51 protein-coding genes and 1 tRNA gene (1 of these 52 only partly in view) are annotated in these 56,382 nt (G+C 67.5%); 26 read left to right on the plus strand and 26 right to left on the minus strand.

Annotated elements, in window-relative coordinates; all coding sequences use genetic code 11:
- Positions 1 to 114: 114 nt before the first annotated feature.
- Entirely contained in the window at positions 115 to 1,731 is a 1,617-nt protein-coding gene (locus ACFTR6_RS12780; RefSeq protein ID WP_377958196.1) for a methyltransferase, read from the minus strand.
- Positions 1,732 to 1,855: 124 nt separating this feature from the next.
- Between ACFTR6_RS12780 and ACFTR6_RS12785 the strand changes: the two genes are divergently transcribed.
- Genes ACFTR6_RS12785 through ACFTR6_RS12795 form a run of 3 tightly spaced genes read left to right on the plus strand, consistent with a single transcriptional unit; the run spans position 1,856 to position 3,526 of the window.
- A complete protein-coding gene (locus ACFTR6_RS12785) occupies positions 1,856 to 2,443 on the plus strand; it encodes a hypothetical protein (protein ID WP_377958197.1) in 588 nt (195 codons plus the stop codon).
- Between the two features lie 10 nt (positions 2,444 to 2,453).
- Positions 2,454 to 2,909, plus strand: coding sequence for a hypothetical protein (locus ACFTR6_RS12790; protein ID WP_377958198.1), 456 nt, complete (start codon positions 2,454 to 2,456; stop codon positions 2,907 to 2,909).
- Between the two features lie 53 nt (positions 2,910 to 2,962).
- The gene (locus ACFTR6_RS12795; RefSeq protein WP_377958199.1) at positions 2,963 to 3,526 is read left to right on the plus strand and encodes a hypothetical protein; all 564 of its coding nucleotides are present in this window, start codon (positions 2,963 to 2,965) and stop codon (positions 3,524 to 3,526) included.
- A gap of 49 nt (positions 3,527 to 3,575) precedes the next feature.
- On the opposite strand, the gene ACFTR6_RS12800 is transcribed toward ACFTR6_RS12795, so the two are convergent.
- Positions 3,576 to 4,469: a rhodanese-related sulfurtransferase gene (locus ACFTR6_RS12800; protein WP_377958200.1), complete on the minus strand. Its 894-nt coding sequence runs from the start codon at positions 4,467 to 4,469 to the stop codon at positions 3,576 to 3,578.
- Between the two features lie 124 nt (positions 4,470 to 4,593).
- On the opposite strand from ACFTR6_RS12800, the gene ACFTR6_RS12805 reads away from it, so the two are divergent.
- Both ACFTR6_RS12805 and ACFTR6_RS12810 read left to right on the plus strand, forming a co-directional pair.
- On the plus strand, positions 4,594 to 5,286 hold the full coding sequence (locus ACFTR6_RS12805) for a GNAT family N-acetyltransferase (RefSeq protein WP_076800453.1): 693 nt from the start codon (positions 4,594 to 4,596) through the stop codon (positions 5,284 to 5,286).
- A 46-nt stretch (positions 5,287 to 5,332) separates the two neighbouring features.
- On the plus strand, positions 5,333 to 7,729 hold the full coding sequence (locus tag ACFTR6_RS12810) for a DEAD/DEAH box helicase (RefSeq protein WP_377958201.1): 2,397 nt from the start codon (positions 5,333 to 5,335) through the stop codon (positions 7,727 to 7,729).
- A 152-nt stretch (positions 7,730 to 7,881) separates the two neighbouring features.
- On the opposite strand, the gene ACFTR6_RS12815 is transcribed toward ACFTR6_RS12810, so the two are convergent.
- The 7 genes from ACFTR6_RS12815 to ssd all read right to left on the minus strand — a co-directional run bounded on the left by ACFTR6_RS12815 (position 7,882) and on the right by ssd (position 13,452).
- Complete coding sequence (locus ACFTR6_RS12815) at positions 7,882 to 8,277, minus strand: Rv3654c family TadE-like protein (RefSeq protein WP_377958202.1); 396 nt, start codon at positions 8,275 to 8,277, stop codon at positions 7,882 to 7,884.
- Positions 8,274 to 8,819 carry a TadE family type IV pilus minor pilin gene (locus tag ACFTR6_RS12820; RefSeq protein WP_377958203.1) on the minus strand — a complete coding sequence of 182 codons (546 nt, stop codon included), beginning with the start codon at positions 8,817 to 8,819 and terminating at the stop codon, positions 8,274 to 8,276. The genes ACFTR6_RS12815 and ACFTR6_RS12820 overlap by 4 nt, the downstream gene beginning before the upstream one ends.
- The gene (locus tag ACFTR6_RS12825) at positions 8,816 to 9,103 is read right to left on the minus strand and encodes a DUF4244 domain-containing protein (RefSeq protein WP_076800447.1); all 288 of its coding nucleotides are present in this window, start codon (positions 9,101 to 9,103) and stop codon (positions 8,816 to 8,818) included. The genes ACFTR6_RS12820 and ACFTR6_RS12825 overlap by 4 nt, the downstream gene beginning before the upstream one ends.
- Positions 9,104 to 9,425: 322 nt before the next feature.
- The gene (locus ACFTR6_RS12830; RefSeq protein WP_377958204.1) at positions 9,426 to 10,040 is read right to left on the minus strand and encodes a type II secretion system F family protein; all 615 of its coding nucleotides are present in this window, start codon (positions 10,038 to 10,040) and stop codon (positions 9,426 to 9,428) included.
- A gap of 78 nt (positions 10,041 to 10,118) precedes the next feature.
- Positions 10,119 to 10,916, minus strand: a complete 798-nt coding sequence (locus ACFTR6_RS12835; RefSeq protein ID WP_377958205.1) for a hypothetical protein — start codon at positions 10,914 to 10,916, stop codon at positions 10,119 to 10,121.
- The gene (locus tag ACFTR6_RS12840) at positions 10,913 to 12,196 is read right to left on the minus strand and encodes a TadA family conjugal transfer-associated ATPase (protein WP_377958206.1); all 1,284 of its coding nucleotides are present in this window, start codon (positions 12,194 to 12,196) and stop codon (positions 10,913 to 10,915) included. Before ACFTR6_RS12840 ends, ACFTR6_RS12835 begins: the two co-directional genes overlap by 4 nt.
- Before the next feature lie 59 nt (positions 12,197 to 12,255).
- The gene (gene ssd, locus ACFTR6_RS12845) at positions 12,256 to 13,452 is read right to left on the minus strand and encodes a septum site-determining protein Ssd (RefSeq protein ID WP_377958207.1); all 1,197 of its coding nucleotides are present in this window, start codon (positions 13,450 to 13,452) and stop codon (positions 12,256 to 12,258) included.
- A 155-nt stretch (positions 13,453 to 13,607) separates the two neighbouring features.
- On the opposite strand from ssd, the gene ACFTR6_RS12850 reads away from it, so the two are divergent.
- Complete coding sequence (locus ACFTR6_RS12850; protein ID WP_377958208.1) at positions 13,608 to 15,386, plus strand: bifunctional 3'-5' exonuclease/DNA polymerase; 1,779 nt, start codon at positions 13,608 to 13,610, stop codon at positions 15,384 to 15,386.
- Positions 15,387 to 15,716: 330 nt separating this feature from the next.
- On the plus strand, positions 15,717 to 15,908 hold the full coding sequence (locus ACFTR6_RS12855) for a DUF1508 domain-containing protein (protein WP_076800439.1): 192 nt from the start codon (positions 15,717 to 15,719) through the stop codon (positions 15,906 to 15,908).
- Positions 15,909 to 15,939: 31 nt separating this feature from the next.
- Here ACFTR6_RS12855 and ACFTR6_RS12860 read toward each other — a convergent pair whose 3' ends face one another.
- The 3 genes from ACFTR6_RS12860 to ACFTR6_RS12870 all read right to left on the minus strand — a co-directional run bounded on the left by ACFTR6_RS12860 (position 15,940) and on the right by ACFTR6_RS12870 (position 19,036).
- Positions 15,940 to 16,617 (minus strand): CoA pyrophosphatase, encoded by a 678-nt coding sequence (locus ACFTR6_RS12860; RefSeq protein ID WP_076800437.1) that lies wholly within the window; start codon positions 16,615 to 16,617, stop codon positions 15,940 to 15,942.
- On the minus strand, positions 16,614 to 17,438 hold the full coding sequence (gene nth, locus ACFTR6_RS12865) for an endonuclease III (RefSeq protein ID WP_377958293.1): 825 nt from the start codon (positions 17,436 to 17,438) through the stop codon (positions 16,614 to 16,616). Before nth ends, ACFTR6_RS12860 begins: the two co-directional genes overlap by 4 nt.
- Before the next feature lie 125 nt (positions 17,439 to 17,563).
- On the minus strand, positions 17,564 to 19,036 hold the full coding sequence (locus ACFTR6_RS12870; RefSeq protein ID WP_377958209.1) for a hypothetical protein: 1,473 nt from the start codon (positions 19,034 to 19,036) through the stop codon (positions 17,564 to 17,566).
- A 414-nt stretch (positions 19,037 to 19,450) separates the two neighbouring features.
- On the opposite strand from ACFTR6_RS12870, the gene acs reads away from it, so the two are divergent.
- Both acs and ACFTR6_RS12880 read left to right on the plus strand, forming a co-directional pair.
- Entirely contained in the window at positions 19,451 to 21,460 is a 2,010-nt protein-coding gene (gene acs, locus ACFTR6_RS12875) for an acetate--CoA ligase (RefSeq protein ID WP_377958294.1), read from the plus strand.
- A gap of 133 nt (positions 21,461 to 21,593) precedes the next feature.
- Complete coding sequence (locus tag ACFTR6_RS12880) at positions 21,594 to 22,376, plus strand: DeoR/GlpR family DNA-binding transcription regulator (protein WP_377958210.1); 783 nt, start codon at positions 21,594 to 21,596, stop codon at positions 22,374 to 22,376.
- A gap of 7 nt (positions 22,377 to 22,383) precedes the next feature.
- On the opposite strand, the gene ACFTR6_RS12885 is transcribed toward ACFTR6_RS12880, so the two are convergent.
- Both ACFTR6_RS12885 and ACFTR6_RS12890 read right to left on the minus strand, forming a co-directional pair.
- Positions 22,384 to 23,403 carry a LacI family DNA-binding transcriptional regulator gene (locus ACFTR6_RS12885; protein WP_377958211.1) on the minus strand — a complete coding sequence of 340 codons (1,020 nt, stop codon included), beginning with the start codon at positions 23,401 to 23,403 and terminating at the stop codon, positions 22,384 to 22,386.
- A 26-nt stretch (positions 23,404 to 23,429) separates the two neighbouring features.
- Complete coding sequence (locus ACFTR6_RS12890) at positions 23,430 to 24,632, minus strand: Gfo/Idh/MocA family protein (protein ID WP_377958212.1); 1,203 nt, start codon at positions 24,630 to 24,632, stop codon at positions 23,430 to 23,432.
- Between the two features lie 215 nt (positions 24,633 to 24,847).
- Here ACFTR6_RS12890 and ACFTR6_RS12895 point away from each other — a divergent pair, with 215 nt between their 5' ends.
- From ACFTR6_RS12895 to ACFTR6_RS12925, 7 genes are all read left to right on the plus strand, one after another.
- Complete coding sequence (locus ACFTR6_RS12895; protein ID WP_377958295.1) at positions 24,848 to 25,798, plus strand: carbohydrate ABC transporter permease; 951 nt, start codon at positions 24,848 to 24,850, stop codon at positions 25,796 to 25,798.
- A gap of 10 nt (positions 25,799 to 25,808) precedes the next feature.
- The gene (locus ACFTR6_RS12900; RefSeq protein ID WP_076800428.1) at positions 25,809 to 26,747 is read left to right on the plus strand and encodes a carbohydrate ABC transporter permease; all 939 of its coding nucleotides are present in this window, start codon (positions 25,809 to 25,811) and stop codon (positions 26,745 to 26,747) included.
- Positions 26,748 to 26,793: 46 nt separating this feature from the next.
- A complete protein-coding gene (locus ACFTR6_RS12905; protein WP_377958296.1) occupies positions 26,794 to 28,134 on the plus strand; it encodes an ABC transporter substrate-binding protein in 1,341 nt (446 codons plus the stop codon).
- A 131-nt stretch (positions 28,135 to 28,265) separates the two neighbouring features.
- Positions 28,266 to 30,470, plus strand: a complete 2,205-nt coding sequence (locus tag ACFTR6_RS12910) for an alpha-galactosidase (RefSeq protein WP_377958213.1) — start codon at positions 28,266 to 28,268, stop codon at positions 30,468 to 30,470.
- Between the two features lie 105 nt (positions 30,471 to 30,575).
- Positions 30,576 to 31,589 (plus strand): UDP-glucose 4-epimerase GalE, encoded by a 1,014-nt coding sequence (gene galE / locus ACFTR6_RS12915; protein WP_377958214.1) that lies wholly within the window; start codon positions 30,576 to 30,578, stop codon positions 31,587 to 31,589.
- 72 nt (positions 31,590 to 31,661) lie between these two features.
- Positions 31,662 to 32,138, plus strand: coding sequence for a type II 3-dehydroquinate dehydratase (gene aroQ / locus ACFTR6_RS12920; protein WP_377958215.1), 477 nt, complete (start codon positions 31,662 to 31,664; stop codon positions 32,136 to 32,138).
- Positions 32,139 to 32,140: 2 nt separating this feature from the next.
- Positions 32,141 to 33,172: a DUF2332 domain-containing protein gene (locus ACFTR6_RS12925; RefSeq protein ID WP_377958216.1), complete on the plus strand. Its 1,032-nt coding sequence runs from the start codon at positions 32,141 to 32,143 to the stop codon at positions 33,170 to 33,172.
- 24 nt (positions 33,173 to 33,196) lie between these two features.
- On the opposite strand, the gene ACFTR6_RS12930 is transcribed toward ACFTR6_RS12925, so the two are convergent.
- Positions 33,197 to 34,381, minus strand: coding sequence for a MarP family serine protease (locus ACFTR6_RS12930; protein WP_377958217.1), 1,185 nt, complete (start codon positions 34,379 to 34,381; stop codon positions 33,197 to 33,199).
- A gap of 192 nt (positions 34,382 to 34,573) precedes the next feature.
- Here ACFTR6_RS12930 and ACFTR6_RS12935 point away from each other — a divergent pair, with 192 nt between their 5' ends.
- Positions 34,574 to 35,251 carry a Crp/Fnr family transcriptional regulator gene (locus tag ACFTR6_RS12935; protein ID WP_003797871.1) on the plus strand — a complete coding sequence of 226 codons (678 nt, stop codon included), beginning with the start codon at positions 34,574 to 34,576 and terminating at the stop codon, positions 35,249 to 35,251.
- Between the two features lie 131 nt (positions 35,252 to 35,382).
- Here the strand turns inward: ACFTR6_RS12935 and ACFTR6_RS12940 are convergent, their stop codons facing one another.
- From ACFTR6_RS12940 to ACFTR6_RS12950, 3 genes are read right to left on the minus strand one after another with little or no spacing between them, the layout of a single operon-like run.
- Positions 35,383 to 36,294, minus strand: a complete 912-nt coding sequence (locus tag ACFTR6_RS12940) for an NUDIX hydrolase (RefSeq protein ID WP_377958218.1) — start codon at positions 36,292 to 36,294, stop codon at positions 35,383 to 35,385.
- 16 nt (positions 36,295 to 36,310) lie between these two features.
- On the minus strand, positions 36,311 to 36,844 hold the full coding sequence (locus ACFTR6_RS12945; RefSeq protein ID WP_087873831.1) for a RidA family protein: 534 nt from the start codon (positions 36,842 to 36,844) through the stop codon (positions 36,311 to 36,313).
- A gap of 1 nt (position 36,845) precedes the next feature.
- Entirely contained in the window at positions 36,846 to 37,001 is a 156-nt protein-coding gene (locus tag ACFTR6_RS12950) for a DUF4177 domain-containing protein (protein ID WP_003797879.1), read from the minus strand.
- Positions 37,002 to 37,038: 37 nt separating this feature from the next.
- Between ACFTR6_RS12950 and ACFTR6_RS12955 the strand changes: the two genes are divergently transcribed.
- The 5 genes from ACFTR6_RS12955 (at position 37,039) to ACFTR6_RS12975 (ending at position 44,336) form a co-directional block, all read left to right on the plus strand.
- Positions 37,039 to 39,375, plus strand: coding sequence for a transglycosylase domain-containing protein (locus tag ACFTR6_RS12955; protein WP_377958219.1), 2,337 nt, complete (start codon positions 37,039 to 37,041; stop codon positions 39,373 to 39,375).
- Between the two features lie 2 nt (positions 39,376 to 39,377).
- Positions 39,378 to 40,325, plus strand: a complete 948-nt coding sequence (locus ACFTR6_RS12960) for a metallophosphoesterase (protein WP_076800410.1) — start codon at positions 39,378 to 39,380, stop codon at positions 40,323 to 40,325.
- Positions 40,326 to 40,469: 144 nt separating this feature from the next.
- Complete coding sequence (locus ACFTR6_RS12965) at positions 40,470 to 42,287, plus strand: ABC transporter ATP-binding protein (RefSeq protein ID WP_377958220.1); 1,818 nt, start codon at positions 40,470 to 40,472, stop codon at positions 42,285 to 42,287.
- Positions 42,284 to 44,176, plus strand: a complete 1,893-nt coding sequence (locus tag ACFTR6_RS12970; RefSeq protein WP_377958221.1) for an ABC transporter ATP-binding protein — start codon at positions 42,284 to 42,286, stop codon at positions 44,174 to 44,176. The genes ACFTR6_RS12965 and ACFTR6_RS12970 overlap by 4 nt, the downstream gene beginning before the upstream one ends.
- An 83-nt stretch (positions 44,177 to 44,259) precedes the next feature.
- Positions 44,260 to 44,336 (plus strand) — tRNA-Pro (locus tag ACFTR6_RS12975).
- Between the two features lie 48 nt (positions 44,337 to 44,384).
- Here the strand turns inward: ACFTR6_RS12975 and ACFTR6_RS12980 are convergent.
- Positions 44,385 to 44,738, minus strand: a complete 354-nt coding sequence (locus ACFTR6_RS12980; protein ID WP_377958222.1) for a hypothetical protein — start codon at positions 44,736 to 44,738, stop codon at positions 44,385 to 44,387.
- A gap of 111 nt (positions 44,739 to 44,849) precedes the next feature.
- On the minus strand, positions 44,850 to 45,044 hold the full coding sequence (locus ACFTR6_RS12985) for a hypothetical protein (protein WP_377958223.1): 195 nt from the start codon (positions 45,042 to 45,044) through the stop codon (positions 44,850 to 44,852).
- Positions 45,045 to 45,178: 134 nt separating this feature from the next.
- Between ACFTR6_RS12985 and ACFTR6_RS12990 the strand changes: the two genes are divergently transcribed.
- Positions 45,179 to 46,441: a helix-turn-helix transcriptional regulator gene (locus ACFTR6_RS12990; protein WP_076800401.1), complete on the plus strand. Its 1,263-nt coding sequence runs from the start codon at positions 45,179 to 45,181 to the stop codon at positions 46,439 to 46,441.
- 67 nt (positions 46,442 to 46,508) lie between these two features.
- On the opposite strand, the gene ACFTR6_RS12995 is transcribed toward ACFTR6_RS12990, so the two are convergent.
- Both ACFTR6_RS12995 and purD read right to left on the minus strand, forming a co-directional pair.
- Entirely contained in the window at positions 46,509 to 47,447 is a 939-nt protein-coding gene (locus tag ACFTR6_RS12995; protein ID WP_087873837.1) for a phosphoribosylaminoimidazolesuccinocarboxamide synthase, read from the minus strand.
- A gap of 2 nt (positions 47,448 to 47,449) precedes the next feature.
- Positions 47,450 to 48,778: a phosphoribosylamine--glycine ligase gene (gene purD / locus ACFTR6_RS13000; protein WP_076803723.1), complete on the minus strand. Its 1,329-nt coding sequence runs from the start codon at positions 48,776 to 48,778 to the stop codon at positions 47,450 to 47,452.
- 153 nt (positions 48,779 to 48,931) lie between these two features.
- Here purD and ACFTR6_RS13005 point away from each other — a divergent pair, with 153 nt between their 5' ends.
- The 3 genes from ACFTR6_RS13005 (at position 48,932) to ACFTR6_RS13015 (ending at position 52,057) form a co-directional block, all read left to right on the plus strand.
- Complete coding sequence (locus ACFTR6_RS13005) at positions 48,932 to 50,509, plus strand: molybdopterin-dependent oxidoreductase (protein WP_377958224.1); 1,578 nt, start codon at positions 48,932 to 48,934, stop codon at positions 50,507 to 50,509.
- An 81-nt stretch (positions 50,510 to 50,590) separates the two neighbouring features.
- Positions 50,591 to 51,607: an asparaginase gene (locus ACFTR6_RS13010; protein WP_076800397.1), complete on the plus strand. Its 1,017-nt coding sequence runs from the start codon at positions 50,591 to 50,593 to the stop codon at positions 51,605 to 51,607.
- Between the two features lie 27 nt (positions 51,608 to 51,634).
- Complete coding sequence (locus ACFTR6_RS13015) at positions 51,635 to 52,057, plus strand: sterol carrier family protein (protein ID WP_076800395.1); 423 nt, start codon at positions 51,635 to 51,637, stop codon at positions 52,055 to 52,057.
- 158 nt (positions 52,058 to 52,215) lie between these two features.
- Here ACFTR6_RS13015 and ACFTR6_RS13020 read toward each other — a convergent pair whose 3' ends face one another.
- From ACFTR6_RS13020 to ACFTR6_RS13035, 4 genes are all read right to left on the minus strand, one after another.
- On the minus strand, positions 52,216 to 53,694 hold the full coding sequence (locus tag ACFTR6_RS13020) for a cation:dicarboxylate symporter family transporter (protein WP_076800393.1): 1,479 nt from the start codon (positions 53,692 to 53,694) through the stop codon (positions 52,216 to 52,218).
- Positions 53,695 to 54,041: 347 nt separating this feature from the next.
- Positions 54,042 to 54,887 carry a hypothetical protein gene (locus tag ACFTR6_RS13025; RefSeq protein ID WP_377958225.1) on the minus strand — a complete coding sequence of 282 codons (846 nt, stop codon included), beginning with the start codon at positions 54,885 to 54,887 and terminating at the stop codon, positions 54,042 to 54,044.
- A gap of 172 nt (positions 54,888 to 55,059) precedes the next feature.
- A complete protein-coding gene (locus ACFTR6_RS13030; RefSeq protein WP_377958226.1) occupies positions 55,060 to 55,821 on the minus strand; it encodes an SDR family oxidoreductase in 762 nt (253 codons plus the stop codon).
- A 45-nt stretch (positions 55,822 to 55,866) separates the two neighbouring features.
- A protein-coding gene (locus ACFTR6_RS13035) for an aspartate/glutamate racemase family protein (protein ID WP_076800389.1) crosses the window boundary here: on the minus strand, positions 55,867 to 56,382 show its 3' portion. The gene runs 228 nt beyond the window's last position; only the last 516 of its 744 coding nucleotides appear in the window; the start codon falls outside the window, past its right edge; its stop codon occupies positions 55,867 to 55,869.

Here is a 56,382-nt window from a genome sequence, read left to right on the forward strand (position 1 = left end):
GGGACAGTTGTGGCCCCAGATCCGCAGGGATTTGGGGCCACAACTGTCCGTTCGCGCTTCGGTCGGGCCTCCGTTCGCGCTTCGGTTCGCGCTTTGCGTTTGCGGACGGACGGGTCAGGCCGGGTCTGCGGGCAGCAGGAATCCGTCGCGGACCAGGTTGGACACCTCGGCGAGCAGCCCGCGCCGGAAGGCGTCGCCGTCGAACTCCTCCGTCCCGCCCAGCAGCGCCGCAAGGGCGCCGATGATCTGCCCGGCAGTCAGCTCGCCGTCGCATGCAGAGACAAAACCGGCCAGTTCGGTGCTCAGGAGGTTGGTGCGGCGCAGCCCGGCGCCCTGGCGGAGCAGGATCACGCCGGGATGCTCTGCGCCGGGGCGCTGGTGGCGCTCCTCGGTAACGTCCTCGGCCACGATCAGGTGGGCCGCGGACACGTCGTGCTCTGCCAGCCAGTCGGCCCGTTCCACGGCTGCCGCCAGATGCGGGCCGACAGGCTGTTCGATGGGGTAGGTGATCTCCTCGAACCGGTGGATCCGCCGCTCCCCGGCCGGCCGGCGCAGGAACACCATGCCGAAGCCGATCCCTTCGACATTCCGCGACGCAAAATCCGCCAGGTAGGCGCCATAGGCATCCTGGTAGTGCCGGCGGTCGCGGGTTTCGGAGGAATCCTGCAGCCAGGTCTCCGCGTATTGCTCCGGCCCCACCTGTTCGCGCTGGATGAACCACGCGTCGGTGTCCGGGCCGGCCCAGCTCTGCGGCCGTTCATCCCAGGCCGAGCCCTCCCGGATCTCCCAGTTGCCCAGAAGCTGGGCTGTTCCGCCCGGGGCGAGCACATCGGGCAGCGAGCGGATGAGCGACGCGACGATGTCGTCCCCCGGCAGTCCGCCGTCGCGGTAGGTGAACTGGTCAGCCGCGGCCTCGCCGGCGGTGCGCGGGGTGATGACGAACGGCGGATTGGACACCACGAGGTCGAACGCTTCGCCGGCAACAGGCTCCAGGAGCGATCCCAGCCGCAGGCTCACGCGCTCTTCCGGCCGCGCAGGATCAATGGCCAGCGCGTCGGCGTTGAGCAGGAGGTTGAAGCGGGTGAACGCGAGGGCGCGCGCCGAGATGTCTGTTGCCGTGACATGGCGGGCGTTCTGCAGCAGGTGGAAGGTCTGGATGCCGCAGCCGGTGCCCAGGTCCAGCGCCCTGCCGGCAGGCCGCCGGATGGTGGACTGGACGAGGGTGGTGGACGCCTGCCCGATTCCCAGCACGTGGTCGTGCCGGAGTACCCCGGGCCGCTGGTGTGCGGCGAGGTCGCTGGCCACCCAGATCTCGACGCCGCCGTCGCCGGAGTCCCAGCCGTAGGGCCGCAGGTCCGCTTCGGCGGTCACCTGGGTCCCCGTGATTTTTGCCAGCCCAAGTGCCGCCAGGCCGGCTGCACGGGTCCGCGGCAGCGCGGCGTCGAGCACTTCGGCTTCCTGCGGAACGGCCAACAGCCAGAAACGCACGACGGCGGCCAGGGCCGCGGTGCGCGGCTCACCGGCGGCTGCCTCTTCAGTCACGATCAGTGCGGGGATGAGCTGGTCCCGGTCCAGGGCAGCGTTGGCCGACTCCCCCAGCAGTTCCGCGACTCCTTCCAGGGTGTAGCCCACCTCGCGGAGGTCCGCGGCCAGCGCCTGCAGGAGGTCGGGATGGTCGCTGCGCGGTGCGTCGGGAGTGTTGCCGGTGGTGAAGTGCGTTGGTTCAGTCACCGGGCAAGTCTATTTCCCGGCCGCGCCAGTGCCGGTCCCCGGCGGTTGCCGTGCCCGCGCCCTATGGCAACCCCGCCGCGGGTGGCGCCCCAGTATTGTCCTCGCCGGAAGTTACAGTTGGGCCATGTTCGGAACCCAGGCAGTGGCGGCCGCTTCGGATTGGCTGCCCTACGCGGCGGCATTCGCCCCGCTGCTGGCCGCCGTCATCGCCGGCTGGATCGCCTGGCGCACGCTCGCGCAGCGGCGGCAGGCGGACCGGCGGGACCAGTGGTGGAAGCGGACGCAGTGGGCCATCGACCTTGCCATGGAGCGCGACTTCAGCAGGGCCATAGTGGGGCTGGTTGCGCTGAAGCATCTGGCCGCCAGCGATCTGTGCACCGACGAGGACTACGAGCTGCTGGACAAGATCGGCGGCGCCAAAATCGATGCCCTGACCCTGTCCGAGGAAAGCGCCAGGCGCGCGGTCCCGGAACCGCAACATCCGGACCGTGAAGCCGCCGGGCAGGCAGCCCCGCAGACAGCGGCGCCGCCGGGCGCCGCGGCACGGGCCGCCGGCTTTCCCGTCACCCTGGAGTCACGGGGCGAGCGTGTGCTGGCGGCTTCCGCAGGCATGGCCAAGGTGCTGGCCGAGGCAGACAGACTTGTCTCTTTTGTCGTCTCGCAGCGGGGCAGGCAGGGCCGGAGGGAAAGCGGCACCGTCCCGAACGGGTAAGTTTGAGGTCATGGCTGAACGTTGTCCCTTGGTTTCCCGTGCCCTGATTTCCCGCACCCTGGGCACGGCGGCAGCCGCCGCCATGATGCTGGCAGCCACTGCCTGCTCCCCCATGGTTTCAATCGAAAATGCCGATGTTCCACAGTGGCGGGCAACTGCGCTGCCTTCCGACAGCCAGGCCGTGCTGCAGGATTCCGGCAAGATCCTCAACCGGAACAGGATCGTCCAGTCAGCGGCCAGCGTTCCGGCTGGAGACTACACACTGACCATCACGTGCGACGGCGGGGGCAAGGCGTTCTTCGCGGTGACGCTCGCCGGCGAGGAACTGACGGAGGCCGGAGCCGCCTGCAACGGCAGCCGCGAAACCGCGAAGATCGCCGTACCGAAGGCCGGGCGGATGGAGATAAGCGCCTCCAGCGTGGACGCGCCGCTCCTGTACGCCTACCACCTGGTTCCCGCGCGCTAAACCGGCCGAATTGCCATCTGTACCGTCGCCTCCTGCAGGCTTAAAGTCGGGGTATGCCCACGGTGCGGATGGCCTCCGCGCATCGTTTTCCCGGGCGGGCGCAACGCACGCTTTCGCTGCGGGCGCCGGCAGCCGCCGTCGTGCTTTTCTCCGTGCTGGTTGCCTCCGCCCTGGGCGGCTGTGAGTACAGCTATGACGACGGCCGCGGCGAGCTTCCAGCCGCCGCGCCTGTGGTAACGGATCCCGTGGTGCCCCGTGATCCGCTGGAGAACATGCCGGTATCCGGCCCGGAGCTCACCGCATGGGCGAAGGAAGTACTGCCCGACGCCGAGGGGCAGGTTTTCCACACCAGCTACGGCAGCGTTTCCAGGGGCCGGAGCAAGACCGAATCCACCAAGCAGCTGCCGGCCGGCACATACTCTCTCACCCTCGCCTGCCGCAGCGGGCGGCGGGTGGCGTTCACCATTCGCGATTCCGACTTCGCCCTAGTGGATCTGAGCCTGCGCTGCGGCACGTCCCGAGTCAATGTGGTGCACCTGTCCGAGGACTCCGTGCTACGGGTAACGGTCGAGGCGCGGAGAGACGCCAATTTCGCCTACCGGATCAGCCGGATATGACGCACGTTGCTACCCCGGGCGAGCCGTTCCGGTGCTTAGGCAACGGCCCTTAGGCGGCGCAGCCGTCCGGGCAACGGAGAGTCTCGGGGTCGGCCGCGCAGCCGGCGCAGTACAGGGTGAGCGTGCGGCAGCTGGGGTTCGAGCAGTTCTCGAACTTGCTCGTGGGTGCCTGGCACCGGACGCATTCGCCGATGGTTTTGGCGTCCTCGCTGAATTCGAGGTGCATGCGCTTGTCGAAGACGTACAGGGACCCTTCCCAGAGCCCCTGGTCCTTGAACTTTTCCCCGTAGCGGACGATGCCGCCGTCCAGCTGGTACACCTCGTTGAAGCCGCGGTTCACCATGAGGCTGGACAGCACCTCGCAGCGGATGCCGCCAGTGCAGTAGGTGACCACCGGCTGGTCCTTGAGGTGGTCATATTTGCCGGAGTCGAGTTCCGTGATGAAGTCGTGGGTGGTGGCCACGTCCGGGACCACCGCGTCCTTGAACTTGCCGATCTGGGCCTCGAACGCGTTGCGGCCGTCAAAGAAGACGACGTCCTGGCCGCTGGCCTTTTTGGCGTCGACGAGTTCGTGGAGTTCCTCGGGCAACAGATGCGTCCCGCCGCCCACGACGCCGTTCTCATCCACTTTCAGCTCGCCGGGAGCGCCGAACGAAACAATCTCATCGCGGACCTTGACGCTCAGGCGGGGGAAGTCCTCTGCCCCGCCGTCGGACCATTTCACGTCGATGCCGCGGAAGCCTTTGTATTCGCGGGTTGTTTTCACGTACTGCTTGACGGCCCCGATCTCCCCGCCGACGGTGGCGTTGATGCCGTCCTTGGAGATCAGGATGCGCCCGGTCAGGCCGAGCTTTTCGCAGAGGGCGCGCTGCCAGAGCCGGACAGCGTCCGGGTCTGCGATGGGAGTAAAGCCGTAAAAGAGCACGATTCGGTTCAAAGCCACGTATTTAAGGGTACTTGCTGGCCGCTGGGGCAGGATTCGGGCCGTGGAAGAGCTCCCTATCACAATTGCATAAGCAAGCGCCAAAGCCCTGTTGCTTATGACAGCGCTGGAATACCCTCGTCACATGACGCCAGAAGCCATGGTTGGAGACATCACTCATCTGCTTGAAGTCTGGGTAGCCGGTTGGGCTGGTTGCCGGGGCTATGAAACGCGAACCGAGGGACGGTTCCCCGCCGCCCTGCGTGCGGACACAACCGGGGACTGGGAATACTTCGCATCCGATCCGACAGATGCCGAGTTCGCGGACCTGGCGGCCAAGACGGCCGAGGCCCCCAAACGGATCCTGACCATCCTGACCAATGACGTGGCCCGCTACAAGCTCTTGGCCGAGCAACACAACCTCAACACCACGTCAGCCTCCCAGGCCATGATGGTCGTGGACATGGAAACCCAGGACGCGGAAGACCCGTGGCTCTCCGACGACGAATTGTCCCTGAAGACGTGGGAGTCCGACGGTGTCCACTTCGCCGAAGTACGCTCGGGCGAGACGCTGGCAGTGAGCGGCCGCGTGACCGTCATTAATGGCACTGCGGTGTTCGACAAGATCGTGACCGAACCCGCCTTCCAGCGCCGGGGCCTGGGGAGCTTCATCATGAAGGCGTTGGCGGCGCAGGCGTTTTCCCACGATGTGGAAGACGGCCTCCTGCTGGCCTCCCTGGACGGACAGAAGCTGTATTCACATCTCGGCTGGTCCTCGGTGTGCCATGTGCTGATGCTCTCCGCCTCCGATGAGGGCGCGGACCTCTCCGTGGTCTGACTCTTTCAGTGCCGGGCGATTTTTGTCCGGATGAAAGAATATTGGGGTGAACCCCCATGACTCGCTGATTCCGTTGCTGGGCCGTGGCCCGGACCCGGAGCAGCTCCGGCATGTGCGGACCATCCCGGCGCGCAACGCCGTGCACGAGCAGTGGCCGGCCTGGGCCCACCCGGACCTGGTCGCCGCCTACGGCAAGCTCGGCATTCACCAGCCCTACCGGCACCAGATCCGGGCAGCTGACATCGCCCACGGCGGCGGGCACGTGGTGATCGCTACCGGCACGGCGTCGGGGAAGTCCCTGGCCTACCAGCTGCCGGCGCTGGATGCGATTCACCGTTCGGAACTACGCGTCCTGTCCGAGCCCGGGAAAATCCACGACGACGGCGCGGTGACACTTTATCTGTCCCCCACCAAGGCCTTGGCGGCGGACCAGCTCTCCGCGATCCGCTCCCTGAACCTGCCGACCGTCCGCGCGGAAACCTACGACGGCGATACCGACCAGGCGTCCCGCCGCTGGATCCGCGACCACGCAAACTTCATTCTGGCCAACCCTGACATGCTGCACTTCGGCATCCTGCCGAACCACGCCTGGTGGGCCGGGTTCTTCCGGCGCCTGCGCTACGTGATCGTGGACGAGGCGCACAGCTACCGTGGCGTCTTCGGCTCCCATGTGGCCAACCTGATGCGCCGGCTGCGGCGCATCTGTGCCTACTATGCGGCCGATGGCAGCCCCGCCGGACCGGTATTTATCGCGGCGTCCGCCACCGCTTCGGAGCCCGAGAAGTCCTTTGGCCGGCTGATTGGCGCGCCGGTCCGGGGAGTCTCGGAAGATTCCTCCCCGCACGGGTCCACGACGGTGGCGTTCTGGGAACCTGCGCTCACCGAGGTACGCGGCGAAAACGGAGCCAAGGAACGCAGGACGGCGGTGGCCGAGACTGCCGACCTTCTCGCGAACCTTGTCTCCTCACGGATCCGGACCATCGCGTTCATCAAATCCAGGCGCGGCGCAGAAACCATCTCCTCCATCACGAAGCGGCTCCTGGACGAAGTCGACCCCAGCCTGCCGCAGCGGGTGGCGGCCTACCGCTCCGGCTACCTCCCGGAGGAACGCCGTGCCCTGGAAAGAGCGCTGCGGACCGGAGAGCTCCTCGGCATTTCCAGTACTTCAGCGCTCGAACTGGGCATCGACGTCTCGGGGCTGGACGCGGTGCTGGTGGCGGGCTGGCCCGGCACCAGGGCGTCCCTCTTCCAGCAGATCGGCCGCGCGGGCCGCGCCGGACAGGATGCCATTGCCGCCTTCGTGGCCAGCGACGATCCCTTGGACACGTACCTGGTCAACCATCCTGAAGCCATCTTCGACGTGTCGGTCGAGGCGACGGTGTTTGACCCATCGAATCCCTATGTCCTGGGCCCGCACCTCTGTGCCGCGGCCGCTGAACTCCCGCTGGGCGTGGCGGAGCTGCCGCTGTTCGGTACCACTGCGGAGAAACTCCTCGGCCAGCTGGTGGCCCAGGGCTACCTGCGGCGGCGCCCTGCCGGCTGGTTCTGGACCCATCCCCAGAGCGCGGCGGCCATGGTGAATCTCCGCGCCGACGGTGGCGGACCGGTGAGCATCGTGGACGCCGACACCGGTTCCCTGCTGGGGACGATGGATTCGCCGCAGACCCACTACCAGGCCCACACCGGAGCCGTGTACGTCCATCAGGGTGACAGCTACGTGGTGGAGGACCTGAATGAGGATGACCACTGCGTGGTGGTGCGCCGGGCCAACCCCGACTACTACACGACGGCGCGGGATATCACGCAGATCGAGGTCCTCGAGACCCAGCGGACGGCGCAGTGGGGAGACGTTGCCGTGCACTTCGGCGACGTCAAGGTCACAACGCAAGTGATCTCCTTTCAGCGGAAGGCCCTGATTTCCAATGAAGTCCTGGGCGAGGAACCCCTGGACCTCGGAGCCAGGGACCTGTTTACGAAGGCGGTGTGGTTTGAGGTGGAGAACCGGTCGCTCACAGGTGCAGGACTTATCGAAGCGCAGTTCCCCGGCGCCCTCCACGCTGCCGAGCACGCGGCCATCGGCCTGCTCCCGCTCGTGGCCTCAAGCGACCGCTGGGACATCGGCGGGGTTTCGACCGCGCTCCATGCCGATACCGGTGTGCCGACGATTTTCGTGTACGACGGGCACGCCGGCGGTGCCGGATTTGCCGAACGCGGCTTCGAAAAAGCCAAGGCATGGCTCACGGCCACGAGGGACGCGATCGAAGCCTGTGAGTGCGAATCAGGTTGCCCCTCCTGCGTCCAGTCGCCGAAGTGCGGCAACAAGAACAACCCTCTGGACAAGGATGCCGCCGTCACGCTGATCGATGTCCTGCTGAAGGATGCCCGGGACTCGGCCGCGCCGGAGGATTCCAGGGCTGGTGCGCCGGCGCCGAACGCGGTCTAGATGAGGAACACGCTCCGGGTGAGGAACGCGGTCCAGACACGAATGCGTCTGCGCCGATGCGGGGAGCCAGACTGGAAGAGGCCCGCGCACTCCAGCGCTGTGGCTGCCTGGGCACGGTGCCTTATCTGCCCACGAAATCTGCCCCGCGAAACTTAGGGCGGCGGTCCGGCCCGTGCCCGGCCTGTCGCGACCCCCAGGAGGGGCCCCGCGGCCAGTTCAGTGCTGACCTCGACGGACTGGTCCCCTCCCTCAGTGCAGCTAACGAGAGTCGCTTTGTGGCGGGCCGCGACCTCGGCAGCCACGAAGCAGGGCTCCCCCGCCGACACACCGCGCAAAGCGTCAGCTGCGGCCAACGCAGCAAGGTCGGCCGCAGCGGCGGCCTTGGACGCCGCTGCCGACGCCTGCGCCAGCAGGAGAAGCAAGGCCATGACCATGACAACCACCATGCCCAGGCCGACAGCCAGCACAGTGCCCGATCCACGTTCGGATTCAGCATCGGACACGGGACTCCTGTGCTGGCCGGGGGGCTGTTTCCGGAACCGCCTCATAAGAACTGCCCGTCAGTACTGCCACGCCCCGCCGGTGCCGCCTGCGCCGGTTGCGCCGCGTCCGGAGACGGCGCAGATGCCGCCGTTTCGCTGCGTGCCTCGGCCCTGGCGGTCAGCGTCCACGGCACCATGCGCCCCACCGGCCCCGCAACCCGGTCCGACACCGTGACGCTCATCCATTCGCCGCCGGAAGCCACTGCCGACGAGGCCGACGGGCCAGCCAGCTTGCGGACGATCCCGTCGACGGCGGCAGGGTCTTCACCCCTGGCGAGTGCCCTGGCGCCGGCCCGGGCCGCGTCCTCAAGCCGCAGCTGGGTGATTCCCGCCGCAGACCCCGCCAGCAGCATTGCCAGAAGCAGCAGGACCGCCGGAAGAGTGACCGCAAATTCCGCGGTCACGGTGCCGCGGCTGTCCGCGTGGTTACCCTCGGCGCCGCGGGCCTTCCCCTGCCCGCGGCTGCCGGCGTCTTCTCCGGAACGGCTCCTGGACTGCCGGCAGGACTCAAGCCCGGCCGCCGTCAGGGTCTGCGGAACGGGTTTCACGGCAGGGCCAGCGCCGTACGGATCAGGGTGAGCAGGAATCCGCGGACTTCGTCGCTTCGCAGGATAAACACCAGGAGCCCCGCGAAGCCCACCGCCGCCAGCGTGGCGATGGCATATTCGGCGGTCGCCATGCCGGCTTCCGAACCCATGAGACGCCTGCGTGGCCGTGGTTTCACCCGCGGCGCCATGCTGGCGCCCGGGTAGATCTCCAGCACGTCGGCTTCTTCCGAATCCTGACGAAGGGGCCGGGCGGCTTCACCCGGGGTGTGGTGGTTGAGGGACATGGAATTTCCTTTCTGGAGTTCCGGCGAACTGCCGGTGCATTCGACTCTCCCGCCCGCTGTCCGGACCGGTAAGGCATGAACTTCCCTAAGTGGAAAAGCAGCCAGGGCGGCCGCCTGTGGAGGGAAAGTGCCCTGCAGCAGCCGCGACAGCATCGCAAGCGGTAGGCCCCCGGCGCGGCGTGAGAAATGTGACAGCGGCAACGTACGGCGGGGCGCCACGGAAGCAATGCGCCAGCCACGCCTGCAACGTGGCGCAGGAGTTTGGGGCTGAGGGGAAAGAGTTCAGTCTCCCGTACCAAAACGGGTTGCGGGGCCGGGGAAGTCAGCCGCCCGAAGGAACGAGTGCAAGCAGCACCGGAACGACTCCCAGGCAGATGAAGGCGGGCAGTGAACAGAGTCCCAGCGGAACAACCAGCTTGACCCCGAGGGAAGCCGCACGCTTCTCCGCGGCCCGGAAGCGTTCCCGCCTCATTCTGGCGGCCTGGGCATAAAGGATGGATGACGATGGCGCACCCGTCAGCGCGGCGAAGCCCAGGGCGTCCCGCAGGGCCAGTATCTCCGGCGAGCGCACGTCTGAACTCCGCCAGGCCGTCTCCCAGTCGGCACCAATGGCCATGGCTCCCACGACAGGACGCAGGGCACGGCCGTACTCGGGTGAGGCTGCAGCGGCCACCAGTTCCAAAGCACGACCGATACCCGCACCGGCATGGAGCATGGCGGCAATCAGCTCCAGCATCATTGCGGTGTCGCGCAACCCCGGTATGTGTTCCGCCCGGCTCTGCGAGCCGTGTTCCCCGTCGGCATTGCCGTCGCCCGTAACGAGGGCGTTCCGGCGGAGGACCCTTGATCTTCCGTGAGCAGTTCCGCCAAAGGCGAGACATGCGGCGGCCGCCAGCCCCAGGAAGACGAAGGCAGCAGCCAGAACCGGCTCACGCATGAACCTGCTCCTGCGAACGAGGGCAGCCCGGGAAGCAGGGGCAGCCAGGTAGGCAGGGGCAGCCGGGCCGGCGGGTCCTCATGGCGCAGCCGCTCCGGCCGCTGCACGCACGAGCCTTGCGGACCAGATGCGGCCGGCAGCGGTCAATCCGATGCCTGCGACCAGCGCAGCCACCCCGAGCGGTGTGCCCAGCAACATCGCCAGCGGGTCCACGCCGAGGCAGACCCCCAGCCCCAGTCCGAGCAGGGGGAGCCACGTCAGCAGCGCGACCGTCGCCTTCGGTCCGGCGAGCGCCGTCTGCCGGGCTGCCTCGGCGTCGTCTTCAACCTCCAGCTGCGCGGCAAAGCGGGTGAGAACGTCCGCCAGCGGACAGCCGCTGGCCGCCGCTATCTCGAAACAGGCCGCCAGCTCACCCCAGATCCGCGGCTCACGGCCTCCCGCTCCGTGACGTGAGGCCGAACTTGCCGACCGTATCGCCCCGGCTACCGGCGCTCCCCGCAGGGCGGCTCCCCGGGCAGCCGACAAAACAGCCGCTGATCCGGGGCTGAGCCGCGGCCGGCGTCCGCCGTCCCCTGCAGGCCCCTGCTCCACGTACAGCTGCCACAGTTCGTCCCACAGACGTGACGGGGACCGGCCGCCCTTCAGCAGGGCAGCCAGCTGCTGAACCATAACTGTCAGGGACACGAAAGACTCTTGGCGTCGGCCCCGGCTGAGGCCATGCCCGCCCCGGACCTGCGTGGCCGAGCGGCCGCCTCGGCCCGCCCGGGCGCCAGATGTAGCGCCGAAGGCACTCCGCGCCCGCTGCCGTAGCCCGTGCGCCGGGTCCAGGACCAGCCACGCGGCGAGCGCCAGTGCACCAATCAAGGCCGCGGTCATGCCGCTGCCCTGCGGGCCCCGAGGTTTTCAGTGCCGCCATCGGGCACAGCGTCAGGGACAACGGCAAGACCGGGATCGAGGGCAAGCCGCCGGGAAAGGAGCTCCCAGGACGGCCCCGGAACAGGCGTCCCCGCTGACATGTCCAAAGCCAGGGCGACATCGAGGCCACCGGACCGCTCGGTCAGGACGCCTATGCTCGCGACATAGCGTCCCTGCCTCGACCGGGCCACGTGCACCACCACGTCAAGGGCGCTGGCCACCTGCAGGCGGACCGCATCCTGGCCGAGCCCGGCCAGCGCCCCCAGAGCAGTGAGGCGGGCCGGGACCGCGCCAGCCGCGTTCGCGTGGATGGTGCCGCCGCCTCCGGTGTGGCCGGTGTTCATGGCTGTCAGGAGTTCGCGCACCTCGGATCCCCGGCACTCCCCCACAATCAGCCGGTCCGGGCGCATCCTCAAGGCCTGGCGAACGAGTTCACCGAGGTCCACGGCGCCGCCTCCCTCAAGGTTGCCGTGCCGCGACTCCAGTGAGACCACGTGCGGGTGCACCGGGTTCAGCTCGGAGGCGTCCTCGATCAGGACCAGCCGCTCCCCGGGGTGGCAGAGCCCCAGCAGAGTGGACAGGAGGGTCGTTTTTCCCGAGCCAGTGGCTCCGCTGACCAGGAAACTCAGCCGCTGCTCGACCATGCGCTCAAGTACACATTGAACCAATGGCCCAAACATGCCCCCGGCCCGGAGCTCGTCCACGGTGAAGACCTGTTCCCGCCGGATCCTGATGCTTAGGAGCGTGCCCGCCGCCGAGATGGGCGGCAGGACGGCATGGACCCGGTAGCCGCCCTCCAGCCGCACGTCCACGCACGGCGATCCGTCGTCCAGCCGCCTGCCGCCCGATGCCACCAGCCGGGCGGCAAGGGCCCTGAGCTGGGTCTCCCCTGCGAAGGACACCGATGTCCTTTCGATGCCGCGTCCCCTGTCCAGCCAGACGGAGTCCGGGGCGTTAACGAAGATGTCCGTAACCGATGGATCCCGGACAAGGTGCTGCAGGGGCCCGAGGCCGTTGAGCTCAGCGCTGATCCGTTCTGCGGCGGCGAGGGAACCGGCCGTGCCCAGCAGCTTTCCGGTGGCCTGCACCGCCGCCGCCACCCGCGACGGGGTCACTGGCCCGGCTTCTGCCATGACCGACTCCCGGACAGTCTCCAGAAGCCCCACGTCCAGGACCTTGGCCGCACGCCGCCGCCCCGCAGTCTCTGCGAGCGCCGCGCGGGATGCGGGTGCACCAGGCATTCCGGATGGGGCACGGACACCGGCAGCGGCACCGGCCCCGGGCGCTCCGAGATGGGCACTCACCGGAGGTCACCGGCCTGTGGGTCACCGGCGAGGAGGCCCAGCACCGAGGATGCGAAGCGCCGAACGGTCTTCCGTTTGCCCTGATCGAGCAGGCGGCCCAGCTCGGTGGCAGAGGCCGTGCCCCGCACCTCGGGCATCACGCCGTGCAGGGGGAGCCCCACGGATTCGGCGACCAGCGCGGCGTCCAGCGCCACCCCGGCCTTGCCCCGGATGACGAGGGCCGATTCGACCGGAGGAAGTTCCTGCAGCAGCCGCGCGGCGGCAACCGCAGCCTTTAGTTGGGCGGGGACGACAACCAGGAGGCGGTCGCAGTCCCAGGCGAACGTGCGCAGCGGCTCGGCGCTGCGGCCGATGTCGACAATGACCACCTCGTAGCCCCGCCGTGCTGCGTCGAGGACGCCGCCCACGGTGACCGGGTCCACGAGGGCCGGCCGTTCCCGGGTTCCGGGCCAGGAAAGGAACGAAAACCCGCCGGCGACGGGAAGGGCGTCCGCGAGCTGCTGCGGGTCAATGCTGCCGCTGGCATCGGCCAGATCCGGCCAGCGGAGACCTGGGGATTCCTCCGCCGCCAGGGCCAGTTCGAGGCCGCCGCCCCAGGGATCGGCGTCCACCAGCAGAACGCGGACACCCAGTTCAGCCGCCGCCTGCGCGAGCCATGCCGCCGCGGTGGTGGCGCCCGCCCCTCCGCAGCCTCCGGTAACTCCGAGCACCAGGCCTCCGGCCTCCGGCGAACGGGATCTGCTGAGGTACTCTGCCAGCCAGGCTGCGGCGTCGGGAAGAACGGCGACGCGTTGTGCCCCCAAGGCAGCGCCGAGATGCCAGAGCGTGTCCCCTTCCCCGTTGAGGCCGACGAGAACGGCGGGGGCACGGCGCCGGGGCGGCAGTTCACGGACATCGCTGCCCACTAGGACGTCGGCGGCGGAATCCCAGAATGGCGCGGCTTCCGCCACATCGTCCACCACCCGGAGGCGTCCGCCGGCCGCCGCGACAATCCGTTCCACTTCGCCGCGCAGGAATTCAAAACCCGTGACGAGCAGGATGTCGCCGCCGTCAGCCGGGAGCCAGGTTCCGGGCTCAGAAGCAGGTACCCGCCCCGGCGGAGCCGTCAGTGCAGTATCAGGCACGGCAGCTTCCGCCAGCGCGCTGTCCGGTTCTGTTGGGAGTCGCCGGTTCCGGGCGTGGTGCCTGCTCATGCAGCAACTGTGCCCAAAAGACGGGGCCGCCGTCAGGGACGGATGAGTGTATGTGGAAAACGGGCACCCAGCTGCCATAGGGAAAAGCCCGGCCAGCCGTGGAGGACAAGAGGCCGGGCGCAGCGGGCAGCGGCAAGCAGGGCAGAATTGGATACATGTACCTGCTGCTCGCCGCCCACCCTGACGGCGCAGCCATACAGGAAGTCACGGCAGCGGGTCTCCCCTCCCCCGCCAATCCGAAGCCACGGATCGTCAGCCTGCCCCGCGCCGGAGCGGAAGCCGCACCCGGCAGCGGAACCGGGCTGGCCGCCGTCGTCCGCGAACTCGAAAAGCGGCGCCCGCGCTGGATCTGGCACCGCACCCAGGACTGGTACCCGTCCCTGCTGGCAGCGGGCGTGGACGTGGAGCGCTGCTACGACCTCTCCCTGTGCGGCGCCATCCTGGCGCATTCCGAGTTCACGGCCCACACCCCGTACGCGAAAAACGCCGAGAAGCTCACACAGGACGACGAGCTGCAGCCGCCGCGGCTACTTCAGCCACCCCCTCGGCCGGCCGACCAGGGCGCGCTCTTCGAGGACCCGGGCACGGCCGCCGAACCGCGGCAGACCCTGGCCGGGCTGCGCGAAGAATATGCCGCCCAGCAGGAGGCCCTGGCCGCCGCCGGCGGAACAACAACCGGAGCCACCGGAACAGCCACCGGAGCAGCTGACGGCCACCGCAGGCAGCGGCTCCAGCTCCTCCTCGCCGCCGAATCCGCCAGCGCCCTGGTGGCGGCCGAGATGCAGCACGCCGGGGTGCCTTGGCGCGAGGAGCTGCACGAGCAAATCCTCGCCGAGCACCTGGGGCCGCGGCCGCCGCTCGGCCACCGGCCCGCCAAACTTGAGGCCCTGAACACCGAGCTCAGGGCCCTGCTGAACGCGCCCGCGCTGAACCCCGACTCCCCGCAGGAGCTGATGCGCGCCCTGCACCGCAATGGCATCGAGGTGAAGTCGACGCGGCAATGGGAGCTGAAGGGGTCCAGCCATCCGGCCATCGCGCCCCTGCTGGCGTACAAGAAACTGTCGCGGCTGCACACTGCCAACGGCTGGGTATGGCTGGATGCGTGGGTGCGGAACGGGCGGTTCCGGCCCGAATACGTGGTGGGCGGAGTGGTGTCGGGCCGCTGGGCATCACGCGGCGGCGGGGCGTTGCAGATCCCCCGACAGGTCCGCGGCGCGGTGCACGCAGACCCCGGACACAAGCTCATCGTGGCGGACGCGTCGCAGCTGGAACCCCGGGTTCTCGCTGCCCTCGCGCAGGACTCCAGCATGGCAGAGGCCGCCCGGGACCAGGATCTCTATGCCGGGATCGCCGCCAGGGGATTCGGCGGTGACCGGAGCAAGGCAAAAATGGCCCTGCTCGGAGCCATGTACGGCGCCACCTCCGGCGAGGCAGGCCGCCTGATGCCGCAGCTCGCCCGGATCTACCCGCGGGCGGTGGGCTTCGTCGAGCGCGCAGCCCGCGAGGGCGAAGCCGGCGGCACGGTCACCTCCCGTCTGGGGCGCAGCAGTCCGCCGCCGTCGGAACGGTGGTTCCGCAGCCAGCGGTCCACGTCGGCGGAGGAGCAGCGCCGGGCGGATGCCATCGCCCGTTCCCGCGGACGTTTCACCCGCAACTTCGTGGTCCAGGGCTCAGCGGCAGACTGGGCCGCCTGCTGGCTCGCTGAACTGCGACGGCGGCTGCGCACCATGCGTGCCAATGGTTCGGCGGCCGGGGAACTCGTGTTTTTCCTGCACGACGAGGTAATGGTCCACGCCCCGGATTCCGCCGTGGACGCCTGCATCCGCGCCATCGAGGAGGCCGCCAATGCTGCCAAGGAGCTGCTCTTCGGGCCCATTCCGGTCGAGTTCCCGGTGAGCGTCGCCGTCGTCGACTCCTACGACAACGCAAAATAGAAGCCGCCCCTGACCGTTAACTCGGCCACCGCCCATACCGAAACGGGGCACTTTGGCACCCAACACGCGGCCCGTCGTCGTCATTACGACGGCGGCACCCCCAAAGTGCCCCACGAGGGCACCGCGGAGGCCGGCGCGGGACAATAACCCCTGCCGACAGGAAACAAAAGTCACATCCGTCACTTCCGGCATACGCGGTTGTAAAGAGTAACTTACCGGCGGGTAGTTCGCTTCGTGTGGCGTGGACCACTAAGGTCGATGGTGGCCGGGCAGTGGCAACGAGTTGGCCCGGCACATGCGACGAAGCATCAGCAGGGGGTTTCCACGCCAATGGCGGGCAAATTTGAAGTTCACCAGGACAGCGATCAGTCTTACAAATTCCGGCTCATGGATGGGGCCGGAAACATCGTGGCAGAGTCACCGCGGTTCAAGAGCGTTTCGGGAGTAGTGGCGGGCATCAACGCACTGCGCGAAAACGCGGCCACAGGCCTGGTGGTGGATCTGCGGAAATCGCAGCACTGACGCCACGTCGGCTGCGCCGGGAAGAAGCAGCCTAGAGGTCCAGCGGATGGAGCCTGGTCCGGTCCCATGGCACGGCCCACGCCAGCTGGTCGAACAGTTCGTTCAGGATCATGCCCGTAAAGCCCCAGACCACCAGGCTGTTCACGGTGAACGCCGGGCTCTGGAACGTCTGGTTCATGCGGGTCACGGCCGCCATGGTGCGGTTCTCGGGGTCCAGCAGGTCACGGACCGGTACCCGGAAAACCTGGGCCGACTCGCCGTAGTCCACCACCCGGACCGGCGACGGCGCAGCCCACCAGGCCAGGACCGGGGTCACCAGGAAGTTTCCGCGCGGCAGGGCCAGCTCCGGCAGGGCACCCAGCACTTCGACGCCGGCAGGGTCCAGCCCGGTCTCCTCCTCCGCTTCCCGCAGCGCGGCCTCCACGGGGGTCTCCCCCGCGTCGATGCCGCCGCCGGGAAAGGCCACCTGGCCGGGATGGTCATCGAGGGTGTGGGCGCGTTCCAGGAGCAGGACGTCCAGGTCGGCAGCTGCCAGCGGTTTGCCGGAGGCCGCAGGCACATCGTCCAGGGCTCCGAAGAGGATCAGGACCGCGGCCTTTCGGGCAACGGACTCGTCGACGGTCAGCTTGCGCCAGTACGGGTTGCGCGCTGGCCCGGTTCCTGCCCGGATGGACTCGACCAGGTCCACCAGGTCCTGGCGCGCTGTCACGGTGTCCTCCGTTGCGATTCCATCCGGATCTCGGCGGCGCGGTGCGTCTCGGCCAGCAGCTTCGCCAGGAGCTCCTCGTTGCCGGGCGCGAGTTCGTATTTCAGCAGCTTCGCCGCCTTGGCAGGATTCGTCTCGCCTGAGCCAAAGCTGGGGCACCAGTTGGCCACCGCGCACGCCCCGCAGGCGGGCTTGCGGGAGTGGCAGACCCGGCGGCCGTGAAACACCACGCGGTGGGACAACATGGTCCAGTCCTTGGGCTCGAACAGCTCCGCCACGTCGGACTCGATCCGGACCGGATCGTCGGACTCGGTCCAGCCGAAGCGCCGCGCCAGGCGCCCGAAGTGGGTGTCCACCGTGATGCCGGGGACGCCAAACGCGTTGCCCAGCACCACATTCGCGGTTTTCCGCCCGACGCCGGGAAGCGTCACCAGGTCTTCCAGCCGGCCGGGCACCACACCGTCGAACTCGTCCACCACCCGGTTCGCCAGCGCGAGGAGGTTCTTGGACTTGGCCCGGAAAAACCCCGTCGGTTTGATGATGGCTTCAAGGTCCGCGGTGTCCGCTTCCGCCATGGCGCGGGCGTCCGGGTAGCGGGAGAAGAGCAGCGGCGTGATCAGGTTGACCGTCACGTCCGTGGTCTGCGCGGAGAGCACCGTGGCCACGAGGAGCTCGAAGGGGTTCCGGAAGTCCAGCTCGGCGTGGGCGTACGGGTACTGCTCAGCGAGTGCCCGGTTGATGCGGCGGGCGCGGCGCTTCAGGGCCAGAGGCGACTCGCCGGAGCGGGCCGGCTTGCTTGCCGCCAGCCCGCTTCCGGCGGCCACGGCAGCTTCCGGTACGTCAGCCGGAACCTCCGCGGAAGCCTCAACGGAGACTTCCGCGGGGGCGGGGACCACGGCGCCGCCCGGCGTGCCGCGCCGGCGCGAAGCGGATTCGGCCACGGCGGCCGCTAGCCGCGCTCGATGTTGCTGAGGTCGCGCAGGACGCCCACCCGGCCGTCCGTGTGCTGGACCAGGAACTCGTCCCCGCGGTCCTCGAGGGCCAGGACCCAGCCACCGGGTTCGATGCCGAACAGCGGCGCGCCCGTGCGCTCGTCCACTGCAGTGCGGTGCTGGGCGACGGCGAACCAGAAGGCCTCGTGGACCTGCTCCTGCTCGGACTCCTCAGGCCTGCTCGACGGGTCCACAGTGGCGCCGATCGGTTCCTGCGACCGCTGCTGCTCCTGCAGGTCCACCCGCGGGTGGACGGCGGTGGCAGGCGTGGCCGAGGCCGCCCGTGCCGCCTCTGCCTCCCGTGCAGCTGTATCGGCCCGCGCAGCTTTGTCACCCTGGCCGGCGGCACCGGCCGCTTCCGGTGCCGGGGCTGCGGCTGTTTCAGGTGCAGCTTGTGTCGCCGGAGCTTCCGCACCGGCTGCCGGTGCACCGGTTGCCGGGGAGACGGGGGCGCCGTTCGGCTGGGTCTGCTCGGCCGCTGTGGCCGGCTGCGCCGCGGCGTCCCGGGTCTGCGCGGAGGGTACGACGGCGGCCTGTCCGGTTTCGGGGGATGCTGCGGCGCTGCTGGCCGCATTACCTGCGGGCCACACGCCGGTCCCCGGTGCGGCACCGGCAGCACCGGGAATGTCAGCTGTGGCACCGGGGATTACGGCACCAGCGGTGCCGGCCTGGGCCGTACCCTGTCCCGGCTGGCTGACCGCCGTCGCACCGTGGGAAACATGGCCGTGGGAAACATGCCCGGAGGTAGCCGGACCAGAGGAAACAGGACCAGGGGAGGCGGCGCCGCGGGCTTCAGGACCGCGGGCTTCAGGACCTGCCGGAACCGCGCCGGCGGCAGCACCGCCAGGCTTGACGGCGGCCGGCTTCGCCTCTTTGGGCGCCTTGGGCTTGCGCACCGGAACGGCCGAGTCGCGGGCCATGATGTGGGCCGGCACCTCGGCGCGGTCCAGGAAGTCCCCGGCGAAGAACGGGATGTAGCGGGCCAGCACCGTGGCGGCCAGCAGCACGAGGGAACCGATCAGCGCCACGAGAAGGCTCGGGGTGTAGGCGCCGGCGACGGACAGGAAGAAGAAGCCGACCGCGAAGGATGCCACCACGGAACCGAACTGGTCCACAGACAGGGAGCCGATGCGGACCTTCGTCTCGGGGGCGAGCCTGCGGGCCACAAACAATGCGGCAACAATGAGCGGCAGCACCACGCCGAGCCCCAGGAAGAACAGACTTCCCAGATTCCACAGGTTGTAGCGCACAGCGAACATCGGAATCAGTGATGCGACAAAGAGAACCAGCGTGGCCCCGAAGACGGTCAGGTCGCGGACGGTAAAGGGTCCGGCTACCGCCTCATTCCGCACACCCTGCTGCTTCATGAAGTTCGGCGCAGCATTGTGCGCTTGGGCCGGGCCCGGCTGGCCTTGGCTTTGCTGATTCATTCTGTTCTCCTTAGCGTGGCGGCGCCCGGACTGGCGTCCGTTGCGTGATTCCGCCCTACGGCCGGAGCCTGACCACAAGCGGTCTGGCTGCCCCCGGCCACTGTCACGAGTCCATCTCAGCCTAGTCAAGTGGAGGGTGCTTCACTAGCTGACTGGCCGCGGCGCGGCGTGCTCACAGAAGCCCCACAGCTCCGCCAAAGGACCATTCACCGCTAAATGGACACCGCTCACGGCTCCCGGTGTGACGCGGCCCACGCGCCGTTGCCGGAAGCGCTAGTCTGGTTTCGGAACAGCTCTTTGCGGTTTTTCCGGAACGGGCCGGTGCCCTCCGTCGTGCGGCCAACACCGTGCGGCCGGGCAAAGGCCGGGACCGGTGGACCGCGCAGCAAAGATCGATGAATGATGAGGTTCACCATGTCCCAGGACACCCCCGGCTCGACGGCCACCGCTGCCACCCCCAGCCAGCAGGGCGATGCTCTTGAAAACCTGCTGCATGAGAACCGCAAGTTTGCCCCGTCCGAGGAATTCGCCGCCAACGCCGTGGTGGGCGCGGAGGTCTACGAGGAGGCGGCGGCTGACCGGCCGGCGTTCTGGGCGAAGCAGGCCCGTGAGCTGCTGACCTGGAGCAAGGACTTCGATGAGGCGCTGGACTGGTCCAACCCGCCGTTCGCGAAGTGGTTCGTGGGCGGGGAGGTCAACGCGGCCTACAACGCCCTGGACCGGCACGTCGAGAACGGCCTCGGCGACCGGGTTGCCATCCACTTCGAGGGTGAGCCGGGCGATTCCCGCTCCTACACCTACGCGGAACTGACCGAGGAAGTGAAGAAGGCCGCCAACGCCTTCGAGTCCCTCGGCGTGTCCAAGGGCGACCGGGTGGCCGTCTACCTGCCGATGATTCCCGAGGCCGTCGTCACGCTGCTGGCCTGTGCCCGGATCGGTGCGGTGCACTCGGTGGTGTTCGGCGGCTTCTCGGCCGACGCGCTGCGGTCCCGGATCGAGGACGCCGAGGCCAAGCTCGTGGTCACCGCGGACGGCACCTACCGGCGCGGCAAGCCCAGCGCCCTGAAGCCCGCCGTCGACGCCGCCCTCGCCCTCGAAGGGAACGGCGCCGGCCACACGGTCCAGAACGTCGTGGTGGTCAAGCGGAACGGCCAGGACGTGGACTGGCACGAGGGCCGGGACCACTGGTGGGCGGACACGGTCGGGACAGCCTCAGCCGAGCACACCGCCGTCGGGCATGATTCCGAACACCCGCTGTTCATCCTCTACACCTCCGGCACGACCGGAAAGCCCAAGGGCATCCTGCACACCACCGGCGGCTTCCTCACCCAGACCGCCTACACCCACAAGGCCGTCTTCGACCTGCACCCCGAGACGGACGTGTACTGGTGCACGGCCGACGTCGGATGGGTCACCGGGCACTCGTACGTCGCCTACGCGCCGCTCATCAACGGCGCCACCCAGGTCATGTACGAAGGCACCCCGGATTCCCCGCATCAGGGCCGCTGGTGGGAGATCGTGGAGAAGTACAAGGTCTCCATCCTCTACACCGCCCCCACCGCGATCCGCACGTTCATGAAGTGGGGCCGGGACATCCCGGACAAGTACGACCTCTCCTCCATCCGGGTCCTCGGCTCCGTGGGCGAACCCATCAACCCCGAGGCCTGGATGTGGTACCGGGACGTCATCGGCGGCAACAAAGCCCCGATCGTGGACACCTGGTGGCAGACCGAAACCGGCGCGCAGATGATCGCCCCGCTGCCCGGCGTCACGGAAACGAAGCCCGGCTCCGCGCAGGTGCCGCTGCCCGGCATCGCCGTGGACGTCGTGGACGAAATGGGCGAATCGGTCCCGGACGGCCACGGCGGCTTCCTGGTGATCCGTGAGCCCTGGCCTGCCATGCTCCGCGGTATCTGGGGCGACCCCGACCGGTTCAAGGACACCTACTGGTCCCGGTTCGAGACCATGTACTTCGCAGGGGACGGGGCCAAGAAGGACGAGGACGGCGACATCTGGCTCCTGGGCCGCGTGGACGACGTCATGAACGTCTCCGGGCACCGGCTCTCCACCACCGAAATCGAGTCCGCCCTGGTCAGCCACCCGGCGGTGGCGGAGGCCGCCGTCGTGGGCGCCAGCGACGAAACCACCGGCCAGGCCGTCGTCGCGTTCGTCATCCTCCGCGGCGACGCCGTGGACTCCGGCGACCAGATCGTCCAGGACCTGCGCAACCACGTCGGCAAGGAAATCGGCCCGATCGCCAAGCCCAAGACCATCCTGGTGGTGCCCGAGCTGCCCAAGACCCGCTCCGGCAAGATCATGCGCCGGCTCCTCAAGGACGTCGCCGAAGGCCGCGACGTCGGAGACGCCACCACCCTGGCGGACAACAGCGTCATGCAGCAGATCGCCGCATCGCTGAAGAAGTAGGCAAGCGAAAGCAGGGCCCGTCCGGACCACCGGGCGGGCCCTTTTCCTGTTCCCTGTGACGAAGTTACAGTCAGTTCTGGGCGATGATGGGCAGTAACACTCCTGCCCTGACCTGCCGAGTGAAAGGATCCCGATGCTTCCCGCGGCCCGCCACCAATCGATCGTGGACGCCGTCCGGCGCGACCGGGTGGTCCGCGTGTCGGACCTCGCCCAGCAGCTGGGCGTGTCCCTGATGACCGTGCGCCGCGACATCGAGATGCTGGAGGAAAGCGGCCAGGTTGAGCGGATCCATGGCGGAGCCAAGCTGCCCGGGGATGCCAGCACGCACGAGCCCGGGTTCGAACTGAAGTCCACGCAGCTGACTGCACAGAAGCGCGCCATTGCCGTGGAGGCCGCCGCCCTGGTCCACGAGGGCATGGCGGTGGGCCTGAGCGCCGGCACCACCACCTGGGCGCTCGCCAAGGAACTTGCCGGCGGCCCCCGGATCACAGCAGTGACCAACTCAGTGAAAATCGCCGACCTCTTCCACCATGCGTCCGTCTCGGGCTCCGGACGGCACGCCTCAACGGTGATCCTCATCGGCGGCGAGCGCACGCCGTCGGACGCCCTGGTGGGACCCATCGCGACGGCGGCGCTGCGCCAGCTGAACCTGGACCTGCTGTTCCTCGGTGTGCACGGCATGGACGCCGCGGCCGGCTACACCACACCGAACCTCCTGGAGGCCGAAACCAACCGCGCCTTCATCGCCGCCTCCCGCAAGGTGGTGGTCCTGGCGGACCACACCAAATGGGGCACCCAGGGAATCAGCACCATCGCCAAACTCGAGGAAGCCGACGAGGTGATCTGCGATTCCGGCTTGTCCCCCGACGCCCAGCGGATCCTCCGGGACCGGGTGGGCAGGCTGCGGCTCGTCTAGGGGCTGTCTAGGGGCAGCCGCAGGACTGCCTGACCAGGAGCTTCGTCGGGAAGACGCGGTGCTGTGCCGGCTCGCCGCGGTCCGCTCCGACCAGCGCCCGCACGGCAGCTTCGGCCATGTCGCGCACGGGCTGCTCCACCGTGGTCAGCGTCGGCCAGGAGTATTCCGCGTCCTCCGACCCGTCGAACGAGACCAGCGCGATGTCCCCTGGGACGGACAGGCCGGCCTCGTGGAGCGCGCGGAGGATGCCGATGGCCTGCATGTCCGAGCTGGCGAAGATGGCGGTGGGCCGGTGCCCGGAGGCCAGCAGCCGCTGCCCGGCGGCGTAACCGCCCACCCGGGTGAAGGCACTGCGGGCGATGGGGCCTTCGGGCAGCCCGGCACCCCTCAGCGCCTGCACCCAGCCCTCTTCGCGGGCGTCCGCCTCGTTGCCCGTGGTGGTGCCCATGGCCAGCCCGATGTTGGTATGGCCGTGCCCGATCAGATGCTCGACGGCGGTGCGTGCACCTTTGGCCAGGTCCACGCCCACCGTGGTGACGCCCGCCGAACTGCCGCTGTGGCTGAGCAGCACGGACGGGATTTCGGCGGTCTCCAGATCGGCCAGGTCCGGCTCGAACAGCACGCTGGCCAGCACCACGCCGTCCACCTGCCGGGCCGCCAGGTTCCGGATGTTCCGGCGCTCCTTGGCCAGGTTCCCGTCCGAGTTCGTCAGCACCAGGGCGTACCCGAGCGCGCCCGCCGCGTCCTCCACGGCATGGGCCAGCATGGAGAAAAACGGGTTGCTGTTGTCCGGAATGACCAGGCCGATGGTCTCGCTGGAGCCCAGCTTCAGGGCCCGGGCAGCGGCGTTGGGGCGGTAGCCCAGCTGCCGGATCGCTTCCTGGACCTTCGCTTCGGTGGCCGGCGCCACCTTCTTCGGCCCGCCGTTAACCACGTAGCTGACGACGGCGGTGCTCACCCCGGCATACCGCGCAACATCCTTGCGGGTCACCTGGGTACGCGGGGTGGGCACTGCCGGAATGGTCATGGTGTCCATGCTAGCCACAGCCCGCATCAGAGCGTGGCCGGGGCATCACCGAAGTCACGGATGGGGAGGCGTTCGCCGTTGCGCCGGGCAGATTCGTGCGCCACGATGCCGGGAAGGGTGAAGCGCGCGGCCGTCCAGGCGTTCACAGGCGGCAGGGACCCGGTGTTCACGGCCGTGACGAAGTCGTCCACGAGGAAGTGGTGGCTGCCCTCATGGCCGTTGGGCGCGCCGCGGAACTCCTCCGGCAGCCTGTCGCTGTCGTGCACGGGAGCAAGCCCGGAGACGAAGGCATCCCGAAGCTCAGGCGCCACGTTGGCGAGCGAGGGGTCGTCCAGGGCCATGCTGGGCCGGGACTCCACCTGCTCGGAGATGTCATGGACGTTGGCCTTGTCCTGCCAGACCGTCACCTTGGCCAGCTGCTCGAAGCCGGCCTCGGTGCCGAAGAAGCGGAACCGTGATTCCCGGATGTGCGAGGGGTAGCCCACCCGGCGCATCTCGTTGGTCCGCATGGCTCCGCCGTCGTTCAGTTCAAAAAGCGCCGTGGCGTTGGAGAAGTCGTTCCCGAACATGCTGATGTCCTTGTCGAACACGCCGTCCTGGCGGTCGTCCTTCACGCCGACGCAGCTGACGCTGACGGCGTGCGCCGGCAGTGCGCCGAGGACCCCTCCGATGGCGTGGGTCGGGTACAGCATTGGAGGGTAGCTGGCCGTCTCCTTCCAGCGTTCGCCGCCGCTGTACTGGTAGGCGTCGTAGAAGCCCAGGTCCATGTCGTGCACGTAGTCGCCCTCAGAGTAGAAAACCCGCCCGAACTTGCCGGCCGCGTGCTGCTGGCGCGCATAGACCGTGGCCGGGTTGTAGTAGCTGGTTTCGCCCATCATGTAGACCTTGCGGGTCTCCCGGACGGCGTCGATGATCCTGGCGATCTCATCCTCGGTGACAGCCATGGGCACCGCCGAGTAGACATGCTTTCCGGCGCGGAGCGCCCGCTCCACCAGCGGCCCGTGAGTCCACCGCTGCGTGAAGATGGCGACGGCGTCGACGTCGGACGCCAGCAGCTCGTCGAAGGTGCCAAGGGAGCCGGCCAGCCCGTAACGTTCGATGGCCTCGGCGGCGCGTTCCGGCCGCTCGTCCACCACGAAGACGTCGCTGACTCCGGGATGCAGGTGAAAGAGATGGGCGAACTGGGCACCGAACTGCCCGACCCCGACTACTCCGATTGAAAACGCCATTGTTCCTGCCTTCCAAGGTTTGGGCAGCGCCGCGTTTACGGCCCGCGCATATGCTGCGCCACAGTCTTGCACCCAAATCTACTCGAGTCAACGCCTGCAACGTTGCAGAACTTCGGCGCAGTAATGGCAACAAAATTTTTCTTGCGCCCCCTCATCTACTCGTGTAGATTCGTTGGCGATTGTTAGTTCCATCACACACCCAGGAAGGGTCGATGATGACCACCCTTACCAAGAACCCAGCAGCCAGGAGTGATCAGCGGCCGGCGCGGTCCGGCAGCAAACGCCGAGGCGGCCTCCGGCGGTACGGCGACCTCAAGATCGCCCTCTTCTTCATCGCCCCGGCAATGATCGGTTTCATCCTGTTCTACGTAGTGCCCACCATCCGGGGGATCTACCTGAGCTTCACGGAGTACAACATCCTTGGCGACCCGGAGTGGGTGGGCCTGGACAACTACGCGGCGATTGCCAAGGACCCGCTGTTTTGGAATTCTCTGGGCGTCACAGGCCAGTACGTCCTCATGAACATCGCACTCCAGACGGCGCTGGCGCTGGTCCTGGCGCTCCTGATGGACAGGGTGGCAAAGTCCACCCTGGTCCGGGGTGCGCTGCTCCTGCCCTACCTGATGTCGAACGTCATCGCAGCACTGCTGTGGTTTTGGATGCTGGACTACCAGATCGGCATCGTGAACCAGTTCATCGAATGGGCAGGCCTCCCCCGCGTCGCATTCTTCGGCAGCGAGGAGTGGGCCATTCCCACCCAGGCCCTGATCAACACGTGGCGCCACATGGGCTACACCGCACTGCTGATCTTCGCCGGCCTCCAGGCCATCCCGCAGCACCTCTACGAAGTGGCCAAACTGGACGGCGCGTCACCGTTCCAGACCTTCCGCAAGATCACCCTGCCGCTGCTTCGCCCGGTCCTGGTCCTGGTCCTGGTGGTCACCGTGATCGGTTCCTTCCAGGTCTTCGACACCGTGGCAGTAACCACGCAGGGCGGACCGGTCAACGCCACCCGCGTCATCCAGTACTACATCTACCAGCGTGCCTTCACCGAGTCGGACTTCGGCTACGGATCCGCCATCGCCGTCATCCTCTTCCTCATCCTCGCCCTCGTTGCCTTCATCCAGATGAAGTTCCTCCGGGGCAACGAGTCGGACCTGGACTAAGGAGTCCCGCATGACCACCACCAGCCGTGCACCGCAGCAGGCCACCGCACCGCGCCGCGCAACCACCCGCCGTCGTACCTTTAACGCCCGCCGTGCGGGCGCCTGGGCCCTGCTGGCCCTCGCCATCGCCGTCTCGGTGCTCCCGTTCCTCTGGGTGTTCCGGACCGCACTGTCCACCAACGGGGCGCTGGCCACCCAATCGGCCAGCCTGCTCCCTGCAGACTTCACAGTTGGCGCCTTCATGCGCGTCTTCGGGCTGCAGAGCCCGGCCGACGCCGTCGCGGAGGGCGGCTCCGGTGCCGCCATCGACTTCTGGCTGTACCTGCGCAACTCGGTCGTCTTTTCCTCCATCACCACCGCCGGGGCCGTGTTCTTCAGCGCGATGGCTGCCTACGCCTTCGCCCGGCTCCGCTGGAAGGGCCGGAACGCGGTGTTCAGCCTTTTCCTGGGCACCATGCTGGTCCCGCCGATCTTCACGGCCCTGCCCAACTTCCTCCTGATCAAAAACCTGGACCTGCTCAACACGATGCTCGGGATGGTCCTCCCCTATGTCTTCATGACGCCGTTCGCAATCTTCTTCCTCCGGCAGTTCTTCCTGAACATGTCCCGCGAAGTTGAGGAGGCAGCCATGCTCGACGGCGCCAAGCACCTGCGCATCTTCTTCCAGATCGTTCTCCCCAACGCCGCTGCACCCATCGCCACCCTTGCGCTGCTGACCTTCATCGGCCAGTGGAACGAATATTTCTGGCCCCTGCTGGTCGGATCCCAGGACGACGTACGCGTCCTTCAGGTGGGACTCGGCGTCTTCAAGTCGCAGTCCCCGCAGGGCGCACCGGACTGGTCCGGCCTCATGGCCGCCACCCTGGTCTCGGCGCTGCCTGTCCTGGTCCTCTTCGCCGCCTTCGGCAAGAAGATCGTCAACTCCATCGGATTCTCCGGAATCAAATAAACACCCCCCTGCTCCTCCTCCACCCCACCCGAACGGAAAGAACATGATGAAGAAATCCCTCGGCACCGTCGCCGTCGCCGCCGCCATGGCGCTCTCCCTCTCCGCCTGCGGCGGTTCAGGATCCTCCGCAGAATCGGCCAAGGGCGAGATCAGCTACTGGCTCTGGGACGCCAACCAGCTGCCCGCCTACCAGCAGTGCGCCGACGACTTCACCAAGGCCAACCCCGACATCAAGGTCAAGATCACCCAGCGCGGCTGGGACGACTACTGGAGCACGCTCACCAACGGGTTTGTCGGCGGCACGGCCCCCGACGTCTTTACCAACCATCTCGGACGCTACGGCGAACTCGCCGAGAACAAGCAGCTGCTGCCCATTGACGACGCCGTCAAGAAGGACAACGTGGACCTGACAGCCTACAACGAGGGCCTCGCGGACCTCTGGGTTGGCCAGGACGGCAAGCGCTACGGCCTGCCGAAGGACTGGGACACCATCGGGCTCTTCTACAACAAGGCCATGCTCGCCAAGGCCGGCATCTCCGAGGACCAGTTGAAGAACCTGACTTGGAACCCGCAGGACGGCGGAACGTACGAGAAGGTCATCGCCCGCCTGACCGTCGACAAGAACGGCAAGCGCGGCGATGAAGCCGGCTTCGACAAGAACAACGTGGCCGTCTACGGCCTAGGACTCAACGGCGGCGGCGACTCCTCCGGCCAAACCGAGTGGAGCTACCTGACCAACACCACCGGCTGGTCCCACACCGACAAAAACCCGTGGGGCACGCACTACAACTACGACGACCCCAAGTTCCAGTCCTCCATCGACTGGTTCGCCGGACTGGTCAAGAAGGGGTACATGCCCAAGCTTGAGTCCACCGTCGGCGCGGCCATGGCCGACACGTTCGCTGCCGGCAAGTCGGCCATCAATGCCCACGGTTCGTGGATGATCGGCCAGTACACCGGCTACAAGGGCATCGAGGTGGGCATCGCCCCCACTCCGGCGGGCCCGGAGGGCAAGCGTGCGTCGATGTTCAACGGCCTGGCCGACTCGGTCTGGGCCGGAACCAAGAAGAAGGACGCAGCCATCAAGTGGGTGGAGTACCTTGCCTCCGCACCGTGCCAGGACGTCGTTGCGTCCAAGGCTGTCGTCTTCCCCGCCCTTAAGGCATCGTCAGACAAGGCCTCTGCAGCGTTCAAGGCCAAGGGCGTCGACGTCACGGCCTTCACCGACCAGGTAAAGAACAAGACCACCTTCCTGTACCCCATCACTGACAACACCGCCAAGGTCAAGGGCATCATGGAGCCTGCCATGGACGCCGTGGTCTCCGGCAAGCAGCCGGCCAGTTCCCTGACCGACGCCAACAGCCAGGTCAACGCCCTCTTCAAGTAGGGATTCAACCGGGCATAAATAAAAGCCCGGCGAATCCAGCCAGCACCACCGGCGGGGCCGGGACCGCGGATGCCGCGGCCGGCCCCGCACCACCTTCTAGCTACCTGCTAAACCACGAAAGAGACTTACGTATGGATCCCCTGCACCTCCGTTCCGCCGGCACCAGCCTGGTGATCAGCTTCGACAGCGGGGAGGCCGAGGTGATCCACTGGGGCGCCGACCTTGGCAGCGAACTCCCTGACCTGTCCATCCTCACGCCGGCGATCACCAACTCCGCCATCGACGTCACCGTCCCGGCGGGACTGCTCCCCCAGGCGTCCTCCAGCTGGCGCGGCCGGCCGGCGCTGCGCGGCCACAGGATTGCCGACGGCGCCTCCGGGCTCGATTTTTCTGTTCGGCTGCGCGCGGTCCACGCCGAACTGGCCGGCAGCTCCGCCGCCGTCGTCCAGCAGGACGCCGACGCCGGCATCACTGTCCAGTCCTCCCTTACCCTGCACGACGGCGGCCTGCTGGAGCTGCAGCACACCGTCACCAACACCGGAACGTCGCCGTTCCAGCTGGACGAACTGGCCACCGTTCTCCCGGTGGCTCCGGACGCCGTCGAACTTCTCGACCTGACCGGCCGCTGGTGCCGGGAACGGCACCCGCAGCGCCGCCCCATCCAGCAGGGCACCTGGGTGCGTTCCGGCCGGCACGGGCGGACCGGGCACGACTCCTCGCTGCTGTTCGCGGCCGGCACGGCCGGCTTCGGCAACCGCCACGGCCGGGTCTGGGCCACCCACCTGGCCTGGAGCGGCAATCACGAACAGTTCGCTGACACCATCGGCGACGGCCGCACCATGATCGGCGGCTCCGAACTGCTGGGCCCGGCCGAGGTCATCCTCGAACCGGGCGCCGGCTACACCACACCCAAGCTCTTCGCCGCCTACTCGGGCCGCGGCCTGGACGGCATCAGCGAGGCGTTCTACAGCTGGTTCCGTTCCCGCCCGCACCACGTGCTTCCGGCGGCGGGCGGCGGCAAGCCCACCGGTAAGCCGCGCCCGGTGGTGCTGAACACGTGGGAGGCTGTCTACTTCGACCACAACCTGGACACCCTGATCGAACTCGCGGACTCGGCCGCCGACCTCGGCGTGGAGCGCTTCGTCCTGGACGACGGCTGGTTCCGCGGCCGCCGCGACGACACCGCGGGCCTCGGCGACTGGTTCGTGGACGAGACGCTCTGGCCGGACGGGCTGACGCCGCTCATCGACGCCGTCACCTCCCGGGGCATGGAGTTCGGCCTGTGGGTGGAGCCCGAGATGATCAACCTCAACTCGGACGTGGCGCGGGCGCACCCGGACTGGATCGTGGGACCGGCGGCCGTATCCCACAAGGACGGTGGGCGCCTGCCCCTGGCATGGCGGAACCAGCACATCATCGACCTGGTGAACCCGGAGGCGTGGCAGTACATCTTTGACCGGATCGATGCCCTGCTGCGCGGGAACAACATCAGCTACCTGAAGTGGGACCAGAACCGCGACCTCACCGAGCATGGGCACGCCGGACGCTCGTCCGTCCACGCCCAGACCCTCGCCGCCTACCGCCTGTTCGACGAGCTGCGGAAGGCCCATCCCGGCGTCGAGATTGAAAGCTGTTCCTCCGGCGGGGCCCGCGTGGATCTGGGCATTCTGGAGCGCACCGACCGGATCTGGGCTTCGGACTGCAACGACGCCCTGGAACGGCAGACCATCCAGCGCTGGACCGGCGTCGTGGTTCCGCCCGAACTCGTCGGCGGCCACGTCGGCCCCACCACCTCCCACACCACCGCCCGTACGCACGACCTGTCCTTCCGGGCCATCACCGCGCTGTTCGGCCACTTCGGGATGGAGTGGGACGTCCGGGAGATGCAGGGCGACGAGCGCGAGGAGTTGAAGCGGTTCATCGCCCTCTACAAGGAACACCGCGGGCTCATCCACAGCGGCCGGGTGGTCCGTGCCGACGTCCCCGACGATTCGCTCATGCTGCACGGTGTGGTGGCCAGCTCAGCTCAGCTTGCTGGTGCTGCTGCGGGCACGACCGCGGCCCTGTTCGCCCTGGTCAGCACTCGCACCTCGTTCGCGGAGCAGCCGGGCCGGGTTGCGCTGCCCGGACTGGACGGGGCACGCCGCTACCGGGTGGAAGCCATCTTCCCCGTCGCCGGGGACGCCGACTACGGCCACACCTTCACCCAGATCCAGCCGCCGGCCTGGCTGGGCTCCGGCGCCGAAGCCAGCGGCCGCTTCCTGTCCGAGGTCGGGCTGCCGATGCCCAACCTGAACCCGGAGCACAGCCTGGTCCTGCAGGTCACGGCGCTCTAACCCGATCAGTGAAGCCTGCCCCGGTGTCCCCGCCAGTCCCCTGCGTCCCCGCCCCGGACTGGCGGGGGCGCCGGGCAGGCTCCATTTCAGACGAACGGAACACCTATGAAGATTCTGGTCACTGGCGGCACCGGGTACATCGGTTCCCACACCGTCCTCTCCCTGCAGGAAGCCGGCCATGACGTGGTGGTCATCGATAACCTCGCCAACTCCAGCAGCGAATCGCTGCAGCGGGTCGCCGGGCTCACAGGCAAGCAGGCTGCATTCCACCACACGGACCTCCTGGACGAGCCGGCCGTCGACGCCGTCTTCGGACAGCACGACATTGACGCCGTCATTCACTTCGCGGGGCTCAAGGCCGTGGGCGAATCGGTCCACGAACCGGTGAAGTACTACTACAACAACCTCGTGGGCACCCTGAACCTGATCCGCGCAATGGACCGTCACGGCGTCCGCTCGATCGTCTTCAGCTCCTCGGCCACGGTCTACGGCGCGCACAACGCCGTTCCGTACGTGGAGAAGATGGAAATTGGCGCCACCAACCCCTACGGGCGCACGAAGGAACAGATCGAGGACATCCTCTCCGACCTTGGCGCCGCGGACAGCCGCTGGAACATCGCCCTCCTGCGCTACTTCAACCCGGTGGGCGCCCACCCCTCGGGGCGGATCGGCGAAGACCCGCAGGGCATCCCCAACAACCTCGTGCCCTTCATCGCGCAGGTGGCCGTAGGCCGCCGTGAAAAGCTCATGGTGTTCGGCGGCGACTACGACACGCCCGACGGAACGTGCCTGCGCGACTACATCCACGTCGTCGACCTCGCCGAAGGCCACGTGGCAGCCCTGAATCACATTGCGGGAAAGGCCGGCGTGTACCGCTGGAATCTCGGTTCGGGTACCGGGTCCTCGGTGCTGGAAGTCCTGCGCTCCTTTGAAAAAGCATTGGGCACCTCCATCCCGTACGAGATCACGGGCCGGCGGCCGGGAGATTTGCCCGCCTTCTGGGCGGACGCCACCTCCGCCATGGCCGACCTCTCCTGGTCCACCACCAGGTCGCTGGACCAGATGTGCGAGGACCACTGGCGCTGGCAGAAAAACAACCCCAATGGCTACGCCGGCTAAGACGGGCGCTAGTTGGCTGCCCAGCGTGAGCGGTTGCACGGCACGGCAACCGGACGCGATAGATTGGCAGTCATGACTGAAGCCCCCTCCGCCACCGAAGCCGGCCGCGGCACCATCCTCGTCCTGAACGGCCCCAACCTGAACCTCCTCGGCACCCGCGAACCGGAGAAGTACGGCACGGCCACCCTGGCCGACGTCGAACGGCTCGCCAAGGACGCCGCCGCCGCCCACGGCCTGGACGTCGAGTGCTTCCAGTCCAACCATGAAGGCGCGCTGGTGGACGCCATACACGCCGCCCGCGGCAAGGCCATCGGCATTGTGCTGAACGCCGGGGCCTACACCCACACCTCGGTTGCCATCCGGGACGCCATCTCCGCGGTCCAGGTTCCCGCGGTGGAAGTCCACATCACCAACGTGCACGCCCGCGAGCCATTCCGCCACCACTCCTACCTCTCGGACATCAGCAAGGCCGTGATCGCCGGCGCCGGGATTATGGGTTACCGGTTCGCCGTGGAGTACCTCGCCGACCTGAACGCCGGCAAGGCCTGACCATGCCGGCGGCGGGGTCAGGCACCGGGACCGCGGAGTGGTACCGGCACTTCGGCACCGTTGATGCCCCCGGTTCCTCACCCTGCTACGCCGACTGGTCCGTGCACATCGCCGGCGATCCCGAGCTGATCGCCCGGATCGACGAATGGCCGTACAACAAGCGGCAGCCCCTGCTGATGCTCGCCGCGGCCCGCTTCCTCGGCGCCGGAATGTCCCCGTACGCAGAGTTCCGGAGGTTCCTGGACGAGCATTGGGACGAGGTCTCGCGCATCGTCCTGTCCCGCGCAACCCAGACCAACGAGGTGGGCCGCTGCGCCACCCTGCTTCCCTCGCTTGCGGTGATCGCCGCCACCGAGGGCCGGCCGCTCGCCCTGATCGAGGTGGGCGCCTCCGCGGGGCTCGCCCTGTTCCCGGACCGCTACAGCTATGAGTTCGACGACGGCGGAACGGTTACGCGGGTGGGTCCCCATGGATCCGGCGAACGCCCGGAGCCTCCTGTCCTGCACTGCAGGACATCCGGCCCCGTTCCCCTGCCGGACAGCCTTCCGGAGGTGGTGTGGCGGGCCGGGATTGATCTGAACCCCCTTGACGTGCGGAATCCCGACGACGTCGCCTGGCTTGAGGCGCTGATCTGGCCGGAGCAGGAGTTCCGCCGCGAGCGGCTGCGGCGGGCCATTGCCGTCGCCCGGGAGGATCCCCCTTTGCTGGTGGCCGGCGATCTGAACGCGCAGCTGCCGTCGCTGGCCGCCCAGGCACCCGCCGATGCCGCACTGGTGGTCTTGCACAGCGCCGTCATGGGTTACCTCAGCGCTGACGGGCGCGCGCAGTTCCGGGCCACCATGCAGGGCCTGGCGCGTGACCGTGGCTGCCACTGGCTCTCCAACGAGGGCGAGACGGTGATCTTCCAGGAGGACGGCTCCTCCGTGGTCCCGGAGATGGACGCCGGCCGGCTCCGCGGGAACTTCCTGCTGCAGCATGACGGCCGGCCGGTCGCCATCACGGGCCCGCACGGCCAGCGCCTGGACTGGCTCTAGCCGGATCCGTGCTGGCGGATGGCCCTACTGCTGGATGCACTGTCCCGGCGATACCGGGCTGGAGAGGCTCGGTGCCTCTGCTGCCACCGGCCGGAGGTCGATCATCGGAATCGCGAAGCCCAAGGCAGCGTTGGATGTAGCCTTCGCGAAGATCACGCCCGCCACCTCCCCGTTGGTGGTGAGCAGCGGCCCGCCCGAGTTGCCCGGCTGGACGTCGCCCGCGAGCTTGTACACCTCGTCCGGAGCCGGGTTGTTGCCATAGATGTCCGGCACCAGCACCGTGGAGATGCCCTGCACTGTGGCCGGCTTGGACTGGTAGGGGCCGCCGTGCGGGTAGCCGGCGACCGCGGCGGCGGTTCCCGCGGGCAGGTCGGAACTGAGCGGCAGCGCCGCGGTGGGCAGTCCGTCCACGGCCAGGACTGCGAGGTCGCGCTTGCTGTCGAAGTACACAACCCTGCCGGGCATGGCGCCGCCCCCGGGGACCTCCACCACGGGCTGCGACACGCCTGCCACGACGTGCGCGTTGGTCACCACGCGTCCGGGCGAGACCACAAAGCCTGTTCCGGTCTGGTTCTGCCCGCACTGGAACGCGGTTCCGGCGATCTTCAGGACCGAACCGGCTGCCCTGTTCAGTGCCGGGGTGTCCGTGTTGGCGTTGGGAACGGGGACCTGCTGGTCCTGCCCGATGCCCTCGATGAGCGTCGGGATCCCGTTGCCGATCACCGCCGAGCGCAGCTGGGCCATGGCGGACTTGACCGGGTTGGGCGTCATTCCGTCTATGAAACGGATCACCTTGGATTCGGCCAGCTGCTGCGAAACGAAGGGCACACCGAGTGCACTGATGCTGAAGGCCAGCATGGACATGACCAGCGCGGACACTATGAGGTTCACCGCCCCGCCGATGAGCCGGTCCACAGCCCGGAGCGGTCTCATCCGGACGGCGCTGCGGATGCTGCGCCCGACCATCGTGCCCAATGCGTTGCCGAGGACCACCAGAAGGACGGCCGTGCCGACGATGGCGGTCAGGCGCCACCCGCTGTCCTCCACGAAGTCGCTGACCAGCGGAACGGAGAGAAAGGCGGCCACGGCACCGGCCGCAAAACCGGCAAGGCCGCCGACGGTCACCAGGAAGCCGTTGCGCAGGCCGTAAATGAGATAGGACAAAAGCGTGAGAATCAACGCAAGGTCCAGAACGGTCAGGCCAAACACCGGGTCTCCTCAAAAGCAGCTGAGTCCCGATTCTACTGGCGAAGTCTGACAATTTGCCGTGGATGCCCGGCGCCGGCGCTGGTCTTGCGGCGACTTCTAGGGCGTTTCAGCTGCCAAGTACGTCACAGACCGTTGAAAATTCTGAAACAATGGCACAAGCGCCCTAGACGACACTTTTACTCAGGAGAATTCATGGACATCGAGGTACTGCGCCGCGCACCCCTTTTCGCCACTCTGGACGACGACGCGTTCCGCCTGCTGACGGACGAACTGACCGAGGTCGACCTGTCCCGCGGCGCGTCCGTCTTCCGCGAGGGCGACCAGGGTGACCAGCTGTACTTCATCGTCTCCGGCAAGGTAAAGCTCGGCCGCACCTCCCCCGACGGCCGCGAGTCCCTGCTGGCCATCCTCGGCCCGGGTGAACTCTTCGGCGAGATGGCCCTGTTCGACCCGAGCCCGCGGACCGCCACGGCCACCGCCGTCTCCGAGACCCGCCTCGCCGGCCTCAAGAACGAGAGCCTGAACTCCCTGCTCCGGACCCGCCCCGAGGTCTCGGCCCAGCTGCTGCAGGCCCTGGCCCGCCGCCTCCGCCGCACCAACGACTCCCTCTCCGACCTCGTCTTCTCCGACGTGCCTGGCCGCGTCGCCAAGGCCCTCCTGGACCTCGCCGACCGGTTCGGCCGTCCCGCCACCGACGGTGTCCTGGTGGCACACGAGCTCACCCAGGAAGAGCTGGCCCAGCTGGTTGGCGCCTCCCGCGAGACCGTCAACAAGGCACTGGCCGAGTTCGTCCAGCGCGGCTGGCTCCGCCTCGAGGCCCGCGCCGTAGTCATCCTGGACATGCAGCGCCTCCGCCAGCGCTCCCGCTAGTTCACAACAGCAAAAGGCCGCCCGTTCATCTCGGGCGGCCTTTCGCTTTTAACTCACGTGATTGCTACCGACAGCTCACCATCGGCGTTTCGTCACCACCGGCGGAGGTGACCAAAGCAGACGGAAGAGGCCTAGCGTTCCCGCTGGGGCTCTCCTGCTACCGTCTTGGCCGCCTCGACTTCGAGCATGAGCGTGCCGTTTTCGTCGACAAGGCGGGGCTGATAGACGTGCGGGGTGCGCTTGTAGCTGAGGTAGGCTATGCAGCCGTTGGCTTTCGCCATCTTCTCCAGCATGATCTCGGAGCCAGGGACCATGAGCTGGCCGAGGGTGAGGCCCACGGTGTTCTCCTGGCCCACCTCGTCGCCCAGGGCCGTGGTGTCCCGTTCGGCAACAACCTTGGTGGCCGACACCCAGCGCCCCCAGACTCCTTTGCTCTCCAGCAGGGATGGCTGCTGGTTCATGGGGACGGTGGCGGCGAAATAGCGGGTGTTGAAGCGCCGGTGCGCAAAGTCAGGGCTGAGCCAGTTCACGAGCGGCTTGAGCAGGTCGGTGCGGATGGACAGGCCGCGGATGGACAGGATCTCGTTGAACGACTTTTCCTGCACGGCCACGGCTTCCCGCGCCTTCATCCATTCGGGCGTGGACGTCGCCTCCACAGTGGAGGACAGGTCCGGGCCCGCCAGTAGCACACCGGTTTCCTCAAACAGTTCGCGGACCGCGCCAACCACATGGCGGCGGGCCAGTCCGACGTCGTCCGTTCCCATCTGCTCGGCCCAGTGCTGGGGCGAAGGCCCCAGCCAGCCGATGGGGTCGTCGTCGGAGGCGTCCAGCGATCCGCCCGGAAAGGCAACGACGCCGAGCGGCGATTCTCCGGGACGGTAACCGAGCCAGGTTTCCAGGCCGGCGGGTGAGTCCCGGAGAAGCACCACTGATGAAGCCAGGCGGGGGGCTCGCGGAGTCCGTTCGCCGTGTTCGAGCCAGCTGCGTGCCGCCCCCTCAAGATCGGGAGGAAGAACAAACACCCGGCGTGCTAGGTGAGGCAAAGGAACCGACTGCTCCCTAGCTGAATTCGGCGATCAGTTCGACTTCCACGGGAGAGTCGAGCGGCAGGACAGAAACGCCGACGGCGGAACGGGCGTGCTGCCCAGCGTCACCAAAGACCCGGCCCAGGAGCTCGGACGCACCGTTGATGACGCCGGGCTGTCCGGTGAAGGAAGGATCGGAGGAGACGAAGCCCACAACCTTGACAATGCGGGTGATGCGGTCGAGGTCGCCGATGACGCTCTTTACCGCTGCCAGGGCGTTCACCGCGCAGACGGCGGCGTAGGCCTTCGCGTCTTCCGGCGACACAGTCGGCTCGTCCGAGGTGCCCTCGGAGCCGGCGGCCACCTTGCCCGTAGCTTCGAGTTTGCCGTTAATAAACGGCAGCTGCCCGGAGGTGTAAACGTGGTTGCCGGAGACGACGGCCGGCACGTACGCGGCGACGGGCGCGGCAACTTCCGGGAGGGTCAGACCCAGCTCAGCGAGACGCTGCTCGACGGCGGACGAAGGCGCCGTTTCAGTGCTGGAAGCGGTTTCCTGCGGGGTGGTCATGCTACTGCTTCTCCCTCTTAAGGTAGGCGACAAGGCCGTTGCCGTCGGGTCCGGGGACTACCTGGACAAGCTCCCAGCCGTCGTCTCCCCACTGGTCAAGAATCTGCTTCGTGGCGTGGATGATGAGCGGAATCGTGGCGTACTCCCATTTGGTCATGAAATAAAGCCTAATCGTTGCCGGTAAACTGGAGAACATGGCGACTCGTAAGAACCCCATATTCGACACGGCCACCACCCTCGGTAAAATTTTCGGATTCCTTGGCGTGAGCGCTATTTGTGGCGTCCTCGTGGCTGGCCTGCTGGTTCCGGCAGCCGCCGTCTCGGGCAGCACGGCCAGTGGCTCGATCGAATTCTTTGACACCCTGCCGGCAGAGCTCCAGGTGGACCCGCCCAGCCAGTCCACCAAGGTCCTGGCCGCCGACGGGAGCGTGATCGCCAACCTGTACGCGGAGAACCGCACCCGGGTCGAGCTGGACCAGATCTCCCCGTACATGAAGGACGCGGTGATCGCCATTGAGGACAGCCGGTTCTACGAACATGGCGGCGTGGACACCACCGGCATCCTCCGAGCCCTCGTCAGCACGGCGCGCGGCAACAAGCAGGGTGCCTCCACCATCACGCAGCAGTACGTCAACAACGTCCTGAACGCCAACCTTGAGGCTGAGGGCAACGCCGACGAGATCAAGCTCAACGGCGTGAACAAGGGCGTCGGCGACAAGCTCCGCGAGATGAAGCTCGCAATCGCCCTGGAAAAGAAGTTCAGCAAGGAACAGATCCTTGAGGGCTACCTGAACATCGTCTTCTTCAACCGTGACGCATACGGTATTGAGGCCGCCTCCAAGTTCTTCTTCAGCACCACCGCCAAGGACCTCACCCTCCCCCAGGCTGCGCTGCTCGCCGGCCTGGTGAACAGCCCCTCGGCCTTCGACCCCATCACCAATCCGGACAGCGCCAAGAAGCGCCGGGACCTGGTGCTGAGCGCCATGCTCACCCACCGCAAGATCACCAAGGCCCAGTACACCGCCGCCGTCGCCACTCCGGTCACGCCGAAGGTGACCCCGGCACGGCAGGGCTGCGCCTACTCGCCCACCGCCCCGTACTTCTGCGACTACGTCCTTCACCTCCTGCTCAACAACCCGGCCTACGGGGCGGATGCCACCGAGCGTGAGAAGAAGGTGTTCCGCGGCGGCCTGACCATCAAGACCACCCTGGACCCGAAGGCGCAGAAGGTTGCCCAGGACCAGGTGAACGCGGCCGCCGGTGCGAACCCGGACAAGTGGGGCGCTGCCCTGGTATCGGTTGAACCGGGCACGGGCAAGATCACCAACATGGCCCAGAACACCGCGTGGTTTGCCGGCAAGGGCAAGTTCGAGTCCCAGATCAACTTCAACGTGGACCAGTACGACGACCAGGGCAACGACCTTAACGGCCTCGGCGGTGCACAGCCTGGCTCCACGATGAAGCCGTTCACGTTTGCCGAGTGGCTGAATGAAGGCAAGTCGATGAACACCATCGTCAACGCCGCCCAGCGCCGCTACCCGCAGAACTTCCCGTGGCAGAACACCTGCCCCACCCCCACAGTGGGCTGGTATGACAGCACGAACGGCACTGATGACCTCCAGAACGCCGAAGAAGGCTACTACCGGAACATGAGCGTGCTGGACGGCCTGAAGAACTCCATCAACACGGCAACGTTCGCCTCGGCGGCGCAGGTTGACCTGTGCGGAATCCAGAAGATCGTGGACGCCGTCGGACTGCACGGCGGCCTGCCGGCCCGTGACAAGGACACCAACGCGGTGGTCGACGCGAACCCGAGCATCACCATGACCACCCTTGGCAACCTGCTGGGCTCCACGCAGACGGCGCCGCTGACGATGGCCACGGCCTTTGCCACGTTCGCCAACGACGGCAAGTACTGCGCCCCGATCGCCATCACGTCCGTGACCGACCACACCGGGGCCCAGCTCCCCGCGCAGGCCCCCGCCTGCCGGGACGCCCTCAAGCCCGAGGTGGCGCGCGGCGTGAACTACGCCCTCCAGCAGGTCCTCAACGAAGGCTCCGGCTCCCTGATCGAGCCGCGGATCTCCACCCGGACCAACTTCCCGATCGCGGCCAAGACCGGTACCTCCAACAACAACGGCTCCACCTGGGTTGTCGGCCACACCATGGGCCTCGCGACGGCCGCCTGGTTCGGCGACGCACTAGGCGCCCAGGACCGGGCCGGCCAGAACGTGACGGTCAACGGCAAGTTCTACACGGGCATCGACGGCTACATGATCGCCGGGCCCATGTTCTCCCGGTTCATGGCGGACATCGCTCCCGGCTACGGCACCGAACCTTTCCCGGAACCGCCGTCGAACCTGCTTTACGGCACGCCGCAGTTCCAGCCCACGGTCCCGAACAACCCCTCCCAGGGCGGCAACACTGGCGGCAACACGGGAGGTAACACCGGCGGCAGCACAGGTGGAAGCACCGGCGACACCGGCAATAACGGAAACGGAAACGGAAACGGTAACAGGGGGAACGACTGACCGTGGCTGACCTTTCACAGCTGGCAAGCCGCGTCCGCAGCATCGGGCGCGGCTTTGCCGTCACCGCAGGCGCCGGGACCGCGGCCGCCGTCGCCGCCACGGCCTACGGGCTGTGGGAAAAGAACCAGTTCGTCCTCCGCGAGGAGACCCTCCCGATCCTCCCCGCCGGCAGGGCACCGTTCCGCATCCTGCACCTGAGCGACATCCACTTTGTCCCCGGCCAGAAGGCCAAAGCCGCGTGGCTGCAGTCACTCGCGGCACTCAGGCCGGACCTGGTGGTGAACACGGGTGACAACCTCAGCCATCCCAAGGCCGTGGACCCGCTGATCAACGCGCTGGCGCCGCTCATGGAATTCCCGGGCGTGTTTGTTCCGGGCTCCAATGACTACTACGCCCCGAAATTGAAGAACCCCGCCCGCTATCTGCTGGGCCCCTCCAAGGCGGCGCCGGACCGGGAGGAACTTGACTGGCCCCGGCTCCGGGCCGGCTTCGGCATGGGCGGCTGGGTCGACCTGACCAACCGGCACCAGTCACTCGTTCTGCAGGGCATGCGGTTCGACTTCTCCGGTGTAGACGATCCGCACCTCAACCGCGAACGGTACGCCGGCTGGCCGCGCGGCACCCGCGGCCAGAATGCCAAGGACCATCTCCGCGTCGCCGTCATCCACGCCCCCTACCAGCGCGTCCTGGACCACTTCACCGAGGACGGCGCGGACCTGCTCCTGGCCGGCCACACGCACGGCGGCCAGCTGTGCATCCCAGGGTACGGTGCCGTCGTCGCCAACTGCGACATCCCCACGTGGCGGGCCAAAGGGCTCCATGACTGGAGCAGCAACGGACGTACGACGCCGGTCAACGTCTCGGGCGGGATCGGCACGTCCCGCTTTGCGCCCGTCCGTATCGCCTGCAAGCCTGAGGCCGTCCTGCTGACACTCACGCCGCGCGCCTGACTCCGGGATCGCCCGCCGGCTTCCGGAAACTGCTTGTCCTCGGCTGAACCAGCCGTCTGTGAAGGCCGCCGCCCATGGCATAGGGTAGTTGCTACGGGAAACTACATCACTGTTAACCGAAACAGCTGAGTTCAAGAAGCGGGCATGGCCAAGCAGAGTTCATTTTTTCGATCCGTCAGCCGTCTCTATCCGCATGTGAAGCCGGTCCTGCCGCGGCTGTTGATGGGCCTGCTGTCCGCGCTCCTGGCCAGCGTGGTTGCCCTGGCCATTCCGCAGGTGCTGCGCGTGCTCATCAACGATTCCCTCCGTCCCGGGGCCACAATGCAGGCGGTCTGGGGCTCGGCCGGCCTCATTCTTGCCCTGGGTGTCGCCGAAGCCGTGCTGGTTGCCCTGCGCCGCACCTTCGTGATCAACCCGGCCACCACCGTGGAGACACGGATGAGGGTCTCGCTCTACGGCCACCTGCAGGACCTGCCCGTCTCGTTCCATGACCGCTGGGGCTCGGGCCAACTCCTCTCCCGCGCCATGACGGACCTCAACTTCATCCGGCGCTGGATGGCTTTCGGGGCCATCATGCTGGTGGTGACCACCCTGACCGTGGTGATCGGCGTCGTCGTCATGTTCACCATGAGCTGGCAGCTGGCCCTGATCTTCCTGGCCGCCGCCGGACCCGTGATGGTCTACGGCTTCCGCTTCCGGAGGCGCTTCAGCAAGGTCACCCGGCGGAGCCAGGACCAGGCCGGCGACCTCGCCACCACCGTTGAGGAGTCCGTCCACGGCATCCGCGTCCTGAAGGCCTTTGGCCGCAGCCGCGAAGCACTGGAAACCTTCAACGGCCAGGCCGAGGAACTGCGGCAGACGGAGATCGCCAAGGCCAGGCACCAGGCCGTCTTCAGCATGGTGGTGACGCTCCTGCCCGAACTGGCCCTGGGCGCAGGCCTGGTGACAGGCATTCTGCTCGCCGCCAGCGGCGAGCTCAGCATCGGCTCCCTCGTGGCGTTCTTCGCCACCGCCGCGGTCATCGCCGCGCCCGTGGAGTTTTCTGGCATGCTGCTCGCGATGGCCTTGACAGCCAAGACTGCACTGGACCGGCACTTCGAGGTCATGGACTCGCAAAACACCATCACCAGCGCGGCCGAACCGCGCCGCCCGTCCGAAATCACAGGGGCGCTGACTTTCAGGAACGTGACGTTCGCCTTCGACGACGCCCCGGACAAGCCGGTCCTGAAAGACGTCCGGCTGGACATCCGTCCCGGCGAGACCATGGCGCTGGTGGGCATCACCGGCAGCGGCAAGAGTGCCCTGCTGCAGCTCGTGCCCCGGCTCTACGACGTCACGGCAGGTTCCATCACGCTCGACGGCGTGGACCTCCGGGAATTCAGTGTGGAGGAGCTCCGCACCGCCGTGGCTGTGGCCTTCGAGGACACCACGCTGTTCTCCAGCTCGGTCCGCGACAACGTGCTGCTCGGGGTCCAGGACCCTGACGCGGACACCCGGGAGAAAATCCTGGCGGAGGCCCTGGACACCGCCCAGGCGCACTTCGCGTATTCGCTGCCCGAGGGGCTGGACACCCTCATCGGCGAGGAGGGCCTTAGCCTGTCCGGCGGCCAGCGCCAGCGCCTCGCCCTTGCCCGGGCCATCGCCGCCCGCCCCTCCGTACTGGTCCTCGACGATCCGCTGTCCGCCTTGGACGTGAACACCGAGGAGCTCGTGGAAAACCGCCTGCGGGAAGTGCTGTCCGGCACCACCACCCTCATCGTCGCCCACCGGCCCTCCACCGTGGCGCTGGCGGACCGCGTGGCGCTGCTGGAGGACGGCCGCATCGCCGCCGTCGGAACCCACACCGAACTGCTGGCAGGAAACAGCCACTACCGTTACGTGATCGCGAGCCTGGAAACGGAGCCCCGCGACCTGGACTCCGAACTGTCGGCCCTCGACGACGCAGAGGAGGTCACCCGATGAGCGCCACAGCCTTTGGAACTGCCAACGAGGACAACGCCCACCTGAGCAAGAGCGACAGCAAGGCAGTACGACGGCGGTCGCTCGCCCTGCTGGGGTCGCTGATCCGTCCCGTCCGGCTGCGGTTCTGGCTCACCATCGCCACGGTGATCCTGTCCCAGGCGGCCCGGGTGGCCGGCCCGGCGCTGATCGCCTTCGGCATCGACCACGCGCTGCCTGCTTTACGTGCGGGCAACAGTCTTCCGCTGGTGCTGACCGGCGCCGCCTACCTCGCCACAGCGCTGGCGGCCGCCGGGCTGACGGCCCTGTACGTGACCGCCACGGCGAACCTCAGCCAAGCCATGCTGCTTGACCTGCGGCTGCGCGTGTTCCGCCACACCCAGCGGCTCAGCCTCGAATTCCACGAAAAGTACACCTCGGGCAGGATCATCGCCCGGCAGACCTCGGACCTCGAAGCGCTGCGCGAGCTCCTGGATTCAGGAGTCACCTCCCTCGCCTCCGGTGCGCTGTTCATGGTGCTCACCGCCGTCACCGTCTTCGCCCTCGACTGGCGCAGTGGGCTGGTGGTGCTGGCCGCAGCCCTGCCCATGTTCCTCCTGGCCCGCTGGTACCAGAAACACTCGCAGATCGCGTTCCGCCAGTCCCGGGTGGTCTCGGCCCGGCTCATCGTCCATTTCATTGAGACCATGACCGGCATCCGCGCGGTCAAGGCGTTCCGCAAGGAGCGCGAGAACGCCGCACGCTACGGCGAACTGGCCGAGGAGTACCGGCAGGCGACCGTGCGCTCCATCAACCTGAACGGCGTCTTCCAGCCCGGCCTGGTGCTGATCGGCAACGCCTGTGTCGCCGTCGTCCTGCTGTTCGGCGGCTTCCGGGTGCTGACCGGCGACCTGGCCGTGGGTGTGCTGCTGGCCCTGATGCTCTCTACGAAGCGCTTCTTCCAGCCCGTGGACCAGATGGCCATGTTCTACAACTCCTTCCAGAGCGCGCAGGCCGCGCTGGAGAAGGTCTCGGGCCTGCTCGAGGAGGTGCCCACGGTGCGTCCGCCGCGGAACGCGGTGGAACTGCACGATGCCCGCGGCGCCGTCGAGTTCCGGGACGTCGAGTTCCGGTACGGCAACGGCCCGCTGATCATTCCTGCACTGAACCTCACTATCCCGGCGGGCCAGACCGTGGCGCTGGTGGGCCAGACCGGGGCCGGCAAGTCCACGCTGGCCAAGCTGATTGCCCGTTTCTATGACGTGTCCGCCGGTTCGGTGATGCTCGACGGCGTGGACGTCCGGCAGCTGGCCACCGCGGACCTGCGCCGGAACATCGTGATGGTCACCCAGGAGGCCTTCCTGTTCAGCGGATCGGTAGCGGACAACATCGCCCTCGGCCGGCCGGATGCCCCGCGCGAGGAGATCGAAGCCGCCGCGAAGGCCGTAGGCGCGCATGAGTTCATTCTGGAACTGCCCGATGGGTACGACACCGACGTCAACAAGCGCGGCGGCCGCGTCTCGGCAGGCCAGCGCCAGCTGATCAGCTTCGCGCGGGCGTTCCTCGCCCGGCCGGCGGTCCTGATCCTGGACGAGGCCTCCTCCTCGCTGGACATCCCCTCCGAGCGCCTTGTGCAGAACGGGCTCGCCGGGCTGCTGCGCGGCATGGACGGCGCCGGCCCGGCCGGGGAGGGGACTGGAGCCGGCGGCACGGAAGCCGGCCGGACCACCGGCGACGGAAACGCCCGCACCGCGCTGATCATCGCACACCGGCTCTCCACCGTGGAGACGGCAGACAGGGTGCTCGTGGTCCACGACGGACGGGTGGTGGAGGACGGAACACCGGAGGAACTGATCGGCGGCAACGGCCGCTTCGCCCGGCTGCACAGCGCCTGGAAGGACTCGCTGGTCTGAGCCGGTAACCCCGCCCGGGCCTCGATTTCACATGTTGGCCAGGTATCGGATATCCTTGTTCAGTTGCTTTCGCAGCAACGGATCGGGATGTAGCGCAGCTTGGTAGCGCGCTTCGTTCGGGACGAAGAGGTCGCAGGTTCAAATCCTGTCATCCCGACCACAAGGAAAGAGGGTCTCCCATTGGGAGGCCCTCTTTCTGTTTGTCAGCTCAGTTTCCGCCAGGATTCTGGTGGTGGATGTTTTGCGTCGCCTGCCCGTCGCCCAGCAGTGGCATCCTTGGGCGGCGTGATCCGTCGTCCGGCAGGTAGTCTCCGCGGCTGCCGTAGCTTTGGGCCTGGTTCAGGTATTGGTGACGCAAGCGCAGGCCGACGGCGAAAAGGACCAACGACTCCAGCAGCGCCGCGATGCCGATCATCCCCCAGACGAACGTCCCGGCGTCGGCCGTTCCCCGGAATATTTCAACGACGGCGGCACCCGCTGCCGCCGCCACGATCAGCGACGTGCCGGCGATGGTCCAAAGGAAAAAAGCCCGCTGCTGTCCGTCGGTCGCTCTCCGCGTCATGGTCCCCACTCCTTATTTACGGATGCTGTTTATGGGTGCTGCTTTGGGACAGAAAAACGGCTCCGGAACACGATGTGCATGTTCCGGAGCCGTTTTCCTCATGGAAGCTGTTTACATGGGATCGGGCCAGTTGCCAATATCGGTCTTGTTCACGTCCTCGACGTGCATCGGATCCGGCCAGTTGCCAATGGCAACCCAGGTGCCCGCGTTATCCGCGATCGAGCCAGCAGACAGAGCGGCGGGAGCCGCAGCAGAAAATGCAAGGGCCCCCACCAAAACGGCAGCGGCTGCTATCTTCTTCAACATGTGAGAGTTCCTCAATACGAGTCGGATTCCTTACCCAGTCAGCACAATCCTTGTTGACATACATTGTAAAATGTTTTCCACAGAGGGTGTCAAGCATTCTGTACAAAGGCTGTCCGGAATAGGAGGGAGCCCCAGTGGGTAATGGATTCGGGGAGAAGCTTCGCGCCGAGCGGCTGGAGCGCGGACTGACCCAGGCCGAACTGGGCAAAGATCTGTACTCCCCCAGCTACATTTCCTTGCTGGAAACCGGCCGGCGGGAACCCACAGCCGACGTCATCGAAGAGCTCGCCCGCAGGCTGGAGCTCGCGCCCAAGGCACTCGAGGCGTGGAGCCAGCCCATCTCGGTCAGCGACGCCGAATACGTGCTGGCAGGACTCTACGCCCGGCAGGCATGGGACCTGCGCGACTACTCCCTCGCGGCCGAGCATGCCGCCAACGCTGCCCGGATTGCCCTCGAGGGCAAGAACACCAGCGCCTGGTGGAACATGACCTACATGCAGGCCGAGTGCCTCATGAAGCAGGGCCAGCTCAAGGAATGCCAGAAGATCATGGAGCACCTGTCCGAGCATCCCATGGCCACCGAATCGGCCGGTCTCGGTGTCCGTGCACGCCAGATGCTCGCCGCGCTGTGCCACGCACAGGGCCAGCTGGGCATCGCCGTCGAACACGCCGAGAAGGCGGTGGAGCTCTGTGCGCAGCTGCCCAAGGGATCAACACTGATCATCGGTGCGCTCCGCGCGCTCATCGGGGCGCTGGCTGACGGCGGCAGGCTGGACGAGGCGTGGAAATACTGCCAGGACATGAACGAGCAGATGGATGAGCATTCGATGTCCCAGCTCGCCGGCGAAGTGGCGTGGGTGATCGGGAACGTCGCGTTCATGCGGCACGACTACCCGGAGGGTATCAAGCACCACGAGCGGGCAGCAAAGCTGCTCTCCCCCGCCAACGACATCGAGCTCTGGGCGCGCTTCAACAAGGCATCCGCCGCGGTCCGTCTCTCGTCCGGAATCGTCGAACCGGAGACCCTGTCGGCCATTGAGCGCGCCGAACTCGCGCTGTCCATCGTGGGCGGGAACAAGGCGGACCAGCTGGAGGTCGCGTTCATCCGCGCCCGGTGGCTCTACCTCACCGGCGATATCGTGGCTGCTGTCCAGAAGCTGCGTGACATCCACGCCGAACGCGCCGGCCTGGGCAAGCACACGGCCGGCGAGGTCTCGCTGCTGCTCGGCAAATCACTCAAGGCTGCGGGCGAACTGGATGAGGCGTTGGTTTATCTGGAGGAGGCACAGAAGGCGTTCAGTGCCGCCGGCGCGCAGGACCGGGTCCAGCAGGCCCTCGATGCCGTGCTGGAGATCCGGCTCGCCCAGCGCCGGGCCGCCGCGGCGGAAGCGAGCTAGCAACGGAAGCCAAAAGCAAAGGGCGCCCTCCGAAGAGGGCGCCCTTTGCTGCCGTTTGCTCCGGGACCTAGCTGAAGGTGCGGCCGGTCAGCTTCTCGTAGGCCTCGACGTAGCGGGCCCGCGTGCGGTCCACGATGTCAGCGGGCAGGGCCGGCGGAGGAGTATCGGACGCCTTGTCCCAGCCGGATTCGGCGGAGGTGAGCCAGTCCCGGACAAACTGCTTGTCGAAGGAGGGCTGCGCCTTCCCGGGCTCGTACGTGGCGGCGTCCCAGAACCGGGACGAGTCCGGCGTGAGGACCTCGTCGCCCAGGGTGATGGCGCCGTTCACCACGTCGTAGCCGAACTCCACCTTGGTATCGGCCAGGATGATGCCGCGTTCGCGGGCGATCTCCTCGGCCTTGGTGTAGATCCGCAGGGTCAGTTCGCTCAGGCGCGCGGCGATGTCGTCGCCCACCATGGACACGACGGCGTCGTAGGTGATGTTTTCGTCGTGCTCGCCCACCTCGGCCTTGGCCGACGGGGTGAAGATGGCGTGCTCCAGGCGGGAGCCGTCCACCAGGCCTTCCGGCAGCGGGATCTCGCAGACGGTGCCGGACTGCCGGTACTCCACAAGCCCGGAACCGGTGAGGTAGCCGCGGGCGATGCATTCCACCGGGAACATTTCCAGCTTCTTGCAGATCATGGCACGGCCCTCGACCGCGGCGGGGACGCCGTCCTCCACGGTGGAGGCCAGGACGTGGTGCTCGACGCCCAGCTGCTCGAACCACCAGAGGCTCAACTGGGTGAGGATCCGTCCCTTGTCCGGGATCTCGCTGCTGAGCACGTGGTCATAGGCGCTGATGCGGTCGCTGGCCACCACCAGCACGCATTCCTGTCCGAACTGCTCATTGATGGATTCGGTGGCGGGGACGTACAGGTCCCGGACCTTGCCCGAGTAAACGTGCTTCCAGCCGGGCAGCTCGGCATGGGCCGTGTCCAGGCCGCGGGTTCTTTCCTGCTCAGCCACTGTCACGCCTTCCCTTCTGCAGCGGGGCCGGCCTGGGCAGCGGGGGCTGCAACGGCGGACGACACCTTGATCTCGCCGCGCGCGGCCTTGCCTGCTATGTCCGTGCGGAACTGGGCGCCCTCAAGCTGAACCAGCTCCACGCCGTCGTACGCCCGTTCCCGGGCCTCCACGAGGTCGGATCCCAGCGCCACCACGGCCAGCACGCGGCCGCCGGCGGAGACCACCTTGCCCTGATCGTCGAGCTTGGTTCCGGCGTGGATCACGTGGACGCCTTCCAGCTCATCCACCTTCTTGAGCCCGCGGATGCGGTCACCGGTGCGCGGGGTGTCCGGGTAGTTTTCGGAGGCAACGACGACGGCGACCGCCGTGTCCTTAGACCAGCGCAGCTCTTCCGCCTGGTCCAGTTCGCCCTTGGCAGCTGACAGGAGCAGGGAACCGAGGGGTGTCTTGAGCCGGGCGAGGACGGCCTGCGTTTCGGGGTCGCCGAAGCGGACGTTGAATTCGATGACGCGGGTGCCGCGCCTGGTCAGCGCCAGGCCGACGAACAGCACGCCCACGAACGGGGTACCGCGGCGGGCCATCTCGTCCACGGTGGGCTGGGCGATGCGGTCGATGACCTCCTGGACGAGGCCTTCGGGGGCCCAGTCAAGCGGGGTGTACGCGCCCATGCCGCCGGTGTTGGGGCCTTCGTCGTTGTCGTAGATGCGCTTGAAGTCCTGGGCCGGGGACAGGGCCACCGTGTTGCGGCCGTCGCACAGGACGAACACGGAGACCTCGGGGCCGTCCAGGAACTCCTCGATGACCACGGTGCCGCCGGCGTCGAAGCAGCTCTGGGCGTGGGCCAGGGCGTCGTCCCGGTTGTCGGTGACCACCACGCCCTTGCCGGCAGCCAGGCCGTCGTCCTTGACGACGTAGGGTGCACCGAAGGTGTCCAGTGCCGCGGCTGCTTCTTCAGCGTTTGCGGCCACCAGTGCCATGGCGGTGGGTACGCCGGCTTCGGCCATCACCTGCTTCGCGAAAGCCTTGGAGGCCTCGAGCTGGGCGGCCGCCTTGCTGGGGCCGAACACCGGAATGCCGGCTTCGCGCACGGCGTCGGAAACGCCGGCGGCGAGGGGAGCCTCGGGACCAACGACCACCAGGTCAACGTCGAGCCGGGTGGCGAGCGCCGCCACCGCGTCCGGATCGTTCCCGTTGATGGCGTGCGTAGGGACGAGCTTGCTGATGCCGGCGTTGCCTGGAGCCGCGTGGACTTCGGACACGTTGGGGTCGGCAAGGAGGGAGCGGACAATGGCGTGTTCGCGGCCACCGGGGCCAATGACGAGTACCTTCACAGTCTCCAAGGGTACTTTGTGCACCGTGCTGGCTCCTAAGCTGTGACCGGCTCCCAGTTGTGGCCGGGGCTCCGGTTGCGGCCCGCTCGTCGCGGCCCGGCTCTCCTTTGGGATCGGGACAATCCGGGCGGCCCGCCGCTACGAACCAATGTCATGCAGAAGCTCATGAGGTGGTTCAGGGGACCGGCCGCATTGGCGGCCCTCGCCGGGGTGGCCGCCGCCGCCGTCGTTCTTTCCGTTGCGGAACTGGCGGGGGCGTTCTTTACGGCCCGCGCCACTCCCCTGGTTGCCCTGGGCTCGACGTTCATTGACTTCACGCCGCCGTGGCTGAAGGACTTCGCGATTGCGACGTTCGGAACCAACGACAAGGCCGGGCTCTTCGCCGGGATGGGCGCGACGGTTTTCGTACTGGCGTGCGTCTTGGGCGTGATGGCGTACCGGAAATGGGCGCTGGGTGCTGCCGGCGTGCTGTTCATGGGCGCGGTGATCGTGGCCAGCGTGGTGACCCGCGCTGGCGTCAGGCCGTTGGACGCCGTGCCCTCACTGGCGGGAACCGCGGCGGGGCTGGTGGTGCTGCGGCTGCTGGTGTCGCGGCTGTGGCGCCGGCAGGTTTTTCCGGATGCGCCGGCCGACGTCGCGGCCAAGGAGCCGGAACGCCCCGCCACCTCCCGGCGCGCGTTCTTCACGGCCACCGGCCTGACTGCGGCTGCGGCGGCCATCGCCGCCACCGGGGGCCGCCTGCTCAGCGCCGCGCGCAGCAACGTGGCGCAGGCACGGGAGTCACTCCGGCTGCCGGCGCCCGCCCGGCCCGCAGCGGCGGTGCCCGGCGGGGTGCAGTCGGCCACCGCCGGCGTGACACCGTGGCTGACCCCGGCCAGGGACTTCTACCGGATCGACACCGCCCTCAGCGTTCCGGAAATCAGGGCAGAGGAGTGGGAGCTGCGCGTGCACGGGCTCGTGGAGGAGGAGGTCCGGCTCACGTTCCAGGACCTGATCGACGCCGACCTGATCGAGTCCCACGTGACCCTCACCTGCGTTTCCAACCCGGTGGGCGGCAACCTCGCCGGCAATGCCCGGTGGCTGGGGCTTCCGGTCCGCGAGGTGCTCAAGCGGGCCAGGCCCACGGCCGGCGCGGACATGGTGCTCTCCACCTCCGTCGACGGGTTCAGTGCCTCCACGCCGCTGGAGGTCCTGCAGGATGACCGCGACGCCATGCTCGCCATCGGCATGAACGGCGAGCCGCTGCCGCTGGAGCACGGCTACCCGGTGCGGATGGTGGTACCGGGACTGTACGGCTTCGTCTCCGCCACCAAATGGGTGGTGGACCTGGAGGTGACCCGCTTCGCCGACAGCAAGGCCTACTGGACGGAGCGCGGCTGGTCCGAGCGCGGCCCCATCAAGACGATGGCCCGGATCGAGGTGCCCAAATCCTTCGCCACGGTGCCGGCAGGGAGGGTGGCCATCGGCGGTACCGCCTGGGCCCAGCGGCGGGGCATCACCAGGGTGGAAGTGCAGGTCGACGGCGGGAACTGGGCCGAGGCGGCGCTGTCGGACGAGGCTTCCGTGGACACGTGGCGGCAGTGGTCCTACTTGTGGGACGCCAAGCCGGGCCAACACTACATCAGGGCGCGCGCCACGGACGGGACAGGCGAGGTGCAGACCGAGAAGCGCGCCGACCCCGTACCGGACGGCGCCTCCGGCTGGCAGTCGGTCATGGTAACGGTTGAGTAGTCCGTTCAGCACCCCCTTTAACCTGCCAAAAGCCCCGGACGGCTCCCGGGGAATGCCCGCGCCGCACCATAGACTGGCCCCATGGCCCTAAATTCGCACGCCACGTTCACTGTGGATTCCGCCGTCGAACTCGCCGTGGTTGAACGGAGCGGATTCGTGGAGTCCCGCCACATCGGGGCGGCCGTGGTCCTCGCCGCGGACGGCCACGTGGTCACCCAGCTGGGCGACATCACCACGCCCATCCTGGCCAGGTCCACGCTTAAGCCCCTGCAGGCGCTGGCGGCGATGCAGGCCGGTGTTCCGCTCCGCGGCGCCCAGGTGGCCGTCGCCTGCGCCAGCCACACGGGGTCGCTCGACCACATGGACGTCGTCGAGGGCATGCTCAAGGCCGCCGGAGTCAAGGAGGACCAGCTGCAGTGCCCCGCGGCGTGGCCGCAGGATGAGACCGCCCGGAACTGGCTGACCCGGTCCGAGCGGGGCAAGTCCCGGCTGGCGTTCAACTGCTCGGGGAAGCACGCGGCGTTCCTGTGGGCCTGCACCGAAAACGGCTGGGACACGCACAGCTACCTGGAACCCAACCATCCGCTGCAGCAGCGGATCCGCACGGTGATTGAAGAGTATTCGGGCGAGCGGATCGCGCACCTGGGCATCGACGGCTGCGGCGCTCCGGTGGCCGCCATTTCGCTGACCGGGCTGGCGCGTGCCTACTCCCTGCTCGCCAAGGCCCCGTCCGACAAGACCTCCAACGCCCGCGCTGCGACCATCGCCACCTCCATGCTGGACTACCCGTGGGCTGTCCAGGGCAGGGGCGAGGCCAACACGATCGTGATGGAGGAGCTTGACGTCATCGCCAAGATCGGCGCCGAGGGCATCCTGGTCATGGCCACCCCGCAGGGCGTGTCCGTGGCCCTGAAGATGCTTGACGGCAATCTGCGGGCCACCTCGCTCGTCGGCCTGACCCTGCTTGCGGCCTGCGGAGCGGTCGACATTCCCGGCGTCTCCAGCGTGCTCGAAAAGGTGGTGGAGCCGGTCCTGGGCGGCGGCCGCCCCGTGGGCAAGATCCGCCTGGGCCACGCCGTCTCGGCACTGCTGGACTAGAAAATTTAGCTTTTCAAGGAGGTTCCGGTGGCTATTGCGCGCCGCAGAATTGACCCGGCGGACGGCCAGGCGGCCCTGAACGAGTGGGCGGCAGGTGCCGTCCCGCCGTCGGACGCTGCCCTTGCCGCACCGTCCGCTGCGTCCGGGCCGGCGGCCCCACCCGCGGTTCCCCGCTCGGTGATTGCGACAGCGGTCCGGTACTCGCTCGAGGAGGTCACCGCCCGGGCGCCCGGGAATTCGGTGGAGGTGCGGGTGCCGCCGTTCGGCGTCACCCAGTGCGTGGAGGGCCCGCGCCACACACGCGGCACTCCCCCGAATGTCATCGAGTGCGACGCCGCCACCTGGCTTGCGATGGTGACCGGCCGGCTGAGCTGGGCGGATGCCGTGGGCGCCGGCCGCGTGGCGGCCTCGGGCCTGCGCGCGGACCTGTCGGCGCTGCTCCCCCTCTAGCAGCAGGGATCCCGCCCACGAATAAAAACCAGGATCCCGCCCGGGACTGATGCTGCCAACCCGGGCGGGATCCTGTGTTCATTTCTCCTGAGTTTTTGTACAGATACCGCGACTTCAGAGGCGTTCAGCGGCCATTATCTGTACGAAAACTCGTGATGTTACTCGTGGTTGATAGCTGCCGACGGCCTGCTCATCTCGAACTCCGGCATCTCGCCGGGGGTGGGGCCGCCACGGAACTTGGGCGAGGCCTGGCCGCCTTTGCTGATCCGCTCCAGCTCCTGGTCCTGGAAGTCCTCCTCGACACCGAGCATGACGGCGGAGTCGTGGTTGGTGATCTCGCCGCGGAAGGCACGGGCCATAACGCTGCGGTCGAACTGGCCCTCCCATTTGGAGACCACGAACGTAGCCACACAGTTACCCAGCAGGTTGACCACCACTCGCATCGAGTCCATGAGCCGGTCGGCGCCGAGCAGCAGGGCCACTCCCGCCACCGGGAAGATTCCGAGCGCGGCTGCAGTGGCAGAAAGCGCCAGGAAGGAGGAGCCTGGAACACCGGCCATGCCCTTCGAGGTCAGCAGTAGGACACCGAGGGCTGCAAGCTGCTGGCCGAGGTCCAGGTTGTGGCCGAAAGCCTGGGCGAGGAACAGGAGGGAGATGGACAGATAAATCGCTGCCCCGTCCAGGTTGAACGAGTAGCCCGTGGGCACCACCAAGCCGGTGGTGGCGCGGGAGCATCCGGCGTTCGTCAGCTTGGTCATGATGCGCGGCATCACGGCTTCCGTGGAGGCGGTGCCGAGCGCCAGCAAAAATTCCTCGCGGGTGTACTTGAGGAACTGCCACAGCGGAACCCGGGCGAATCCCCAGGCCACGAGGAACAGGAGCCCGATGAACACAACCGCGGCACCGTAGCAGGCGGCAATCAGCTTGGCGTAGGTACCGAGTGTGTCCAGACCATACTGGCCGATGATGAAGGCCATCGCACCGAATGCACCGATCGGGGCAACCTTCATGATCCAGGACATGATCTTGAAAACGAGTTCCAGGACCGTCTCCATGAGGCTGATGACCGGCTGGCACCGCTCACGGCCGATGACGACGATCGCGGCGCCGAAGAACACGGAGAAAAAGAGGACCTGCAACAGGCTGTTGTTGGCGAAGGCACCGATGACGCTCGTGGGGATAACGTCCAGGATGAATGCCGCCGCGTCCTTCGGTGCGGCATGGCCGGTCTTGGCGTCCAGCGCCTCCTGGGACAGGGTGCTCGGATCGATGTTCAGGCCCGCTCCGGGCTGAACGATGTTGCCGACGACCAGACCGAAGACCAAGGCGAAAAGCGTGGCCACAGTGAAGTAGACGAGAGCCTTGACTCCTACCCTTCCGACCGCCTTGACGTCGCCAACGGCCGAAATTCCCGTGACGATCACGAGGAAGATCAGCGGCGCGATGATCATCTTGATGAGCTGGATGAAGCCGTCACCAAGCGGCCTCAGTTGAGCGCCCAGGTTCGGCCAGAAATGTCCTATGAGAACACCTGCCACGACGGCGATCAGAATTTGGAAGAAGAGCGACCTGTGCAGGCCTTTCTTCTTCGACGGCGCCGAACTCGCCTTCAGCGCCGAGGAATCTGGGATCTTCATTGATCTGTACCTATCAATTGGGAACGCCCCGGATCGGGGTCTGTTCCCAACGTAACCCCGGTCACAATATTCCGCAAGAGGAAATTAGCTTTTCACGATACGGAAGTGTGAGGGTTGGTCACATTTGAGTTTTTGTACGGTTATTGGGACTTCAGGGGCCTCCAGCGGCCAATATCTGTACAAAAACTCCTACAGCTGCCAGCCCTGTTTCCGCAGCGCTTGCCGCACCCTCGAGACCACCCAGTCGGGGCCGCGGTTCATGTCGACGCTGTTGATTTTTACCTGCCGCCAGCCCGCGTCGGTCACGCGCTGGTCCCGGTAGGCATCCAGTGCCTGCTGTTCGGGCGTCAGGTGATGGACGCCGTCGTACTCGAGGCACGTCCGGTACCGGGGCAGCCCAAGTCCGTCCAGACCGGCCTGTTCAGGACGTCATCCACACGGCAGTTCGGTGTGAACGCCGGAAGACCGGCGTCGTCCAGCAGCAGGCGGAGCTTGCTTTCGGGCGGAGAGTCGACGCCGACGCGCAGCAGGTCAAGCGCAAGCCGCGCCTTCCGCACGCCATGGATGCCATTGGCCCTGTCCACAAACGCGCGCAGTTCGGCAAGCGGCACCATGGCAATCCTCGGCAAACCGAAGAGTCTCGCATGCTCACTGACGATCGCATCGCCGGCCACCACAAGATCGTCGAGGGGCAGGACGGAACCGAGGTCCACCCAGGTCCGGGCGACCGAAGTCAGCCGGAGTCCGTCAATCTCAACAAGATCACCATCGCGGATCTTGAGCCGGTGCCCGGCGATCCCGCGCCGCCGCGGGAGCGGCCCACCGCTGTCCCGGGAAAGGTGCAGGAACCGCCCCGGCTCCCGGAAATGGGGCCCGCTCTTCTTGCCCCACGGCACCGGTTCGACGACGGCGGTCACCGGCCCGCCGTCGTCGGGCCGGAACTCCGCCCACGGTGGCAACGGAACGCCGTGCACTTCCGCAGCCGTAAGCAGCGCAGCGAAGCTGTCCGAATCGAGTGCAGTGTGCGACCGGACAAGCGCCGGCAGGTCCGGGCTGCAGGACTTGGGTACACGGATGCCCCGGCTGGGACGGTGCATGTCTCGGGCGAAGAGCCTGCCGGCGGGGATATCAGCGGCGGCCGCTTCGGTGACGGCGAACGGCCGGCCACTGATGTCCTCTGGGAGCGGTGACAATCTGGTCATGTTCCATTGAGGCACCCCGAGGAGGCCTGCGGGACGTTATCCACAGGCTGACCTTCCCGAAGGGAAGTTTTTGTACAGATATTCGCCGCTGAGGGGCCCTTAAGTTGCGATATCTGGACAAAAACTCGGAAGGAAGGAAGGAAGGAAGGAACGGCAGGTGAGTTCAGCCGCGGCCGACGAAGGGCATTCCGGCGGCTGTGATGACCACCGAGCCCACGCTGGCCGACGGCGGCATCCCCGCCATCATCAGCACCGCCCGGGCCGCGTCCTCCACCGGGAACATCGGCTCCACCTTGCGGCTGCCGTCGGCCTGGAGCGCGCCGGAGCCAACGCCGATGGTGTCCATGATTTCCGTGGCGGTGTTGCCGATGTCGATCTGCCCGCAGGTGATGCCAAACTCGCGGCCGTCCAGCTCGATGCTCTTGGTCAGGCCAGTCATGGCGTGCTTGGTGACGGCATAGGCAACGGTCCGCGGCCGGGGTGAGTGCGCGGAGATGGACCCGTTGTTGATGATCCGGCCGCCCTGCGGCGACTGCGCCTTCATCGCCCGGACAGCGGCCCCGGCGCACAGCACCGAACCGGTCAGGTTCACGGCCACGGTGGCTTCCCAATCGGCAAGGCTGATCTCGTCCACCGATGCCGCCGGGCCAAAGACGCCGGCGTTGTTGAACAGGACGTCCACCCGGCCCCAGCGCCGGAGGACTGCAGCGAAAAGGCGCTCGACGTCGTCGGGCACTGTGACGTCGCACGGCACCGCCAGCGCCTCCGGGTGCCCGTCCGCCGTCTCCAGCAGCTGCGGCTCGCGCCGGCCCGCCAGGGCCACCCGGTAACCGTCCGCCAGCATTTGCCGGGCAACCGCGCGCCCGATGCCGGAACCGGCACCGGTGACGACGGCGACCCGCGCCGGAGTGGATGGAACGGTCATGCTGCTACTCCTGTGCTGTTGAAACCTGCGGCGGCTGCCGGAACCCTACGCGGTGGCTGTGACGCTGTTTGCCGCCAGCGGCCAGCCTATGACGGTCTTGGGCCGCGGGGCGGCGTACGTCCGCACCTTGGACGTGGAAAGCTGCATCCGGACCAGGGACTCGGCGATGGTGACGGCAGCCGCGACGCCGTCCACCACGGGCACTCCGGCGCGCTGCCGGATCTGTTCATCCAGTCCGGCCATGCCGCCGCAGCCCAGGACGATCACCTCGGCCTTGTCCTCCCGGACGGCCAGCAGGGCCTGGCTGATGATCGCCTCGACTGCCCGCTCCGGCTCTTCCTCCAGCTCCAGCACCGCCATGCCACTGGCCCGCACGGAAGCACAGCGGGCGTCGAGCCCTGCCAGCTTGAGCCGGTCCTCGATCAGCGGCACGGCACGGTCCAGGGTGGTGACCACTGAATATTTGTGCCCCAGGAACATGGCCGTGCTGGCCGCCGCTTCGGTGATGTCGACGACGGGCACGTCCAGCAGCTCCTGCAGCCCCTCCCGGCCGTGCTCGCC

It is taken from the genome of Arthrobacter sp. NPDC057009 (assembly GCF_042673905.1).
GTDB lineage: Bacteria > Actinomycetota > Actinomycetes > Actinomycetales > Micrococcaceae > Arthrobacter.

What these genes read in the sequence shown, in the direction of transcription:
- ACFTR6_RS12925 (WP_377958216.1), top strand. Translation starts at nt 32,141, where the DNA reads ATGCCGGCGGCGGGGTCAGGCACCGGGACCGCGGAGTGGTACCGGCAC.
- ACFTR6_RS12965 (WP_377958220.1), top strand. Translation starts at nt 40,470, where the DNA reads ATGGCCAAGCAGAGTTCATTTTTTCGATCCGTCAGCCGTCTCTATCCG.
- ACFTR6_RS12945 (WP_087873831.1), bottom strand. Translation starts at nt 36,844, where the DNA reads ATGACCACCCCGCAGGAAACCGCTTCCAGCACTGAAACGGCGCCTTCG.
- ssd (WP_377958207.1), bottom strand. Translation starts at nt 13,452, where the DNA reads ATGAGCAGGCACCACGCCCGGAACCGGCGACTCCCAACAGAACCGGAC.
- ACFTR6_RS12815 (WP_377958202.1), bottom strand. Translation starts at nt 8,277, where the DNA reads ATGAGGCGGTTCCGGAAACAGCCCCCCGGCCAGCACAGGAGTCCCGTG.
- ACFTR6_RS12785 (WP_377958197.1), top strand. Translation starts at nt 1,856, where the DNA reads ATGTTCGGAACCCAGGCAGTGGCGGCCGCTTCGGATTGGCTGCCCTAC.
- ACFTR6_RS12855 (WP_076800439.1), top strand. Translation starts at nt 15,717, where the DNA reads ATGGCGGGCAAATTTGAAGTTCACCAGGACAGCGATCAGTCTTACAAA.
- ACFTR6_RS12870 (WP_377958209.1), bottom strand. Translation starts at nt 19,036, where the DNA reads ATGAATCAGCAAAGCCAAGGCCAGCCGGGCCCGGCCCAAGCGCACAAT.
- ACFTR6_RS12840 (WP_377958206.1), bottom strand. Translation starts at nt 12,196, where the DNA reads ATGCCTGGTGCACCCGCATCCCGCGCGGCGCTCGCAGAGACTGCGGGG.
- ACFTR6_RS12825 (WP_076800447.1), bottom strand. Translation starts at nt 9,103, where the DNA reads ATGTCCCTCAACCACCACACCCCGGGTGAAGCCGCCCGGCCCCTTCGT.
- ACFTR6_RS13010 (WP_076800397.1), top strand. Translation starts at nt 50,591, where the DNA reads ATGGCCCTAAATTCGCACGCCACGTTCACTGTGGATTCCGCCGTCGAA.
- ACFTR6_RS12805 (WP_076800453.1), top strand. Translation starts at nt 4,594, where the DNA reads ATGACGCCAGAAGCCATGGTTGGAGACATCACTCATCTGCTTGAAGTC.
- ACFTR6_RS12900 (WP_076800428.1), top strand. Translation starts at nt 25,809, where the DNA reads ATGACCACCACCAGCCGTGCACCGCAGCAGGCCACCGCACCGCGCCGC.
- ACFTR6_RS12790 (WP_377958198.1), top strand. Translation starts at nt 2,454, where the DNA reads ATGGCTGAACGTTGTCCCTTGGTTTCCCGTGCCCTGATTTCCCGCACC.
- ACFTR6_RS12935 (WP_003797871.1), top strand. Translation starts at nt 34,574, where the DNA reads ATGGACATCGAGGTACTGCGCCGCGCACCCCTTTTCGCCACTCTGGAC.
- ACFTR6_RS12835 (WP_377958205.1), bottom strand. Translation starts at nt 10,916, where the DNA reads ATGACCGCGGCCTTGATTGGTGCACTGGCGCTCGCCGCGTGGCTGGTC.
- ACFTR6_RS12905 (WP_377958296.1), top strand. Translation starts at nt 26,794, where the DNA reads ATGAAGAAATCCCTCGGCACCGTCGCCGTCGCCGCCGCCATGGCGCTC.
- acs (WP_377958294.1), top strand. Translation starts at nt 19,451, where the DNA reads ATGTCCCAGGACACCCCCGGCTCGACGGCCACCGCTGCCACCCCCAGC.
- ACFTR6_RS12985 (WP_377958223.1), bottom strand. Translation starts at nt 45,044, where the DNA reads ATGTTGAAGAAGATAGCAGCCGCTGCCGTTTTGGTGGGGGCCCTTGCA.
- ACFTR6_RS12955 (WP_377958219.1), top strand. Translation starts at nt 37,039, where the DNA reads ATGGCGACTCGTAAGAACCCCATATTCGACACGGCCACCACCCTCGGT.
- ACFTR6_RS13030 (WP_377958226.1), bottom strand. Translation starts at nt 55,821, where the DNA reads ATGACCGTTCCATCCACTCCGGCGCGGGTCGCCGTCGTCACCGGTGCC.
- ACFTR6_RS13005 (WP_377958224.1), top strand. Translation starts at nt 48,932, where the DNA reads ATGCAGAAGCTCATGAGGTGGTTCAGGGGACCGGCCGCATTGGCGGCC.
- ACFTR6_RS12950 (WP_003797879.1), bottom strand. Translation starts at nt 37,001, where the DNA reads ATGACCAAATGGGAGTACGCCACGATTCCGCTCATCATCCACGCCACG.
- ACFTR6_RS12910 (WP_377958213.1), top strand. Translation starts at nt 28,266, where the DNA reads ATGGATCCCCTGCACCTCCGTTCCGCCGGCACCAGCCTGGTGATCAGC.
- ACFTR6_RS12885 (WP_377958211.1), bottom strand. Translation starts at nt 23,403, where the DNA reads ATGACCATTCCGGCAGTGCCCACCCCGCGTACCCAGGTGACCCGCAAG.
- ACFTR6_RS12795 (WP_377958199.1), top strand. Translation starts at nt 2,963, where the DNA reads ATGCCCACGGTGCGGATGGCCTCCGCGCATCGTTTTCCCGGGCGGGCG.
- ACFTR6_RS12850 (WP_377958208.1), top strand. Translation starts at nt 13,608, where the DNA reads ATGTACCTGCTGCTCGCCGCCCACCCTGACGGCGCAGCCATACAGGAA.
- galE (WP_377958214.1), top strand. Translation starts at nt 30,576, where the DNA reads ATGAAGATTCTGGTCACTGGCGGCACCGGGTACATCGGTTCCCACACC.
- ACFTR6_RS12890 (WP_377958212.1), bottom strand. Translation starts at nt 24,632, where the DNA reads ATGGCGTTTTCAATCGGAGTAGTCGGGGTCGGGCAGTTCGGTGCCCAG.
- ACFTR6_RS12880 (WP_377958210.1), top strand. Translation starts at nt 21,594, where the DNA reads ATGCTTCCCGCGGCCCGCCACCAATCGATCGTGGACGCCGTCCGGCGC.
- ACFTR6_RS12895 (WP_377958295.1), top strand. Translation starts at nt 24,848, where the DNA reads ATGACCACCCTTACCAAGAACCCAGCAGCCAGGAGTGATCAGCGGCCG.
- aroQ (WP_377958215.1), top strand. Translation starts at nt 31,662, where the DNA reads ATGACTGAAGCCCCCTCCGCCACCGAAGCCGGCCGCGGCACCATCCTC.
- ACFTR6_RS12980 (WP_377958222.1), bottom strand. Translation starts at nt 44,738, where the DNA reads ATGACGCGGAGAGCGACCGACGGACAGCAGCGGGCTTTTTTCCTTTGG.
- ACFTR6_RS13020 (WP_076800393.1), bottom strand. Translation starts at nt 53,694, where the DNA reads ATGAAGATCCCAGATTCCTCGGCGCTGAAGGCGAGTTCGGCGCCGTCG.
- ACFTR6_RS12830 (WP_377958204.1), bottom strand. Translation starts at nt 10,040, where the DNA reads ATGCGTGAGCCGGTTCTGGCTGCTGCCTTCGTCTTCCTGGGGCTGGCG.
- ACFTR6_RS12970 (WP_377958221.1), top strand. Translation starts at nt 42,284, where the DNA reads ATGAGCGCCACAGCCTTTGGAACTGCCAACGAGGACAACGCCCACCTG.